A 57,671-nucleotide genomic window follows, 5' to 3' on the forward strand; every position below is an offset into this window, starting at 1 on the left:
TTTTATTTTTATTTTTATTTTTATTCCTAATGTAAAATTAATGGTTGTATTTGCTTGTTAAGTAGCCATCACAGGTTGTGTTAAATTTAAGCGAAGCGCTATATCAAAAAAGATGAATACGTATTAAACCATTATTTGTAAGTGTTTTATCGAACAGAAAACGATATTAAAAATGATGTTGAATTAGATAAATATGGAGTTTGACAATGCTAACAACATAGGTGACTAGATTACTGACATTATGATAAAGAGGTCTTGTTTTCTAGTAACAAGACCTTGTGGTAATTGAGGGTTTTTACCACGGAAAGCTGAGATAAACTTTGCTATTGATTAATAAAGTTAACGATTATCTGAAAATTTTGCCGACACTCTTCTTCAACAAGTGCATTAAGTAACATATAAGCATGCACAACACATCAAACTGATGATGTACAGTTACCCCAACCGCTTTTAACACTTTAGCATAAGCTAACCCCTCATCTCTTAATGGATAACATCTGGCGGTAATAATTAAAATTTCTGGAAAATCGTTACTTATTTCACCATACAAAGGTGATGCAGCTTTAATGTTATCCCTCGCTTTAAAAGACTGATTAAAGTACCGGCTTATTTTATCTTACTCAAGTAAAAATCTTGAACCATTCTCGGTAAAAGAGGGCTGTTGGCCGATGTATCAACACTCGGGTAAATTAACATCTACTTATCTGCTTTTAAACGTTTATCTTGCTGGTTTTGCATAGCAAGCGTAATACAAATAGCGCCGATTTTAGAGCTATGTGCCAGACAAAACGAGATATTGAGTGTGTTATTATCGATGCAGTGCCATACCTCCCCCCATTTTGACTTGAGTGTTATGGCAATGTTGGCTGATTTAGACATTATTTTTAAAAAAACAGGGTGTTCGCCTTGAGCTTGCAGACAGAAAACACAGTTGTTAGCATGGTTTGAAAAAGCAGAGATTAAGTCAGGTCACGAAGGAATTTATGTACATTCTGACTTGTATTTAGCGTTAGAATAAACCAAAATAATCACCGATCAGGTTAGCAGAAGAAGCCCGCTTTAGTGCAAATAAATATAATGGTATTTATTATCATACTAGAATGTGGGTTATGTCTGCTATAACCTATATTATTATTTTAAATAAGTTTTATTATTGCAGGTTTTACTTTAGTTTCTAAAAATAACTCGCTTTTATAATACTTTTTATTTTCAAGCCATATTGAAGCTTTAAAAACGGTTACCTCTATCTAATAACGGTGTAAAAGAGAGATAAAAAATACTGCGGCTAGGTAATTTTAGCGAAATAAACATTGTATCGCCAATGAATTAAATTTTAATAAAGAGGGGAATAGCGAAAAGACTCTTTGAGTATCGATTATATGAGAAATAACCGACACCCTACCGAGCTTGCTATTAAGGTATTAATACCGTATCAATAACGTGTATGACACCATTACTTGCTTTTACATCTGCCATGATAATTTTTGCTTTATTTATCATTACATTTCCATCGATGACTTTAACCATCAACATTTTACCTTGAATGGTAGGTGCGCTTGTTACTTTCACGACATCTGTAGACATCACTTTTCCAGAAACAACGTGATATGTTAATATGTCGACGAGTTTATCTTTATTTTCTGGTTTCAAAAGCATCTCAAGCGTGCCTTTAGGCAACTTTGCAAAAGCCTCATCTGTGGGTGCGAATACCGTAAAGGGCCCATCACCTTTAAGTGTTTCAACAAGCCCACCTGCTTTAACTGCTGCGACAAGTGTATTGAAAGAACCATTTGCAGCGGCCACATCAACAATATCTTTTTTCATACCATGATGCTCTGCATAAGAGTCTGGCATAAAAGCTAAGCTGGCAACCACAATTGATACTGTTGTAATAAATTTATTTAACATTGTATTTTCCTATTCAGTGAATTTTAGTTAATACTATTTTGTTTTCACAATCTATTTACGTATGGTTTAGAAATTAAGATCAGTATTGCCTATTTACCGAAAATAAAGCGTTCGGTTATGTCTTCGTTCATGCTAAGGCGCGCATTGTTCAAAAACATGGCGTTAACGTAGGTGGTTTTTCGAGGAATATGCCGGTATTTTAATACGAAATCAAACATTACAGGTTAAAAACGACGTGCAACTGTTATAAAAATAAAGTCATTACGTCGTCAGCCATGTAACAAAAAATCTCAGGTTCGTACTTTTAAAATGTTTGAGACTACCACGTGCATTCAAAATATCAGCCCTAAGTGAAAACGTATACATTAGAAATATCTCATTTGCCTCTGAGCTATTTCTAACTCCGTCAAAGTAAATGCTAGACTTATGACTACGTGAGTGTAGCCTGACATTATTTCACTGCCTAGTGCTAAAGTTACCCACACAATTTAGGGCGTATTGGTGTCAATACTGGCCAAGCGTAATTGTACCTTTTCATTGAGGTAAGTCTGATTGCGCCCAACACAACCATGTTATCTAACAAGTCAACAATAAGATAGATGTGCGAATCAGCCATTCTTCTGGCAACGTAGGCATGGGGTATAGAACTAGAAATGAGGAGAACTGCTCAAGTGTATCAAACCCAGGACCGACCCAGAAGAATCCCCTTTGAACCGCACTAACCGGTACTCTAAGGGCGTCAGTAATAGACGCTAGACTCGATTCGTTCAAACCATAAATAAAAAGCCAATCAGGTTAGCCATTACGAATACGGTTAAGCCCTTACTCCCGGCTAATGACTTAAAACTCTTTACCTTAGGGTCCAAGTCATTGCACCCTCAACTCGGTAATGACCACATTTTCAGCAGTATTTACCGTATTATTGTCAATGTTAATTTCGAGGCTGCAACGCGCACCTAATAATAAAATCTGCCCTACCCGTATCAATTTAAATACGGATGAGTGCCTCAAAAAAGCAAGTACTAATAGAATAAAAGTGATTAATGCGCAGGTAATAATTAACAGATCAATACCCCCTCAGCAATCGGTTAGAAAGCTGAGTGTACTTTTGGCAAGAAAAATGCAACTCACGTATTCCAATATAAACAACAAAATAATACCCTATTATTATAAAAACACTTCTTTACCACTTTTCTTAAAAATATTTATATTATTTTGTGACTTTTTTGTAAACAGTCTAGATTATAGGTTGTTTTTCTTTATACAACAGGAAATCAAAGATGAAAATAGTAATATTATCTCGAAACAAGAAGTTGTACTCGATCCGCCGTTTAAAAGAGGCATGGGAAGCGCTGGGTCATCAAGTTGACGTTATCGATACACTTCATTGTTAGATGGATATCACTAGCAACAGATCAGTTGTTCGCTATAAAGGCCAAGCACTTCCACAGTACGATGCAATAATACCGCGGATCGGTGCTTCCATTTCTTTTTATGGCAGCGCGGTAGTGCCTCAATTTGAAATGACTGGCGCTTTCAGTGTCAATGAATCTTTGGCGATTAGTCGCTTTAGAGATAAATGATGTTCTATGCAATTACTGTCAAGAAAAGGCCTCAGCTTGCCAAGAACAGGCTTCGCTAATCACCCTAACAATGTCAAAGATTTAATTAAAAATGTCGGTGGTGCTCCTTGCGTCATTAAATTACTTGAGGATACGCAAGGTATTGGAGTGGTACTTGCTGAAACAACTAAGTCAGCAGAGGCTATTGTTGAGCCTTTATGGGGTTAAATGCCGATATTTTAATTCAGCATTTATCAAAGAAGCCGGTGGTGCTGATATTCGATGTCTTGTTGGTGGTGACCATGCTGTTGCCGCAATGAAACGTCAAGGTGTGAAGGTGAGTTTAGGTCAAATTTACACCGCGGTGGTTCAGCGGTACTTGTTAAACTTACCCCAGAAGAAAGAGCTACCACGGTGTTGACTGCACACGTTATCGGGCTGCACGTCTGTGGTGTTAATTTACTGCGCGCCGAACGTCGACCTGTTGTCATGCAAGTTAATTCTTCACCGGGTTTGGCGGGTATTGAAGCCGCAACTGAAAAGGATGTTACCCCCATGATTTTCAAGTTTATCGAGAAAAATTTTATTGAAAAGAATGCTAGCGCTAAATCTAATCGAAATCGTACCCAAGGTCAGGGTTAAATCGATAAAAAATACAGTCTCAATTTATAAGCGATATTAACGATAAAACCACTAAAACTTATTTTTAAGAACCTCAGGTTTTGATGGCACAGAAACGTTTAATTATAAATTTCTAACCGCACAAAACCGTCCTTTCGGGCGGCTATTATTTATTAACAACCGCTTACTAACGACAATGCATAAATTCACGTTTAGCAAACCACACTTATAGACCCCTTTGCCATTCTTGACGAATAGGTATTTCTGTAGATTGCGCTAACGCCATTTGTACCATATTCACTAATTTATCTTTATCTTTACCTAAGATCCCTTTCAACACCAAGTAATTTGAAGCATGATCAGATCTGAAAATAGTGTTATTTAACTCAAGTGCTGATAACAACGTTTCCATTTCAGTAAACAACTCTTGCTGATGTAAAAGACGAAAAGGCTGATATTGATGTTCTGTAAATTTTTGGGCAAAACGTGCTTGGCCTAAAGGAAAACTTACCACCAATGTAGAGAGGTAATTAGGTTGAGCTTCATTCATTAATTTAGCAGAGTTAAGGGCATGTTGTTTTGATAATTCAGGCCCGCCTAAACCGTTTAAAATCATCACTGAGCTTTTAATACCTGCTTGCTTAATTTTTTTAAGGGCTATTAAAGAACTTTGGTATGTTTCACCTTTTTCAATTAACTTTAAGACGTCATCGTCTCCACTTTCACAGCCCACATAGAGCAAAGACAAGCCTAAAGCTCTTAACTCGGTAAGTTGTTCAACCGTTTTATTAGTTAAGTTTCTAGGTAAACAATAACTTGAAACCCGCGTAACATGTGGCAAGTGTTTTTTTATCAGTTCAAGAATTTCTTTTAACCGTTTGAACGGCAACATTACGGCATCACCGTCGGCTAAAAACACACGTCCAACAGGTAAGCCTGAATGTGAAATTTTTATTAGTTCTTGCTCAATAAGCTCTACTTTTTTCGGTTTGAATTTTTTATTTTCAGCCGTATACATCTCACAAAAGGAACAGTTATTCCAAGAGCAGCCATTAGTGACTTGTAGTATTAAGCTTTTCCATTCGCTTGGTGGGCGAAAAACCGGTTCTATATATTCAAGGGGGTACATACTTTGTCCTATTCACTTTATTCTCTATATACCGTTATCATTTAAAAATGCGGGCCTTGAGTGTACATCTAAGGAAAAATGCCAAGCCCTCATATAAAGCAATCGTTATTCTATTGCATGGGTAACGCCACAGATGTAGTTTGAAACGCAATAAATCGGCATATTAAATAAGATACTATACCTACCAAGAACCTCTATTTTTAAACGCTTTAGCAGGTTCTTTTTCATGCGTTTGATTATAAGCTTTTATCTTTTGATTTTTACTCAGCATGACTTTGAGTTGATAAAAAGTTTCTCTTGCTAATGTAAAACGATCACTGCGCCACCAAACTTTATTATAAAGTTTTTTGACGCCAGCAACAGCATCAGGAGATTGCTGACAAAGTGATACTGCTAACGCTTTTGCAGCAGCCATTGGGTCGGATGATATTTCAGTAATTAAATGATATTCGAGCGCTTGTTTGGCAGAAATTTCTTTTCCTGTCATCGCCAGTAATTTTGCTTGATCAGCAGGCAAGTGTTCTTTTAAAGCCAACGTTCCTCCCATATCAGGAATTAGCCCCCATCTTGCTTCTAAAATGGATAAAGTTGCAGAAGGTTCAACAAAGCGAAAATCACCACCCAAAGCAATTTGTAAGCCACCACCCCAAACTCGTCCATGCAAAACCATGATGACAGGAGCAGGTATTTTACGCCAGCCTGTAGAGACACGTTGTGCTAAATTTGACTGTCCGGGTAACCATTTAAAGAGTAGTTTTAAAATATTGATGGGCGCTTTCATCACCGATTTCACATCTAAGCCACTACAAAAATCTACGCCTTCGCCATGCACAATGATGGCGCGGAGTGTTTTGTCTTTTTGTAATTGCTTAATAATATTATCAAGCTGATAAAACATCACCATATTAATAGCGTTATGCTTCTCTGCACGATTAAGTGCAACATAAGCAATGTTGTTTTCGATAGTTAACAGTACCGTTTTTTCTGACATACACACCTCTGGTTAGACCAGATAAAGTAACCTTGTCGGCATGAGATGTAAATAAAAAATTCTGCCAAGCGCCACTTAAATCAAGCATTATCGGCAACCCCAGAGTTTTATATCACTCGTACCTATATTTAAGCGAAGTTCACTAAATACATCAAAAACATCAAAAACATCAGCAGATGCCATGAGTGTCGTTATGCGTAAAATAATAAAAAGTACAAAGGTATTTTTACTCAAAATCCATTTTGATAAAGGCCAAAACTTGTATTACAAATGAATGTCTTACTCAGAGGCAATGACTTGTTATGTTTGAATAGACAATTATGCGTTCAGCTAAATTACACCGCCAGCCTTTAAAATAATTGCGGTTACGGTTAACAAAAAAGCGCCTGAATAGACCATTTTTCCAGAATACGACGCTTTATCCCAATTCATTGCACAATAAATTAATGATATTGGAAAAAATAAAAATACAGACCAACCAAATAAATGCTGTTTATTGCCCAAAGCAACAACAGCAGTGAAAATAGAACCTATAACAAGTAGCATTAAACCAATAGAGCCTGTTAATAATGCCACGACTATAATATTTTGAACCATACTTAATTAGATACCTTTATTTACAATAAAAATGGGGAGATTTAGTTGACTCACAATAAGTAAAACAAAACAGCCCTCTATGCTTAATTCTTAAAATGGCTTGCGATAAACCTATTGGTAGACAATACCTTTATGCTTTAACCAACCATTTATATGATGTCTATTTGGGTCTCGATGCGTCCAATGTACAACACCACCTTTTTTATTCCATTCGAATTCACCATAAAAATAAACCATGTCACCCTTTGAAATCAAATTAACTCTTGGCGCAAGGTCAATGTTATGTGCAATTAAAATAGTGTTACCTGAGCTGAGTTTAAGAATAAACTTTTGATGACGTGAACCTTGGTTATCATCATTTAGTATCCTGATAACTTCGCCATGCCCTTTAACTTGAATGTTACTTTGTTTAGTTTTATAGGCTTCATCAAACGATGTAGCGCAAGAAAAACTTGACCACTGCAATAATGTAAAGCTAACTAAAATCGATATTAATAGGTTACGCATACAACAAACCTTCCTTAGTTTTATTACGCTATTTTACATGGAAAATAATGTTTGACTATAGTCACAGAGTAACTACAAATAATTACCTTGCGTTTTAGTCTAGATGTTTCAGCGACTATGTAAAATGACAATAAAGACATTAAAATTATAATGGATTTATTCACAGCACGTCCCTATGACGACTAGTTCCAGTTAAGAGACAATGATTTGTTGGCTAAAAAATCAAGCTAAATTAAAAAGCCATCTATTTTTCGTGCTTTAAATGGCTCTTTATAGGCAAAAAATCTATTAAGTCTTTTTTAATTCTGGCTTTGATAGAAAGGCGAAAGGAATAGCGAGAGGACCCAGTAACGCACCCATAAATGCCCAATAATAAGATTGTGCATGACGATATTTAGCAATATAAAAGCAAATAAAGATACATATGATATTCAAAATTAATAATAAAAACATATTCATCCCTTTTAGATTAAATTATAAACAGAATAACTTGTTTTCCTCTCGAGATAAAGTACACATAACACCTTATACAAAGGCAAATATTCTTACCTAAAATAAACAATCAAACGAACAGGCCGCTAAGCCCTGCTAGCAACTTTCGCCAATTTTATTGATGGTTGCACTGACATATATGCCAGTGAATGTTAATAAAGCGACAATAAAAATTATAATTAACGTACTTATTTTCATCAGATGCCTAACGCCAAATAAGCAGATAAATGATATTTAGCTAAGAAGTGTAATACCCTGAGTAGAATATAATCACCTTTTATGAACTCGGTTTAATAACCAATAATTTTTCTTTGATAAAATCGATAAATACCCGATTCTTATTAGGCATATATTTACTTTGCACATACTGCAAGCAAATATCACCATGATAACTACATTGTAAATGCCAATCTTTCAATAGTGGAATGAGTGTTCCCGCTTCAACCCCTTTTTGCGCGGTGTAATCGGGTAAAGAGCCTATACCAAAGCCCTGTTCAATGGCATCTCGACGCATTTCACTGTGGTTAAGTAAATATGAACCGGTTACTTCTACCGTTGTTTTTTGATTTTTATGACTAAATCGCCAACGGTTATCAGTCATGTTTTCGCCTAAGCAAATACAAGGTAAATGTTTTAAATCATCGGGGTGTGATGGCAAAGTATGGTTGGCTAGAAAATCAGGACTCGCACATAACACCTGTTCTACACGTCCAATTTTAACATTTACCAATGCTTCTATTGGGTCGTCACTAATATGAATCAAAAAATCAACACCATCATGAATAGGATCTAAAATACGGTCAGTTACTTTCAAATGTAACTGGATCTCTGGATAGCATTTTAAAAACTCAACAAACAGTGGACGTAATACCTGATTAGCGAGTGATTTTGGCGCCGAGACTCTTAATAATCCACTTACCGTCGATGTGGCAGAACGACTCGCATTAACGGCTTGCTCTGCAGACTCGACCATCTGTTTACAATAATTAAATGTTATTGTTCCTGATTCAGTTAACGCAAGTTGTCGTGTCGTTCGTTGTAATAACTTAATACCCAATGCATCTTCTAACCGACTAATTTGACGGCTAACAGCTGAAGGTGTTACGCCAAGTTTCCTTGCCGCTTTACTAAAATCCCCCTGTTCAACCACCGTAACTAAAATGGCCATATCGGACAATAGCGGTATTAATTTATTTGTGTCCATTAAGCACAAGTCCTTTTACAAATGTGTGTATTGTTTTAAATATCTCATAGATTAACATACTTGCAGATTAATAATTGAGTTGCAACGAGCATACTTAAAGAGTGAGTAATAATTATGGAAGTATTAATAAACACTTATATGGCAGAAATTATAGCGGTGAGCACAATTGCTATTTTTATGGCGATATTACCTGGCGCTGATTTTGTATTGGTAACACGAACGAGTATCTACAATGGCCGCTTGGCAGGTTTATATATGAGTTTAGGTATGTGTTTGTCTGTTTGTATTCATGCAAGTTATTCAATTGCAGGATTAGCGGTAGTGATTGCAAACTCACCATGGTTATTTACAACAATCAAATATTTAGGCGCCGCTTATCTTATTTATATTGCGTGGCAGTTAGTAACAACCGACGCGATTTTAAAGCAAGATAAAAAAAGTCACACGCCTCAAATGACAGCATTAATGGCGGTACGTTTAGGTTTTACTTGTAATATATTAAACCCCAAAACATCTATTTTTTTCTTAAGTATTTTTACGCAGGTAGTATCGGTAGAGACTCCCTTAATAATGCAAATAAGTTATGGGGTGATCATTATGCTGGCACATTTTATCTGGTACAGCGGTGTTGCATTGCTATTATCACACCCAAGTATAATGCCTCGTTTTAATCGACAAAAACAAAAAATTGATAAAGTCGCAGGATGCGTACTGATGATCATAGCTATAAAACTCACCTTAGTAAGTGTGGCTTAAATAAATGAATAAATGAGGCTTAATGATCAAGAGGGTAACGTTGTTGCAGGTACTACAATTTTTCTATGCCTGCTATTTGAAAAATAGCTGGCATAAATGGTTACGCAATGTATTTTTTCCGAAAAAATTTTACGACTATGAGATATTACACGGATAAATTGCCATGATATTTTTTTACCCGGTAACACTTAAATTTCAAGCAAACTAACTATTTTTAGAGATAACTTTTCCATATTCCCGCTATAAACCTTAATATGCTCTTGATATAATTAATATCTGTAAGTTACTTTGAAGTAACTGCAATAATGTTTAAATGTACGTTATTTTTAATATTATGTTGTTTATTTAAACCGTAAAAGCTGTTCGCTAAATAGATAAGAGTATATCTTATGATAATGACCCTCAGACCCTTTATCCTTCTGCTAACGAGTGGCTTTTTGCTCATGTTAGGTTACGGATTAAGCAATATTTTATTACCTGTGCGCATGCAGAACGATGGCGTCAGCATGAACAATATTGGCTTAGTATTATCAATGCTATCTGTGGGTTTTTTGTTGGGTGCATATTATAGCCGTATGCTATTACAGCGAGTTGGACACATAAGAATATTTGCTATGTGTGGCAGTTTAACCTCCGTTGCTATTTTACTTTCTGGCCTCTATCCAGAGCCATTAATGCTTGCTTGTATGAGAATAATAACGGGATTTTGTATTGTCTGTACTAATGCCACACTTGATAGTTGGTTAAGCCATAGCGCCACAGAAAAAAATAGGGGGCGAATACTATCTATTAATCAAATGATGATAATGACCGCACTATTCTCTGGTCAATTTTTACTCAATGTCGCTCCTATTGATGATATTACCCTATTTGTTATCTGTGGCATTCTCTTTAGCTTGTCCATTACCCCTATCGTGATTAGCAAACAAAGAGGTCCACAAATTGAAGACAGCCAATCAATGTCTTTCATGACTGTGTTCAAGTTGTCTCCTTTAGGTGTGGTAAGTTGCTTTTATTGTGGCGTTCTCTATGCGGCTTTAATTAATATGTTGCCTATCTTTGCCAGTAATAATGGTATTACCGGTTTAGACTTATCAATATTTATGGGCACCGCTATCTCTGGTGCTATCGTTTTACAGTTTCCTATTGCCTATTTATCAGATAATTTTGATCGTCGAAAAGTTATGCTATTTATGGTCGCAACGCTCATTGTATTGTCCTTACTTGTGCCATTTCTTATGTCCAAAGATATGTTCAAACTCACTTTATTGGCTGTTGCGCTAATAACAGGATTAGTTGCCTGTCTTTACCCAATGAGTATGTCTGAAACTTTTGATAAAGTATTGAAAGAGCAAATATTGTCTGCAATGAGTTCGTTGTTATTAATCTATGCATTAGGCAGTATTTTAGGACCTTACCTTGCCTCGATGGTCATGGAAAATTTCGGTAATAACGCTTTATTTGGTTTTATGAATATGGTTGCTATAACACTGTTACTCTTTATTAGCCTTCGCATGAAACTAAGAAAAGCATTACCGCTTGATGAACAGGAAAGCTTCGTTATGCAGACACCCAGTGGTGTGGTGTCAGAATTAGATCCTCGGACACAATATGCAGAAGCACAGTTTGAAACAACTCCAGAAGTAGAGGTTGCGATTAGCCTCGCGAGAAAAAACCCGTCTGCTGCTGTTAATATGGTCAAGGCACTTGTACTTAGAGATCCAAAAAATGCTTCAAACTTGGCCGCCGCACTCAGTACTATAGACGCAATAGACATTAGTAAATTATATGCGGCAATAACTTCAGCAGCGCCACAAATGAGTATCCATATCGCTGAAGCTTTAACAAATGCTTCGCCTGAACAAGCCGAGCAGCTGGTTGATTGGATCACCTCTGAATACCCAGACCAATTTACTAATATTGTTGTTGCGATTGCTAATAACATGCCTGATGACGGTATTAATGTGATGGAACAGGCTGCTGAAAATATGGCCGAAGACTACCCAAGTGAACTACTAGAAATGACTAAAGAATATATGACAAATCTATCAGAGTCTTTAGATGCCATGCGCCCCATTGATAGAATAGCCGCGGTTTCAGAAAACACAGCAACTGAGCTTTATAATCGCTTAACCGATGTTGCTCCTGACCAATCAGCAGAACTTGCCTTTACGGTATCTGATTCACTCCCTGAATCCTCAGGTAATGTGGCTGAGGCCTATGTTCAAAACTTAATAGACAGTGAGCAAGTTGTTACAGCAGATACCATAGACAATATTGAGTATGCCGCCAATAACTATATTAATCACATTGTTGAAAGTATCCCTGAACATGCCGTAGAGATTGCCAGTACCTTTGTAGATTCTTTCCCTGAAATTGCCTCAGATATGCTTGAGATATTGCAAGATTCTGACGATATTAAAGACAGCGAGTTAACCACTTCTATTGATAGAAAACCGTTATAGCGTTTTGCAAAAGCACAATAAACCTTAAGGCATCGTCTGATAAGTTTGACGATACCTTTAAGGTTTATCTGTGTAACGAGTAATCGTTGTTGAAAAATAAGCACTAACTCATGCTGTAAGATTTATTAATATTGAAACTGATTACTATTGAAAAATTATATGATATGGACTCGATATTAATAACTGCGAGTTGAGTTAAACAAATATAGATGTGAAACAGGTACCTTTCGAGCGAGTAAGATAAAACTTAAGCTATGTTAACTCTTTAACTAACCAATTGATGGCTTGATCTCGGGCTAACTCTAACCCCGAAAAAAGCTTGGTGTTGAGATTGTCTAACGCGCGTATCTGTTCAATACTATCGCTATCAGATATACCTGCGTTGCTGTAATTTAAAATAGCTACCGCTTGAATCATTGGCAAAGAACCAAGGGTCAACTTAGCTTCAAAACTATATTTATAATCATTAATTTTATTCATTAATATACCGATTTTATGTTTAAAGTTTTGTTCGATATAGATATCAAACTCTTCCACCATCTCAATGCTGACCAGGGTATTTTCATCTATAATTAATTCGACTATATCTTTGCTTAGCGGATTAACTTCAGCAAAACTTAAACGTTGACCCATTATATATTCCTTTATTATTTTTATTTTAAGTATACTTTTGTACATTTAGACAATAGTGTATTCGTCAACAAAATACTAGTTATTTACAAAGAATTCAAATAATTACATCCAGCCAAAACATAACCTCATCGCATTTAAATGCATCAGCACTATACAATTTGTAGGTTCATACTTGATATCAAGTGTAATCAATGGAGCAGAAGTTAAAGAGATAAAATAAACAATTAACTCAAATTGAGACGATGGCTTGATGATTGTTATCAAACGATATACCGTAGATAACACGATAAATTTCCTCAAATATCTATACAATAAACTTTGGACAGAAATAACACTTAAGTTAGGTGACTCAGCTTTACAACTATTTTAGTAACATCTTTGATAAATATGCATGTTACCTGACTTAAATGATCAACTTAATTAACGCTATTCAAAATAAATAAAATGGAAAGCACTAACATGAATAATTATTTTCAAGGTAAAACTGTCGTCATTACGGGTGCTTCAGCAGGTGTCGGTGCAGAAACCGCCCGTGCATTTGCAAAAATGAAGGCCAATCTAGTTTTATTAGCAAGAGGACAACAAGCACTCGACGAGATAAGCAAAGAGCTTTCTGTTGAAACTTCAGTGTTAACGATTGCGATGGATGTCGCTGACGCTTCAGCGTATAAAAAGATGCTAGTAAGTGCGCAGGAAAAGTTTGGTGGTATTCATTACCTTATTAATAATGCGGGCTCTCATAAGCGCGGAAATGTTGAAAATAACGCCGCTGAGCAATTAGCCAAAATGGTTGATGTGAATTTACGTGCTCCCATCGAGCTCACCACATTAATTTTACCTTATATTAGAGCAAGTATTGCAGCGGGAGGTTCTGGTGGCATAGTTAATGTGGGTTCTTTAGCAGGTCGAACCCCCTTACAAGGTGCTGCAACCTATTCTGCAACAAAGTCTGGACTACGTGCTTTTAGTTACGCTCTCGCTGATGAATTAAGAGGCTCGGGTATTAGTATTGGCTTAGTTTCTCCTGGACCAATCAATACCGGTTTTATTATGTCTGAAATTGATGAAGTAGAAGACATAGTATTCTCTCAACCAATGAGCAGCCCTCAACAAGTCACTGATGCAATAATTAGCGTGGCTAAAGGTGAGCAAGTCGAGATTTCATTACCTCGTTCAAGCGGTTGGTTAACTACTGTTTCTTATCTTTTTCCTGCACTAAGACGTTTTCTCAGACCCGCACTTTATGAAAAAGGGCGAAAAGCAAAAGAACGTTACGTAAACAAAACACAATAAAGGCGAGTACATTCACAGCATATCCGTATATAATATGCTTATAACTGTTTAGTAAAAAAGAATCTCATGACGCTAGAAAACGAACAACTCAATAATCCCTTGCACGGGCTTAAATTAGATACACTATTAAATGAAGTGTTTGATCATTATGGTTGGGAAATTCTAGCGGAATATACCAATATTAATTGTTTTAAAAACAAACCTAGCCTTGAATCTAGTTTAAAGTTTTTACGTAAAACCGAATGGGCTCGTGAAAAGATGGAACGTTTTTATTTATACCAATTTAAAAACTTACCAAAAGCCGATGATGAACAATATGAAATCCCGCCTCGTCTTCGGGTAATACCTGCACGCCAAAAACCTAAAGAACCAGCGGTATTAATTTTAGGACAAGCACCTATTCCGACAATCAGATCGTCAAATTTTTCTGATAAAAAACCTTCATCACACGCTCGAGATAGTAGAAATAATAGCAGTAAGGCTAGCTATAAAGATAAAAATGAACCGGGTTTTGCTCGTCGTACAGAAAAGCCTGATCGCTCGAAACAAACAAGTGCACCCTCAAACCCTTACTCAGAATCTCCTAAGTAACATCCGTATAATGACAGATTAACCAAACGGTTAATCTGTCAACATATCAATAAATTTCAAACTAAAATTGTAAATATCTCCTGGCCAACGCGCTGACAAGTAATTTCTATCTTTAACAATAAAGCCGCGTGACAAGTGCTGTAAATTATCCCGAGCTAATGGCAAACTTCCTGCCATAAACTGTGACTGACAAGCAAGTGCTGCTATTAATTCATCTTCCGTGGTTGTTTCTGGGTACGTAAGATAATAATCATTCAACCAAAGTCGAGTTAGGTGGTAAGCCGTAAGCTCTTGGCGCTTTAATAAGCCAGTGCATTGATAATCATAAATTACCGACTTTTGACTTTTGGGATCAATACTTCTCGCTGGAATTAAGACCCCATGACAAACCGCCGCTACTGGTTTATTTTCATTGAAAAAACCAACAACAAGCTTTTGTAAAATGTCTGATTCTAAATATTCTCTTACCCCCTTGTCATGTCCTCCCGGTAATAGTAATCCATCAAAATCGTCTACTTTTACATCGGTATATTTTAAAGGCGTAGTAAATTCAACTGAACTTTCCATTTGACGATAAGCATTTACTGCGTCTTGGCGAGCCTTCAATACGGGTTTGAGTAAACCCAAACTTTTCCCTGTTAACATTATTTCATCCGCAATGGCCATATGACCATCTGGGGTAATAAACGTTATTTCAAATTGCTGCTCTTTTAGCAATAACCAAGGAATAGCGACTTCTGATGGGTCGCAGCCATAACGAGGTAAAGGGATCAGTACTTTTTTATGTTTCATTTATGTTCACCCTAGGTAATGTGTTTATTTGCGCTTTCTTGTTGCAAAAAATCTGACCATTGTTCTTCATAGGCAAACATTTGCTGATGTTTCTTAGTCGCTAAATGCATCAATTTGTCTCGTTCTGTTGCAAAGGCTCCTGTTCGGCAAGCTTGACAAGTTTTGTGCTCAGGCACTCTGCTTTGTCGATTATAAGTAATATAGTCATCACTCTTATTATCAAAAATCGTTTTACAGTTTTCTAAAGACTCAAGGCTATATATATACGTTGTGCCTTGGGTTGATTTTACATGTTTATCTCTGTTTACATTTCTGACTTTATAATCTGGAAACTTACTAATATCAAAATAAAATCGACCTATATAATTAATATCAGTGTTGCGTATCAACGATTTTTCAATATTCCATTGCAAATAAGGTTTTACATTTTTTGAAGTGATAAACGCGAGTTTTACACCATTATCATCGAGAAAATATTGAAAGCAGTTCAACAGATATTTTCGAAGTAAAGCGCGATTTAAGGTGTTAACACTGTAGGTTTGGCAGTAAGTTTTAAAAGCTTGCTCAGAAGAAAAAGCAGGTAATAATGGAAATTGAAATATGACTAAATCAAATGATTTTTTAACTAACTTACCCCAAGTTTTTTTATCAGTTACGTCGAAATCAGTGATTACTTGGCAATTGTCTTGCTGTAATTGCTGATAATAATCATCACCGTACTTTTCTTGTAAACAAGCCATGCTGTCATAAATAGTTGCTGTGAGTTGTTGCGGTTGATGATTTTTTAGTAAGGATGCTGAAAAAGATAAGTCGCCATCTCCAACCGTTAAAACACGCCATTTAGGATCAATATACATAATAAGATTTATAGAGTTACAAAGTGAGTATTGTACATTAATATGCTAGTTTTGTACTTTGCTAACCGCTCGTTGCCATTGCGCGTAAAGCCTATTTCTTTGTTCATCACTAATTTCGGGGCTAAAACTTTTTTCACAACGCCACAACATTGATAATTCATCCATAGAAGAGAAGGTTCCTGCTTGTAATCCCGCTAAGTATGCAACCCCTAAAGCTGTTGTTTCAACAATTTCAGGCCGCTTAACTGTTATTGATAACATGTCACTGACAAAATTAAGCAGCCAGCTATTTTCAGCCATCCCACCATCAACTTTTAACAAGGAGAGCCGTAAACCATCTTTTTCCATGGCGATTTGTAAGTCTTTGCTTTGAAAGGCGACTGACTGTAAGGCTGCACTAATTATTTCATTTCGGCCTGAGTCTCGGCTCAAGCCTGAAATAGTCGCACGAGCATTAGGGTCCCAGTATGGTGCACCTAAGCCTGTAAATGCGGGCACAATAAACACACCATGCTCAACAGTAGTTTTTTTAGCAATATCTTCACTGTCGCAGGCCTTATCGATAATCTGTAGTTCGTCTCTTAACCATTGAATCGTTGCTCCCGCCATAAAAATACTGCCTTCAATCGCATAACTCACTTTTCCATTTAAACGATAAGCAATAGTAGTCAGTAATCGGTTAGTTGACTTTAAAGCCTTACTGCCGGTATTTAGCATTAAAAATGCCCCTGTTCCATAAGTACACTTAGCCATACCTTCTTCAAAACAAGCTTGACCAAATAAAGCGGCCTGTTGATCTCCTGCCATCGCTAAAATAGGTATTTCTCCATTAAATAGGGATGATTGCGTAACGCCAAATTCATCAGCACAGTCCATCACCTCAGGTAACATATTTTTTGGAATTGAAAACAAGTTTAATAACTCGTCATCCCAGCATTGCTGATGGATATTAAATAATAACGTTCTTGAGGCATTGGTTGCATCGGTTTTATGTGACTTCTGCCCTGTTAAGTGCCACAGTAAAAATGTGTCAACCGTACCAAAAAGTAAGTGCCCCGTTTCAGCTTTTGCTCTTGCACCTTGAACATGGGTTAATATCCAATTAATTTTACTGGCAGAGAAATAAGCATCTAAAATTAAACCGGTTTTATCAATAACTTTTTTTCTAATTTGTACGCAATCAATTGAATCACAAAAATCGCTGGTTCTTCTGTCTTGCCATACTATGGCATTATAAATAACGTTACCGGTATACTTATCCCAAACGAGTGTCGTTTCACGCTGGTTGGTAATGCCAATACCGATGATATCACTAGCACTCAACTGGTTTTCAGCAAGCAGTTTTTGGCAGGTACGTAATACCGTTTGTAAAATATCGTTAGGTTGATGTTCTACCCAGCCATCTTGAGGAAAGTATTGCGGAAACTCTTCTTGGGCACTTGCGTAGCGTTCCCCTTGGGTGGTGAACAAAATAGCCCGTGAACTTGTTGTACCTTGGTCTATTGATAAAAGATACTTTGGCATAGATGAAGCAATCTCCAGTGACTGAATAAAGTTAACTAGATTATGCCACAACTTGATTACAGAGCAATTATAAAGGTTTTCTCGCCACCACTTGTGCTATCGCTTGGTTATAATTACCCGTATCTGAAACTGTTGCCCCTTAAACATATTGATAAAAGATACTTTGCGATAAAACAAAGCAGTCTCCACTGACTGAATAAAGTTAACTAGATTATGCCACAACTTGATTACAGAGCAATTATAAAGGTTTTCTCGCCACCACTTGTGCTATCGCTTGGTTATAATTACCCGTATCTGAAACTGTTGCCCCTTCAAAATAGTGAATAATTTTCCAATCGGAAAAATGCTCAGCTAACTCCCCTACTTTTAATAAAAAATTAGGATTTTTGGGGCGACCCAGTTCAGCCTGACCTAAGGTGAAGGTTTCATAAATAACGAGACCATTAGGGATTACTGCCGCTTTAATCTGCTCTATAAGTGGTCGGTGTAAGTAACGAAAAACCATTACCGCACGATAGCTTTTCTCTGCTAGTGGCTGAGAAAACGCTTGCTCAAAGTCAACGCGCCAAAAAGTGGCTAAAGTCGATTGATATTTATCTGCATCACGACTTATTGTTTGCTTAACATATCCTAATGACTCCTCGTTAATATCTGCAAAAGTCACTATTAAATTTTTTTCCAGACAAAACAAACCATTCCTGCCATTACCACACGCAAGATCTAAGATAGGTAATGGGCTTATCTGATCTTTGAGTTCGGGTAAATATTGGTTTAATAATAATGAGTGCATCAGTAGCTCTATTAGATGATAAACAATAAAAAAGGCTACAAATTAATTTGTAGCCTTTTATTTATTCAATACTAAATGTTTTATAAGTATTGTTAATGCTTCTTAATCGCCAAATGGCTTAGTTGTTTAACAACTTAAAACTGAGATGCTGGGGCTGTTATTACTTTACGGGTAATTTCAGCATCAACTTTTAGTGCTTCAACAAAGCTTTGGTAAGCTGATTGTGCAAGTTGCTGAGTTTGTTGCTGAGCCATTCTCGGATCAACCGCTTTTTCAACATCACTGGTTATAACTGCTTGAACTTCCAGTAAGGCTAAATCACCATTGTTTAATGTAACCGTTGTTGCTGAGATCATACCTTCACTTGGATGAGGTAATTTAAAAGCTTCTCGACTTAAGTTAGGTGCAATATCACCACCTGAGCGAGCAACATCAGTTTTTTCAACAAATACGGCGTTAACCGCTGCGAGTTGTTCTACAATATTATTACCGGCTTTAAATGAAACAAGTAAAGAATCTGCTGTTGTTAACGCTTTCTCAGTCGCTTTCTCAGCAATCAAAGTTTCACGAATTTGTGCAGTAACTTCACTAAGTGGTTTAACTTCTGCTGGTTGATACTCTTCTAAACGAATAACAATCGCTAAGGTATCACTCACTTCAATAATATCTGAATTCAAGTTCTCTTGAAGTACTAAGTCAGAGAAAGCAGCCTCTATCACTTTAGAATTATTAAACGGTGCCACGTTACCAAACTTACTTAACCAATCGGTCGAAATCACTTTTACATCAATAGCGTTAGCTGCATCGTATAAGCTATCAGGGTATTCAAAACTTAAACGTGCCATCTCTTGTTGTAATTCAAAAAACTTATCTTGTGCTTTTGATTCACTTACTTTTAGCTGAAGCTCTTCTTTTACATCAACAAAAGCTTGAACTTTCTCAGCTTTTAAATCAGTTAGTTTGATTATATGAAAACCAAATTCACTTTCAACAATGCCACTAACACTATTAATATCAGTTAAAGCAAAGGCACCTTCGTCGAACCCATCGCCCATAGCGCCGCGTTCGATCCAATCTAAATCACCACCGTTTTCACCGCTGAAAGTATCATCTGAACTTTCTTTAGCTAAAGTAGCAAAATCTTCACCGGCATTAATACGCGCTAACAAAGCTTCGGCCGTTACTTTAGCCACAACTTCGTCGTCACCAAATTCAACAAGAATATGGGCAACACGGCGCTGTTCGTCTTCACGGTAGCTAGCAATATTTTCTTGATAATACGTTTTAACGTCATCATCATTTACTTCAATTGTTTTTGCTATGTCATTAACATCAAGCGCAATGTAATTGAGCTTAACTTTTTCTTGGTTTTCAAAACGGGCTTGATTCGCTAAATAATATTGATTGATTTCGTCATCACTTAATTCAATACCTGTTTTAAATTGTTCAGCATTGATGGTTGCGAAGCGAACGTTGCGCTTTTGATTTTGTAAGGCATTCATCAGGTTTTCTTGGTACGGCAAGTTAAACTCACTTGCGACTAATCCTTGTGTTAATTGACGTCGAGTCATTTCAACACGTAAGTAGTCACGAAAGTCTGATGATTGATAAAAACCCGCTTGGTTTATCATCGCTAAATAACGGTTGTTGTCAAAAACACCCTCAATTTGAAATTCAGTCATTGTGCGAATTGTTGTCTTGATACGCTCGTCAGATACGCGAATAGACATATTAACCGTACTTTGATCAATCAATTTTTCATTGATTAAATTATCTAAAATACCGTTGCGGAAATTCGCCATGTAATTTTCATCGGCTGACAAAGTATCAAACATATCGCCAAATTGCTGTGCCATACGATTACGTTGTGCCTGATAGGATTTATTAAAGTCATCTTGCGATATTTTTTCACCGTTAACATCAGCAACCGATGTGTCTACTGAGTTGGTATAAGTACCAATTCCGGCTAAAGCAAAAGTTAAAATAACTAAACCTAGGATTGATTTTGCGATCCATCCTTGTGAACCTTCTCGAATATTTTCTAACATCTTTTTCTCTATTTATTACGACAGATATTTCTTGTTCAGGATTCTATCAGAAGCATCACTGAGCTTGAAGTAGCAGACGAAGATTTAATTATGTTTAGTGATATAAATGAAGCTGTTTATTGAAAATCTAAAATAAAAAAAGCCTTCGTTTAAAAAGGCTTTTCTAAATTATCTACAAAATTTAAGTAGATAATTATGGATTAACTGAATCTTTTAATGCTTTACCAGCTTTAAACGCTGGAATTTTAGCTGCAGCAATTTGAATAGTTGCACCCGTTTGTGGGTTGCGGCCAGTGCGAGCTGCACGGTCACGTACTGAGAAAGTACCAAAACCAACTAGAGCTACTTGCTCACCATCTTTTAATTCGTCTGTAACAGCTTCAATAAATGAATCTAACGCACGACCAGCAGCAGCTTTAGAGATGTCTGCACCAGCAGCGATTTTTTCTATTAGTTGAGATTTGTTCACAAGTATTCCCCTTCAATTGTTATTATTCAATGCCATCATTTGTTTTAGCGTCCTGCGGAAGCATTTTGTATTTAGCTTCTTTTGAACATCAAGCACTGTGTTTAAGAAAATAAAATTATTATTTATTTTTATCTTAGCTAAACCCCATATATACATAGGGGTATAGCGTTATCAGCGACATTAACTTACCATAGTTTCAGCGTTTGAAAAGCAAAAATCACTGTTTTTTGTTATTTAATTGCAATTTATTCTTTAATTTACTAAAAAAACAGCAATTTTCTAGGTTAGTCACCTAATTTGAATTTTTCTACCTGATGCTCTAAGGCAATATCGAGCACCTCTTCTATCCATTTTACCGGATGGATAACCAAATCACCTTTGACATTGTCAGGAATTTCTTCCAAATCACGTTCATTATCTTTTGGAATAATGACTGTTTTAATACCACCACGATGAGCTGCCAATAACTTTTCTTTTAAACCCCCAATAGGAAGTACTTCACCACGAAGGGTAATTTCACCCGTCATAGCAACATCAGCTCTGACAGGATTACCTGTTAGGCTAGAAACTAATGCCGTGCACATACCAACACCCGCACTGGGTCCATCTTTTGGTGTAGCACCTTCAGGAACATGTACGTGAATATCACGTTTTTCATGAAAGTCGGCGTTAATGCGAAATTTATCCGCTCGACTTCGCACAACAGTCATCGCCGCTTGTATAGACTCCTGCATAACGTCACCTAACGAGCCCGTGTAAGTCAATTTGCCTTTGCCAGGTACAGAAGCTGTTTCTATGGTCAATAACTCACCACCTACTGATGTCCACGCTAGACCAGTCACTTGACCAATTCTATTTTCACTATCAGCTTTACCATAATCAAAACGTTGTACACCCAAGAATTCAGATAAGTTATCTTGATTGATGGTAACTTTCTTAATGGCTTTATCTAATAAAATAGCCTTCACTGCTTTACGGCATAGTTTTGATATTTCACGTTCTAAGCCACGTACACCGGCTTCTCGGGTGTAGTAGCGAATAATACCCATAATGGCACTGTCTTCAATTGAAATTTCTTTCTCTTTTAAACCATTACGACCAATTTGCTTATCAAGTAAGTGATTTTTAGCAATATTAAGCTTTTCATCTTCGGTATAACCCGATAAACGAATAACTTCCATACGATCAAGTAAAGGCCCTGGAATATCCATACTATTCGATGTTGCTACAAACATCACATCCGATAAGTCGTAATCTACTTCAAGGTAATGGTCGTTAAACGTCGTATTTTGTTCTGGGTCAAGCACCTCTAATAACGCAGAAGCGGGATCGCCTCGCATATCAGACGCCATTTTATCTATTTCATCTAATAAAAATAGTGGGTTCTTCACCCCTACTTTGGCAATTTTTTGAATTAACTTACCGGGTAAAGAACCAATATACGTGCGTCGGTGGCCACGTATTTCAGCTTCATCACGAACACCACCTAATGCCATACGCACATATTTACGTCCAGTAGATTTAGCAATCGATTGTCCTAAAGACGTCTTACCTACTCCTGGAGGGCCAACTAAACAAAGAATAGGTCCTTTTAATTGGCTAACGCGTTGTTGTACTGCTAGGTATTCTAAAATGCGTTCTTTGACTTTATCTAAACCGTAATGATCTTTGTCCAAAATGTCTTGTGCTAGTTTCAAGTTACGCTTTAGTTTGCTGCGCTTCTTCCAAGGGACACTAATCATCCAGTCGATATAAGAACGAACAACGGTTGCTTCTGCTGACATCGGCGACATCATTTTTAACTTACGTACTTCAGCTAAAGTCTTTTCTTTTGCTTCTTCAGGCATTTGAGCGTCTTCAATTTGCTTTTCAAGCTGCTCAACTTCATTTGTTCCTTCTTCGTCATCACCTAATTCTTTCTGAATAGCCTTCATTTGCTCATTCAAATAGTATTCGCGCTGACTTTTCTCCATTTGCTTTTTAACACGGGTGCGAATTTTCTTTTCAACTTGTAGTAAGTCAATCTCGCCTTCCATCAGTGCCATTAAGTATTCTAAACGTTGAGCAACATTCTCAATTTCTAGCACTTTTTGTTTTTCAGCTAACTTTAATGGCATATGTGCAGCCATGGTGTCAGCTAATTGTTCAGCATCGTCAATACCTGAAACTGACGTTAATACTTCAGGTGGTATTTTTTTATTGAGTTTTACGTAACCTTCAAACTGAGAAATAGCGGAGCGAACCAATACTTCACAATCGTCTTCGTTAACAGTTTCTACGTCGAGAAACTCAATATTGGCAGTGAAGTATTCTTGTGTTTCAACAAAGTCAGTGATGCGAGCTCTACGTGCCCCTTCAACTAATACTTTTACTGTGCCGTCAGGTAGCTTTAACATTTGCAAAATAGTAGCGATAGTGCCCGCTCTATAAACATCATCTGCGGTTGGGTCGTCAACTGCCGCGTCTTTTTGGGCAACAAGAAAAACCTGCTTGTCATTTTCCATCGCGATATCTAAACAGCGAATAGATTTTTCGCGACCTACAAATAATGGGATCACCATTTGGGGATAAACAACAACGTCGCGCAAGGCTAAAACAGGAATTTCATTGATACCAGATAACTCTTCGGTCATAGGTTACTCTCTCGAAAATCAGTAGGGAAAAAATTGTAGTTAAAAAGTATATGGGGATTTTAGTAAAGCTTTCAACGGATAGACAAAAAAAAAGAGCTAAATGACCAATGTCACATAACTCTTTTTATCGAAACACCTAAAAAATTAGCAATGAACGGCTATTCGCTCGCTATTTTTTCCTGCGGGGTATCATAAATAATAATAGGTTTTGACTCGCCTCTTATTACCGTTTCATCAACAACAACTTTTACAGCGTCGTCCATTGATGGTAATTCATACATCGTATCAAGTAAGACACTTTCAACGATTGAACGTAAACCACGTGCACCTGTTTTACGAACCATTGCTTTGTGAGCAATAGCAATAAGGGCATCTTCTCTAAATTCGAGTTCAACATTTTCCATGTCAAATAAAGCGCCAAACTGCTTAGTTAACGCATTTTTAGGCTCTTGCAATATCTGAATTAATGCATCTTCATCAAGTTCTGTTAACGTAGCAACAACAGGTAAGCGACCAATAAATTCTGGAATTAGACCATATTTGATAAGATCTTCAGGCTCGACATCTTGTAAATGTTGCGTAAGTGTTTTTTTGCTGTCTTTGCCACGAACTTCTGCGCCAAAACCAATACCAGCACCTGTATGAGAGCGTTGCTCAACGACTTTATCTAAACCGGCAAAAGCACCGCCACAGATAAATAAGATTTTTGAGGTATCAACCTGCAAAAACTCTTGCTGAGGATGTTTACGCCCACCTTGTGGTGGCACTGAAGCAATGGTACCTTCAATCAATTTCAACAATGCTTGTTGAACACCTTCGCCTGAAACATCGCGAGTGATTGATGGATTATCAGATTTACGCGAAATTTTATCAATTTCATCAATGTAAACAATACCACGCTGTGCTTTTTCTACGTCGTAGTCACATTTTTGTAAAAGCTTTTGAATGATGTTTTCAACATCTTCACCAACATAACCTGCTTCAGTTAATGTTGTTGCGTCTGCCATTGTAAATGGCACATCGAGTAAACGTGCTAAGGTTTCAGCAAGTAATGTTTTACCACTCCCTGTTGGACCAATCAGTAAAATGTTACTTTTACTTAGTTCAATACCATTATGAGAATCACCATTGCGTAAACGTTTATAATGGTTATAAACCGCTACTGATAATACTTTCTTTGCGTGATCTTGACCAATAACGTAGTCGTCTAAACTTTCACGAATTTCTATAGGCGTTGGTAAGCTTTCTTTTTCTTCTTTCGGGGAAATTTCTTTTATTTCTTCACGAATAATATCGTTGCACAGTTCAACACACTCGTCACAAACAAACACTGATGGACCAGCAATAAGTTTACGAACCTCGTGTTGGCTCTTGCCACAAAACGAACAATACAAAAGCTTGCCGTTATCACCGTCACCATTTTTAATATCGGTCATACGGAACCTCTAATTCTTTTAATTGCTAATACAGATACTGTTAAGTATTTCATAATTTATCTAGATCACAAAGCTGTGAAATTATTTATCTAATCTTTCTGATAATATGGAGTCAACTATTCCATATTCAACCGCACTTTCTGCACTTAAGAAATTATCACGGTCTGTGTCATGAGCAACTTTTTCTAACGACTGGCCAGTATGCTCTGCCATTAGGGTGTTTAATTTATTTTTAATGTAAAGAATTTCTTTTGCATGAATTTCGAAATCAGAGGCTTGACCTTGGAAACCACCCAATGGCTGATGAATCATCACACGAGCATTAGGTAGGCAATAACGTTTACCTTTTTCGCCACCTGATAATAAAAATGCCCCCATACTTGCCGCTTGACCAATACACACAGTACTGATGTTAGGTTTGATAAACTTCATTGTATCGTAAATAGCCATACCTGCAGTTACTGAGCCGCCGGGAGAGTTAATATATAAATATATATCTTTGTCTGGACTTTCAGACTCAAGAAACAATAATTGAGCAACAATTAAATTTGCCATGTGATCTTCAACTTGACCACATAAGAAAATAACACGCTCTTTTAAAAGTCTTGAATAAATATCGAACGAGCGCTCACCCTTAGGTGTTTGCTCAATAACCATTGGCACTAAAGCACTATCGATAGTGCTGGTGATTTTCTGAGAATTATTGTGAGAAGTAAACAACTAAAATTTCCTTTCTATATAAAAAATGGCTCGTATGTCCCCATACCAGCCATTTAAGCGATTGCTTGACATAATGTCAATCGAAAAGGTCACCCAATTTAAATTTGTTTCAATAAAATGCTACAAATTTAGTCAATCGGTACATACCAAGCCTATTAAGTTTCTTTGCTCTGTGACAAAAACCTTAGGAGCCTCAGTATTATTTACCTTCTGGGTTCATAATATCTTTGAAGCTAGCTTTTTTATTGTTAACTTTTGCACTTTCAAGTAACAACTCAACAGCTTGCTCTTCTAATGCAACATTTTGCATTTGTTGATTAAGCTCTTTGTTTGTTGCGTAGTACTCAATAACTTCTTTTGGATCTTCGTAAGCTGATGCTGCAGATGCAATTAATTCGTTAACTTTGTTCTCGTCAACTTTCAATTGATTAATCTTGATCACTTCACCGAGTAATAAGCCAACTTTAACACGACGTTTAGCTTGCTCTTCGAACATGTCAGCTGGAAGCTCTGGCATGTTGTTAGGGTCCATTTGACCCGCAAAACGTTGCATAGCTTGCTTACGTAAAACATCAATTTCTTGAGCAATTAATGCTTTAGGAATTTCTACTTCGTTAGCTTCTAATAAGCCTTCAATAACTTGCTCTTTAACCTTGGCTTTTACGGCTTGAGTTAACTCACGCGTCATATTAGTGCTGACTTCCGTACGTAGTGCTTCAACACCACCGGCTTCAACACCAAACAATTTAGCAAAATCTTCATCAACTGTCGGTAAGACTGGACCTTCAGTGCTATGAAGAACGATATCAAACTCTGCTTCTTTACCCTTAAGGTTTTCAGCATGGTAATCATCAGGGAAAGTGACTTTAATTGTTTTTTCATCGCCAGCTTTCATGCCAGTAATTTCTTTTTCAAAACCTGGGATCATGCGACCAGCGCCTAATTCAAGTTCGAAACCTTTAGCTTCACCACCTTCAAAAATGTCACCGTCAACACGACCAGTAAAGTCTAAAACAAGTTTATCGCCCGTCTTAGTTTTACGCTTATTTTCTTTCCACGTTTTGTGTTGATTTTGTAATGTAATGAACATTTCATCTAAATCAGCATCAGTAACTTCAACATCAGGACGCTCAACGTTAATGGAGTCTAAGCCCGTTAAAGTAACTTCTGGATAAATTTCAAAAGTCGCTTCAAATTCTAACGCTTTGCCATCTTCATTGCTTTTAGCAACAAAACTTGGACGGCCGGCAGGATTCATTTTTTCTGCAACGATTGCATCAACAAAGTTACGTTGCATTAATTCACCAGCAACTTCTTGACGAACTGATTGACCGTAACGCTTTTGGATAACAGTCGCAGGTACTTTACCTGGACGGAAACCATTAATTCGTTGGGTTTTTGATATATGACGAAGACGGTTTTTTACTTCTACATCTACTGATTCTGCAGGAACAGAAATAGTTAACTTACGTTCCAAACCTTGTGTAGTCTCTACTGAAACTTGCATTTTAATACCTCAAAACTTAGCGTTTTAGTAACGCTTTCAATAACACAACTACTTCACAGCTTAATATAGCCAAAGAGTGTGACGTTTGTAGCCCTATAACCAACGCTACAGAAGCCCGAAAAATCCAAGCAAACAACCTAGATTTTAAAATAATGACGCGAAATTATAGCGATGCTTGATATAAGAGTCGACCCCTTAATCGCGTTATTTTTGACTTATTTTTAAAATCAGTGAAAAAAACAGAAAAAAATAGACTGTAATGACTTTATTTAAGATCAATAATTATGGTTATACGAAAAATTCAAAAAGATATTTATTTATAATGAAGTATTTAGAAGAAGAATTATTGAAGTTAATATTTTATAAAATAAGAAGTGGTCGGTGATGCAAGATTCGAACTTGCGACCCCTTGGACCCAAACCAAGTGCGCTACCAAGCTGCGCTAATCACCGACATTTATTCTATTTCATTACAATATCTAACATCATTTCTTGAGAAGAAATGGGGTGGCTAAAGGGACTTGAACCCTCGACAACCGGAATCACAATCCGGGGCTCTACCAACTGAGCTATAGCCACCATTGTAAAATATTGTTTGGTACGCCCTGCAGGATTCGAACCTGCGACCCACGCCTTAGAAGGGCGTTGCTCTATCCAGCTGAGCTAAGGGCGCACATTACCTACAGGCCAAATTTTTAGTTATTAACATAATTAAAAAAGTGGTCGGTGATGCAAGATTCGAACTTGCGACCCCTTGGACCCAAACCAAGTGCGCTACCAAGCTGCGCTAATCACCGATATGTACTACGTTAAGAAGAACTAAAAATACGTCCCTTTCAACGGATGCGGATATTACCTAGTTGCCTGAGCCCCGTCAAACCTTTTTTATAAAAAAATAACCGTTTGCTTACTTTTAAAGCAAGACGCTTGATAATCGCCATTTATTGGCTAAATATATAGCAGTCCCGCTATGATGGATAAATTAAGCTTCTCATATAGGGTTAATAGTACTTTTCCTTATTTAATTTCCTGATTTAACCGTAAATCATTTAATAATGTACATTTATAAGAACAGTAACTATAACAGTCCTTCTTTTTATGCGAAAATAAACTTGTTTTTCATCATTTAACTAATTGAATCGAAACTATCATGACAGCAACTCTTATAGACGGTAAATACATTGCTCAGCAGCTTAGGCTCTCAGTGAAAGAAAAAGTAGCACTACGCATTAAAAATGGCTTACGACCTCCCGGATTAGCAGTCATATTAGTTGGCTCTGATCCCGCCTCTCAAGTTTATGTAGGGAGCAAGCGTAAAGCATGTGAAGAAGTCGGTTTCCTTTCTCGCTCTTATGATCTTGAACCCACAACGACTCAAGCCGAATTATTTACCTTAATTGATGAATTAAATAATGACAAAAACATTGATGGTATTCTAGTTCAGCTTCCTTTACCCAAAGGTCTAGATGCTAATTTGATTATCGAACATATTAACCCTTTAAAAGATGTAGACGGCTTCCATCCGTTCAACGTCGGTAAACTAGCGCTACGTCAGCCAGGATTACGCCCCTGCACGCCTAAAGGTATCATTAAACTGATAGAAACTACCGGAATAGACCCTCACGGTCTAGAAGCGGTAATAGTGGGTGCATCAAACATTGTGGGTCGCCCGATGACACTCGAGTTATTACTCGCTGGTTGTACCGTAACCACCACGCATAGATTTACCAAAAATCTTGAAGACAAAATACGTAACGCTGATTTATTAGTGGTTGCTGTAGGAAAACCTGAGTTCATACCTGGTGAATGGATTAAAACAGGCGCTATTGTCATTGATGTGGGGATTAACCGCTTAGAAAACGGTAAACTCGTTGGTGATGTAGGTTTTGATATAGCTAAAACGAAAGCAGCTCATATTACGCCCGTACCTGGCGGTGTAGGTCCAATGACAGTAGCAAGTTTAATCGAGAACACTTTGATAGCTTGTGAAGAATTTCACTAAATTTTAAGCCGCTTAATATAAAGGAATAATCAATGTCTGATGCTATTTATCAATTTAATGCACTAAACAATAAAAAAGAAATCGTTGAGTTAAAAGACTTCCAAAATAAAGTCATGCTTATTGTTAATACGGCAAGTGCCTGCGGATTTACGCCACAATATGAAGGTTTACAATCACTTTACAGTGAGTATCAAACTCAAGGCTTAGAAGTATTGGCATTCCCTTGTAATCAGTTTAAGCAACAAGAAAAAGGCAGTAACGAGGAGATTAAACAGTTTTGTGATTTAACCTTTAATATCAAATTTCCGTTATTTGACAAAATAGATGTAAATGGCGATAGCACTCACCCGCTTTTCACTTTTTTAAAAGCTCAAGCACCCGGAATATTAGGGTCAAAAAGTATTAAATGGAATTTCACTAAGTTTTTAGTCAATAGACAAGGGCAAGTTATTAAGCGTTATGCACCTACAACTAAACCTGAAAGCATTAAAGCTGATATAGAAAAGTTACTCGCTAAATAATTTATATTGAGTAGCCAGAGTACATCTGGCTACTCTCTTTCTACTACTGAGCTTTGGCTATTTTTAGCATCTCAAGGTTACTGGCAATATCTTCAGCAGCCGTTTTGGGCGAAATGTCTTCATCTATTTTTAATATCTGACCGTCTTTAGAAATATAAAAAGTCACACGACTGGCCACTCGCATAATATTCAAGACATCAAACGCTTTAGCAGCTTCTTTGGAAGGATCACTTAACATCGGAAAATCTGCACCTGTTTTCTTTGCAAAATCTCTATTGTCATCTAATGGATCTACACTGGCCATAAAATAGCTAGCGTTGTATTCTCTAATTAAATGCCCCTTTTCTACTAATGACTTACATTCAATCGTACAACCTCGAGTATTAGCCATTGGGTACCAAGCTAAAACAACCGCTTGCTTACCTTTATAGTCACTCAGTTGATAATAATCACCATTAGTCGCCTGTAATTTAAAGTTAGGTGCTTGTTCCCCTACTTTTAAATCAGAAGCGAGCAAACTAAAGCTCGTAAATATGGCTAATAATGTAGAAACGACTTTTAACGTATTTTTCATTAGGGTTACCTTTTAAAGATGAGTGTATTTAAGTTTTGTTGTATTTAGTTTACCTTATTTTGGCTGCTTAACCTTTCGATAAAAGATTATCTAACCAACGCGCCGGTAATATACGTTTGAACACAGCAAATAGTTTAGTGGGTACTGTAATTCTATAACGTATTTTTGGTCGTTTACGTTCTAAAGCATGGATCAATACTGCTGTGACATCAGCAGGCTCTAAGGTAAATTTTGCATTTGAGGTTTTACTGGCCAGCCTTGCTACTTGCTGTTGATACTGAACTTGATGAGCACTGTTTTTATCAGCGATGTGTTCTTGAAAAGCCTTTAATGCATTCGCTCGAAATTGTGTATTAATCGGTCCTGGCTGTAATAACACCACCGAAATATTAGCTGATTTCAATTCTAATCTTAACGTGTCAGTTAAGCCTTCAATCGCATATTTTGACGCATTATAAGCCCCTCGATATGCCATAGAAACAAAACCTAACACAGAACTACATTGAATAATTCGACCATGACCTTGTTTACGCATAACAGGAATAACCTGCTTAGTAAGTTCATGCCAACCAAAAACATTAGTGTCGAATTGAATTTTAAGGGCTTGTGTTGATAAGTCTTCTAATGCGCCTGGTTGTCCATAAGCGCCATTATTAAAGAGAAAGTCTAATGTTCCTCCAGTCTCTTTAAGTACCAAAGAAAGCGCGGTTTTAATACTGTCACTTTTAGTTAAGTCAAGCTGGCAGGCGGTTAAGCCTTTTTCTTGCAACATTAATACATCTGCTTCTTTTCGCGCTGTAGCAAAAACTTGATAACCTCTCATTGATAGTGTCAAGGCAGCATCTAAGCCGATACCACTTGAGCATCCCGTTATTAAAATAGATTTTTTCACGTTGTAATTGTTACCTTTTAATCATTTATTGGGCTTATTGTCACTTTAAACTGGTCAGAGATCAAATCAGCACACGCCCCCCTAACTTAAAGGATGAAAACAACCTTTTGACGAATAATAAATGAAGTCCTACCCTCCATTATTACTGGAAATACTATGATACAATTTTATTAAAACAAAAAGTGGGAAGTACATCCTTTGAAAGATTGTAATCAATGTGGGAAATGTTGTATCAAATACGGCGATGGCGGCATTGAAGCTTCTGCTGAAGACATTGAAATGTGGGAGATATTCAGGCCACATATTCATCAATATGTGATTAAAGACAAAATTTGGTTTAGCCCTAAGACAGGCGAACAATTAACGCAATGTCCCTTCTTAGAAAAAATGCCAAACCAACTTGAATCTGAGCAAATAAAATATACTTGCAGTATTTATCTAGACCGCCCAGAAGATTGTCGTCAATATCCCAGTAATATTACTGAAATGGTAAGAGATGAATGTGAAATGATCGAAGTGATAGATTTGACTCACCCCAGAAAAGCACAATTAATCCTCGACGATTTGATGAGTGACAGTCGCTAGTTAATAACTTTTATTAAATAATAGCGACCTAAACTATAATTTTATTAGCTTGAATAATTAATCAATTCAACTCACTTATAACGTAAGACCAATGTGATTTATTTTCTTTGGTAATGTCTTGTTACACTATTTCTCAAAGGAATAAGTACAATCCAAGGTCATTTTGGAGATGTTGAACCTACAATAAAGGATGCTTATGAAAATCTATTTAGTCTGTGATTATGTTTTATAAATACGCACTAAACTATCCAGTGCTGAGTATTACGTTATTATTGATACTTTTTACTCGCCCTGCCTCTGCAAAAAGTAATGAGGATAATACTTATTTTAACCAAAATATAGATGTGCGCTTTCAATCAAATATTTCTTCAGATAAAAAAGAAATCTTACGCCAATGGATTAATCATAGTAGTGATGCGTTAACCTTAGTTTATGGTGAACTACCTGTTGACCATTTCATCACCAAAATAAAGTTCAGTAAACGAGACTCTGGTGTAGTTCCTTGGGGAGAAGTTAGCCGAAATACTATTCCTGAGGTGACACTTGTTGTGAATCCCAAAAGCACCCTCAATGAATTAAAAGCTGATTGGACGATATATCATGAATTTAGCCACTTACTTATCCCTTATGATGCCGCTGATTCCCGTTGGTTTTCTGAAGGTCTCGCCAGTTATTATCAAAATATAATTCAAGCGCGTGCGGGTATGTTTAATGAAAGTAAAATGTGGCAAAAGCTCTATGAAGGATTTGAACGTGGCAGAAAAGACACGAAGTATAATCATCAAAAGTTAAATTACTTGAGTGATAATATTAATCAGAATCATAGTTATATGCGCGTTTATTGGAGTGGTGCCTTATATTGGCTTAAAGCTGACATTGCCCTAAGAAAGCTCAAGTCTGGTTATTCACTTGATAAGGCATTACATGAATTACACAAATGTTGCTTTGATCGCTACTTATCGGCAGGAGAAATTACCAAGCAACTCGACAAATTAACGAACAATAATATCTTCACTTCATTATTTACCGAATTTTCAAAAAGTTACATATTACCTAAATATATGGATGATTTAAATATGTTAGGAATAGAGCAACAAGCAGGACGAGTAATATTAGGAAATAAAGCTGAAAACAGCCATATAAGGCGTGCTATTTTTACAGGAAAGTAAGAATAAAATAGCACATCAACGTTATGCTCAAACGATTAGAAGAGCATTCATTACCATTTTATTCTTCTATAGCCTCTTCTATAGCAAGTTTACGTTGATAAACGGTATAACGCATGGCATATTTTTCAGAAAAACGATAACTTATATAAGCAATAAAAATCCAGACTATGAAGTTTTCAGTATCGAATTTGTCGGACCAATACGTAAACCAAATGATTGCTTGTACCATGTTAGTTATTGAATCAATAATCATAACAATCAAAGTGTCAAAACTGAATAATGCAACAATATCTTGCCAACCCGTAATGCTAAACAAAAAATTAACCACTTGAGTTAATTCAATAATAAGAAAAGTTAATAACGCAATTAGCCCATAGAAACCACCGCCAAAGGTGACCCATTTAGAGTGTAAGAATAATAATTCTTTTTTGTGTTTTCTTGAAAGAGAAGAACCTGTGTTGTTATTTTTTTTAAAGGCATCCTTAAGTTCAAAATCAGTTGATAAATATCCTTTTTGATAAGAAAAGTAGATCATCAAAAAACTAAATACACCAACAGGTATACCGACAAATAAAATCGCTTGTAAAACATCTAAGAGGGTATGCACAATCGGATTAATTTTTCAGAAGAATGTATTAAAGTAAATATAGCCGATTGCTGAAGCTAAATATAGCCAGTTAAGTATATATACCCGTTCCACTTCAAGATGCAGATTACTGCATATTGAGGTGAAGCGGGTATATTGGCTGGTCTAATGAATACTTAACTGATGAGAGTGAAATATTTTAAATTTATCTCTTATTTTTAGGCACATAATTTAAAATAGAAACTGGCACAGCTTTTTTGACGGGGAAGCCTTCAAATTCTTTGCGTTTAATAACATGCCCTAAACGACTTTCTATCGCACACAAGTTTCTAAAGTTATCTTTTGCGACAAATGATACCGCTTCGCCAGAAGCACCTGCGCGACCTGTTCGACCTATTCGGTGAATATAGTCATCAACTTGATCGGGTAAGTCGTAATTAACCACACGTACAAGCTCACCGATATCAAGACCACGAGAAGCAATACCAGTAGCGACAAGAAATTTAATTTTTCCCGCTTTAAAGTCATTAAGTACTTGTTCTCGCATCGCTTGCGTTCTACCACCATGGATAGATTCAGCATGGATACCGCGTTTTTCTAATTGGCTGACTAATTTAGCCGCACCATGTTTTGTTTCAATAAAAATGAGCGCTTGTTGCCATTTTTCTTCATTAATTAAATGGCTCAGTAATGCAGATTTATTACCTTTATCAACGGTTATTAACCATTGGTCAATTTTAGGCTTTGACGCGCTATTATTGCCGATTGAGATTTCTGTCGCATTACTAAAGGTTCTCTTTGATAACAAGCGAACATCATCAGAAATAGTCGCTGAAAATAATAGATTTTGACGCTCAAGCGGTAAACGTTCAATAATTTTATTAATATCTTCAATAAAACCCATATCAAGCATTCTGTCGGCTTCATCTAAAACAAGGACTTCGAGTTCATCAAAATGCAAAGCACGTTGATGCGCCATATCAAGTAATCGACCTGGGGTTGCAACAACAATATCGACCCCCCAAATGAGCTTTTGCCTTTGCGGCTCAATATCAGTACCGCCATACATGGCCATTGAACTAAGGTTTAGATGTTTACCGTAATCACGAATACTTTGTTCTACTTGCACCGCGAGCTCACGCGTTGGCGTAAGAATAAGTGCTCGAATGCGTTTACCACGTAATTTTCGATCGGTATTAAGTTTTTCAAGAATGGGTAAAACAAAACTCGCCGTTTTACCGGTCCCCGTTTGCGCGGCAGCAACAAGATTTTTACCTGATAAAACAACGGGTATTGCTTTTTTCTGAATAGCCGTTGGCTCGCTATAATTCAATTCAGCAAGCGCTTTTAAAAGGGGGTCACTTAATCCCAATGTCGAAAATGGCATGATACTATCCTTGAAGTTTAATTTTCAAACCTTTGATAAAGGTCGACAAAACTTCATCACTACACTCTCTATAGTGCTTATTATTGATACTTCGAAAGAATGCACTTAATTCATATTTGGTTAGACTCAACTCAGCTAATTCAAGCGTATCAATTACGTCATCAGCTTGTAAAGAAAAGGCTATTTTCAATTTATTAAAAATGGCGTTATTCGTTAAATCATTTTCAGGCACTGCTTGTGGACCTTCTTTTGCCCCTCTTTTCTCGACAATTAAACCGTTAAGGAAACTAGCAAATTCCACATCAAGTAATTCAATGTAAGCAGCATCATCTTTTTCTTTAAAAAAACAAACCAATTTATCTGCAGTTATGTCACACGCATTTAATTTAAATACTGCGCGTGTTTTTTCGTCATCAAAACCAAGTAAAGTACTTAAGCGACGAAGAATGTCATTGTTTATCATGTATAAGCCTAGAAGTCGTAGTAGGAGTGAATATAACATAGCGTCATATTCAAAAAGATAGAGAGTATAGCGCACTCGTTTTGAATTCTGCCTAACTCATTTATTTATATATCGTCATAAAGTGACTTAACCAAAGACTTAAAAGCGTCATTAAAGACGCTTTTAAACTTCAATTAAGCCAATAAAAAAGACTAAGCTCTTTTTTGTGCCTGCATTTGGCTATCTAGGTATTCGTCTAAAGAACCTTGGAAATCAACAAGCTTTTTATCTTTAATATCGATAATACGGGTTGCCAAGCTTGAAACGAACTCACGGTCATGGCTAACAAAGATTAACGTACCTTCAAAGTCTTTCAGTGCATTGTTCAATGCATCTATCGCTTCAATATCCATGTGGTTAGTCGGCTCATCCATGATTAATACATTGATATCAGCCATCATTAAGCGACCAAATAACAAGCGATTCTTTTCACCACCTGAACAGTTACGTGCTTTTTTGTTTGCATCGTCATCAGTAAATAACATACGTCCTAACATGCCACGAACACTTAAATCGTTATGACAAGGTCTGCGCCATTGCGACATCCATTCCATGAGGGTTAAGTCATTATCAAAAAATGAACCACTATCTTGTGGGCAATAACCCACAGAAGCATTTTCAGACCACTTAACAACACCTTTAGTTTGCGTTAACTCGCTCATTAAACAGCGTAGCAATGTTGTTTTACCAACACCGTTTTCACCGATAATGGCTAATTTAGCACCCGCTTCAAGTAATAAGTCACCTTTTTCAAATAATACTTCACCATCAAAACCATGACTTAGATTTTCAAGTTCTAATGCTTGACGGTGCATTTTCTTGCCTGGAGCAAAAGCAATTTTAGGTGTGATACGACTGGACGATTTAACATCATCAAGTTTAATTTTATCCATTTTTTTGGCACGAGAACTTGCTTGCTTCGCTTTTGAAGCATTTGCACCAAAACGGTTAACAAAATCTTGTAGCTCAGCAATTTCAGCAACTTTTTTGTCATTACCCGCTAATAACTGTTCACGTAACAAGCCCGACTGCTCTAAGAAAAACTCGTAATTACCCGGATAAACACGTAATTCACCGTAATCAATGTCAGCCATATGCGTACAAACAGAATTAAGAAAATGTCTATCATGCGAAATAATGATCATGGTGCATTTACGCTTGTTTAATTCTGTTTCTAACCAACTGATAGTATGAATATCCAAGTTGTTGGTAGGCTCATCGAGTAATAAAATATCAGGGTTGGCAAACAAGGCTTGTGCAAGAAGTACACGAAGCTTCCAACCTGGCGCAACTTGTTGCATTGAACCGTAATGAAAAGATTCTTCAATGCCTGCTTCTAATAAAATTTCACCCGCGCGACTTTCAGCGGTGTAACCATCCATTTCAGCAAATTCGCTTTCTAAGTCACCAACACGCATGCCGTCAGCTTCACTCATTTCAGCTTGTGCGTAAATAGCATCTCTTTCTTGCTTTACTTTCCATAAAGGCATATCACCCATGATCACAGTATCAATAACATTGTGTTGTTCAAAGGCAAATTGATCTTGTCCCAAAGTACTGACTTTGTTGCCCGTACTGACCGATACATTGCCAGAGCTTGGCACTAAATCGCCACTCAGTATCTTCATAAATGTAGACTTGCCACAACCATTTGCGCCGATCAAACCGTAGCGGTGACCATTGCCAAATTTTGCCGAGATGTTTTCAAACAAAGGCTCTGCGCCAAATTGCATTGTAATGTTAGATGTAGTGATCAAAGATAAATTCCTAAATAGTGCTAACTAAAATGATTAACCAGCAACGGTAAAGATAGCAAAAATAGAAACATATTTAAGACCATCAAAATAAAGTGCCGCATTATACAGTAAAAACTCTATTTTCTCTACTTAATCCTCAATATTATTGGTTGTTTTTTCACCAGTAGCAGCACAGAAGTGATTGGTGCTTGATATTTTATTAAATAAAAATAATCAAAGCTTGTTAATCGCCTTGGGTATTTCCTTGCAAAACCCTATTTGCTCTAGTATTTTGTTCGCACAATAAAAATAATATATGCGGATATTTCATGTCTATTGATACAATTTACAAAGTCACCCTACACCCTTTCATTAATGAATCTATTGCTAGCTTAAAATCGATGACCAGTTTATCGGGTAATGCAGGCGACGCCTTTATGGATAAAGTTGAAGACTTTCGTTTTAAAGGTTATGCCGTTTGTTCTGATATTACCGGCTGTTTAGATGGGGTAATAATGATGCATCATTATCCAGAAACTGCAGTGGCTATTGGTAATTCTGTTTGTCAAAATATGTTTGATGAAGCCTATGATTACACAGAAATAAATGAAGAATTGAGTCATGCTTTAGCAGAATGGGGCAATACTATTGTAGGTCGTGCTACCGACTTACTGAGTCGAAATAACTTACAGTTTGATTTTTCTAGCCCCTATTTTATTCATGATTTTAAAGATATGGAAAAATACCTCGAAGGTGTTAAAGAAATAGTCACTGTGCCAATTACCGTTGAAGGCGTTGGTCGCTATTATTTTAATTTATTGGTACGTAATGTTAACTTCCAAACAAACAATGTTGAAAGAGAGCAAAGTGCGGGTATTGCTAATCCACACAACACACCTTTACCCCAAGACAGTAAAATATTACTTGTTGACGATAGCGCGATGATAAGAAAAGCATTAAAGCGCTTTTTAGCTGGTTTAGGCTATGAAAATGTCATTGAAGCTGATGATGGTAGTACTGCGGTAGAAGCTGTAAAAAACGAAGCCCCTGACTTTCTTTTCATGGACGTCGTTATGACGCAAATGAACGGCAACGAAGCATTAAAAGTTATCCGAGCAAGTGGTTCAAATGTGCCGGTTGTTATGTTGTCATCAGTCACTGATAAAGCACTTGTCGATGAATGCCAACAAAGTGGTGTGTCGGGGTTCATTTTCAAGCCGATTCAAGCCAATAATGGCGCAAAAATAATCAAAGATTATTTAAAAATAGCTTAAGCCAGCCAACAAGTCTTTTAAAAAAGCACTTACTTTATTAATAAGGTAAGTGCTTTAAAAATATTGAGCCTTATTAAGGTATTAACAAGGACGCTTATAAAAAATGAAGGATAATACTGTTTCAACTGGTTTCGTTTATATAATGACCCACTCTTTTTTTTCAGATGTCATAAGAATAGGTTGCACCTCTGAGGACCCTATGGAATATGCGCAAGCACTTTCAAAAAATTCACCCGGTGATTATTCTCTGGTCTATTCTTTAGCATGTAGTGAGCCGTGCGAAGTCAAAAAACAAATTCGCACGTATTTAAATGCAAAAAAATACGTAAATGAGTTTTATCAAGTACCTGCAGAAGTAGCAGTAAAGTTACTACAAAGGGAAACATTAAGAATCCCCCTTTTGAATAAAAATTAGACCCTCTTACCTAAAAATAGTTGCTCTTGATAGTAAGTACCTAAAATGGACAGTTTAGCCATATTTTCGATTGCTATCGTTACGTATGATTGCAAAAATCAAAAAAAATAAAATAAGTACTCACTCTCTATGCCTAAATTTATACAGAACATTTTATTGTCTGTTTCCTTAATCAGCTTAAGTGCCTTTACACATGCATCATTAATTACTAACGGAAGTTTTGAACAACTTACCTTTGCTAACACGACAACTTCAACGGGTTTAGTTTCTCATATTGACTTACAAGCATTTAAAAACAAAACAAGTGCTTGGGATGTTTTTTCAACGTTACCTGGCTGGAAAACGTCATAGGGTAATGGCATAGAATTACAACAAAATGTTGTTACAGGCTCTCAAAACGGCTTATACCATGTTGAATTAGATTCTCATCAACGTGGTTCATCTAACGCTGTAATGACACAAACACTAAATTCATTGACGATTGATGCAGACTATTTATTAGAGTTCTGTTACAAACCAAGAACCAATAATAGTAACGATAACGGAATTAATGTTTTTTGGTATGATGCAAACGTTGACTTTGATTTAGGAATGACAGCAGCTTTAATTGCTAACAGCACAAGAAACTTAACGCCAAACTGGGCTTTGCAGTCAGTTTCATTTACTGCTCAAGCACAATCAATGAATTTAAGTTTCGCATCATTTGGTACACAGAACACTTTAGGGGGGTTAGTCGATAATGTTTCTTTAGCCCAGGTAACCTCGGTTCCCGAGCCGTCAATGTTTATCTTGTTTTTAATCGCACTAACGTTGTTATTTGTTCGTCAGCGAAAACTCGCCAAACAAGCGTAATTCAAGCTTTATAACTTTCTCAGTTAATAACAAGTAGCCCCCTTTTCCTAATGGCTGAGAAAGTTACCTTTTCAAACGTTATACTACTCTTTAATTAATAATTTTTTAATTTCATCAAAGTCACAAAGATGAAGCAACTCAGCTTTTTGCTCTAATTGACTAAAATCGTCATACCCCGCCGCTGAAAAGTACAAACATGAAAGCATAAATAATACTAATTCATCTTGTACACTCCCTAGCACTTTTAACTGACTCACTTTTTCTAAATGATTAAGCTGTTTAACCAAACTCGCATCAATATGCCATAACGAAAGCATTAGAGATGATGACGAAAATATACTGATCCCCATCGATTTTCTCATGTGACGATTAAGCGAATCTAAATCGTCAACACCACGCAGCGAATAAAGCATTAACTCATGCTTATAGGTGCTTTTATGGCTGAGTAAAAACACCCCAAGCAATGCAAAAACAAGTACTTGTTCGGTTAGGGCAATATCAAATTTAATTTTTGAGGGTAATGACTTACGAACTTGCTGAAATATTTTAGGTGCCATTAAAAAGGCTTCCGTGTACTGCTCAACAATCCATTGTTCGACATGATCTTGCAGTGCATCTTTCATTGCATAAACAATGGCAAAATTAACCACACGACCTATCCCTAAATTCCGACTTATGGCTTCAAGAAGATTTTTTGGGGTTTTTCCATAAATCGCTTTACTGGCTTGGCCAAGAATACGAGCAGAAAAAATTGCGTCATGACCTATAATCTCAATAACTCGCTGCAAATTAAGACGGCCTTGCTCTTTCTCTTCAATTAATTGACGACAACTGCTGGGCATTGGTGGCATATTTTTAGCGATGCTTGTCAGTTTTTCATAATGGCTATCAGTACTACCAGCAGGGGAAAGTTCGCGAAACTGAGCAGGAGTAATACCGAATTTTTGACGAAAGGCCCTTTCAAAGGTCGCCCTTTCAGAATAACCAAGTTTAATCGCTAAGTCTTCAATATTACTTTGCTGAGTTAATAAAGCTTCCACACAAAGTTCATTCAAAAACTTACCTTGAATAAGTTTAAAACTCGTATCTTCTTTGGCAAGTTTGCGGCGAAAAGACGTCATGCTCATCGCTAAAGACGACGCACACAATTCTATCGATAAAGTTGCAGGCAGTTCACACTGACTAAGCAGTTCATTCACCGCCACCGTCAATAATAACGAAGGTTGAGTCTTAATCATTTGAAGTATATTTCCCTATAATTCGTTAGCTTCAGCAACAAAAAACATCAAAAGTATATCAACATTGCCCCGCTCAATATTACTTTTGTAAATGTTACTTATTAAATATTATGAAGCTAATAGTTCACTAACAATCAGTTTGAGTAAAAAGGTTTCACGCTCAATGGATAATCCCTTCTTTTGACTATTCGCCATCGTGTGTTCATTGTGACTAATCGCTTGATGAATATTCATCCATAGAGGATACATACCATTACTAATTTCATGTGATTCAAGCTCAGGTTCAAGTAGTTCATCGTCTATTGAGCAAATATAACAATAAGACTGCATATGCATAAATTCAAAATCGGCTTTATGCCAAGGTCGAAACTCTTCATATAAGCCAAACGCTTGAACATCTTTTACATCATGTGCACCCGTTTCTTCTTTTAACTCACGTACTAAGCCTGCCACATGACTTTCGCCGTCATCAATGCCGCCACCGGGAAGGCTATAATCGTGATAGCGTTTGGTATAAAGCAAAAGAATATTTTCGCCTTTTAACACAATAGCGCGCGTCGCTTTTCGCGTAAATTGGCGTGCTGACATGTCACTAATGTCAGGGTGAATCGTTGATTTTAATAAACGCATAGAGGGGATCTTTAGCAATATTGAGAAAATCATAGGCAAAAAAATGAACATTAGTTATTAAACCATATCATCTTCTAGCGGAATAATTTTTAACCAAAAGTATAACCGTATCTTACTACAGTGGTAGCACATAGTTCTAAAAAATTATCCCTGCCCTGTTATCATTTGTCAGCAAAGCCCATTACTTTACGAATAGTTTCGTAAAGCTTAAAACAATGCTATGTTGCTAAGAGGTTTATTATCGATAATAACGAAAAGGGATAATTTCTATGACTAAATATGGTGTAGCATTAATATTATTTTTCAGTAACTTACCTGTCAACTCTGCTGTTATAGCAATGACCGTTGCCAAAACACCTTATGATAAGCAAAGGGTCATTATCGATAGTATATCGAAAAAATTAATCGATAATTATGTCTTCCCTGATGTTGCCAACAAAGTAGCAACACAGCTTTTATTGAATATCAATAATAATGAATATCTTGGCTATGATGAAAGTTTTATCTTTGCAGACAGACTAACTGATGACATTCAGGAAATAACGCAAGACAAGCACATCAGAGTTAAACTTCGTCAACCAGGTGTAACGATTAATACTAATGAAGATATTGAAAAACACTTTAGAAAAGTCGAAATACTCGACGGTAATGTTGGCCTTATTAGCTTTGATAAGTTTCCATCTGATCCAAAAGCTAAAGACATAATAGACCGTATTTTATTGCAACTAGCGGATGTTGATTCCCTGATTATTGATTTACGAAATAATCGAGGAGGAAGCGCAGATTTTGTTCGCTATTTTAGCAGCTATTTTTTTGATAAGAAGACACACCTTAATAGTATTTATTGGCGAGAAACAAATAAGAATGAAGAATATTGGACGGTTGATGATCTTCCCAGTGATAAAAGGCCCAATCTGCCCATCTACATTCTCACCAGTAAAAATACCTTTTCAGCCGCTGAAGGATTTTCATACCTCTTAAAAGTAAGAAAGCGCGCATACCTCGTAGGAGAAACAACAAAAGGAGGAGCCAACCCAGGACATTTTTTTGATTTACCCTCAAGGCTTTCCATTTTTATACCGACAGGAAGAGCGGTTGACCCTATAACAAAAACGAACTGGGAAGTTGTTGGTGTTGCACCCGACTTACCTGTTATTGCAGTATTAGCGTTTGAAGAGGCTTATGCGATGGCCAAATATTCAGCGATTGAATATAGAGTAAGCCAAGGTAAGGCAAAGCCTGAAGAAAAACACAGTAGTAAACATTACAAGAAAAATTATGGAAAATGGACACTCGCTCGGAATAACTGCCCATTAAAATACCGCTGGGCACAAGCAGAATACAATGACAGAACGAATAAGTATCAGTTTCCCTACCAAATAAAATACTACGGTAATGGTAGTGCAAATATAGAGTATCAGTTGGGAAATACTTCAGGAAAAATGACACATATTCAATACTTTAAAAGTAGAGAAGATGAAAAGTCAGGCATATCAATTGGCTTGAGTTCATTTAAAACACTCGATATTTTACAGTGTAAAATATTAAGCGATTAAAAGGTCAGCCATTACCGCCCCTATTTCCAGTGAAGCGGGTCAACGTGATAATAGTTTTTGAGTTGTTGATAAAGCACCGGATACTTGGCATTAAACTGATTAGCCTGTTCAAAAAAAACTTCACTGGTCACCGCAAAAAACTCAGCAGGATTAGTGGCGCCATAATAGTCAAATAATGAAGGTGCCCCGGTTTGTGCTTGTCTTTGAAGTTTTTCAAATTGTAAAGAAAAAGCGTCAGACCAAGCTTTGTAGTTTTGCCCTTGATATAATATTGGAGCACCATTAGCTTTACCATTTTCTTGGTCTAATTGGTGAGCGAATTCATGAATGACCACATTGCGTCCATCGTCAGGGATTTTTGCCCCCGCGAGGGTATCTTGCCAAGAGAGTACCACCTTACCAAAATCCCATGACTCACCTGCAAGTGCAACACTTTGCTGATACCTTAAACCGTCCGTCCCCATATTTTGTTGTTCTTTAATAAAAGCACTCGGATAAACAAGAATAGTCTGTAATTTAGGGTAAAAATTTGTCTTACGGTTAAGTAATAACAGACATGCTTGTGCAGCAATAGTGATCCGTATTTCATCAGTTATTTGAACCCCATTACAACCAACGAAGTTTTTTTCCGCCAAGAACACCTGAATATGTCGCTTTAACTGCAGTTGTAAATCTGTTGGCATTTGTCCAAAGTACGGCATTCTTTGCTGAATAATTTTTCGCCAAGACTTTTTAAATGGCTGACTTCTTATTTTTTCTCGCTGATACTCTCGCCAATAAGGCTTGGCAACGGAATAACCAATAAGTAAAACGCCTATAAAGATAGGAAGTAAATAAGACAACATAAAGAGCATTACCTGAGAGTATTTATCTTTAGATAGGTACGAAATAGTTAAATTTCAAGCGCTTGGTCATAGTGACAATGATGAAGGCTCTATAATTAAGTGCTTAACTGCTGTGAAGCTCATAACAAAAAGCAAGTAGAATTAGGTATTATTTTCAGTAAACTATTGAAAAGTCGCGGTAAACATCAAGCTTTATCCTTAAAGTTATCTTTGGCATAATGTTCACCGTAAAAATAGATAAATATGTGGCTGCTAAATATTACTCAGTATTATCTGGCGACTCATCAATATAAAAACTATAACTATAAATTAATACAACCCAGAGAATTCTAATGAAAAAAACAACGATTTTATTATTAGCAATGGCTTCTACACTCGCCACGGCTGATGAAGGTATGTGGCAACCTCACCAATTGCCTAGCATTGCAAAAGAACTTACCCAAGCTGGCTTAAAACTAAACCCAAACGACTTAACCGATCTAACTGGCTTCCCTATGGGTGCGATTGTCAGCCTTGGCGGCTGTACCGCCTCTTTTGTTTCTGATAAAGGTTTAGTTGCCTCGAATCATCATTGTGTTTATGGCTCTGTTCAATACAACTCAACAGCAGAGAACAACTTACTCGCCAATGGTTTTCTAGCAAAAACCATTGATGAAGAGCTACCCGCGACACCCGGCAGTCGTATCTATGTAACAGAAGAAATCAATGATGTTACCGTGCTAATTAAAGGCAGTATTACCGAGAACATGTCGGGCTCGGAGCGCTATAAAGCCATAGATAAAAACTCTAAAACATTAGTGGCTGAGTGTGAAAGTGATGACAAATATCGTTGTAATGTTGTTAATTTTCATGGCGGTTTAGAATATTATTTATTTAAACAATTAACGATTCGTGATGTTCGTTTAGTCCATGCTCCAGCAAGTAGTGTTGGTAAGTATGGTGGCGATGTTGATAACTGGATGTGGCCACGCCACACCGGAGACTATGGTTTTTATCGTGCATATGTCGGTAAAGATGGCCAACCCGCCGATTTTAGTAAAGACAACGTACCTTATGAACCAAAACATCACCTAAAAGTGAATAAAAGTAGTGTTGATGAAGGTGACTACATTATGGTGTTAGGTTACCCAGGACGCACCAATCGTTACCGCACTGCACTTGAAGTTGAGAACCAATTTACTTGGACTTACCCTAATGCTAAAAATTATCGTGAAGAGCTTATCGACTTAATTCATACCGAGTCTGCACCAGAAAGTGAAGCAAGAATAAAGTACGAAAGCACCTTAGCCGGCTTAGCTAACTACGCAAAAAATTACGGTAGCATGATAAAAAGCTACCACAAAGGCACAACGTTAGCCCGTAAACAGCAACTAGAACAAGACTTAAGCGCTTGGATCAATGCTGATAAAATGCGAAAAGCTAAATATGGCAACGCACTTACCGGCCTAAATAAGCTCCTAAAACAAAACCAAAAAACTCAAGCACGCGATCTAATTCTAGGTTATATGGCTTACAACAAAATGTTAAGCACCGCTTATCGTTTACATCGTTTAGCCGTAGAAAAAAACAAACCAAACGTAGCGAGAGAAAGGGGTTACCAAGAACGTGACCTTGCACGTTTTGAACAAAGCATGAAAACCTTTAATCGTCGATTCGACGCGAATATCGATCAAAAGATCTTATTCGCTATGTTGACACATTATGTTGAATTGCCTAAATCAGAACGTATTCTCGCCATCGATGAATTTTTTGAACTTGAACAAGGGCTAAATAAAAAAGCCTTAAGCACTAAGCTTGAAAAAATGTATCAAAGATCAACAATTGCTGACCAAGAAACTCGCCTTGCTTGGATGAATAAATCGGTAGCCGATTTTGAAAAAAGCTCAGATCCCTTTATTCAACTTGCCGTAAAGACTTTTTCTGTAAGAAAAGCACTTGAAGAAAAAGACGAAGAATTGTCAGGTAATATTCAAGCTTATCGTCCTAAGTATATGGAAGCGTTAATCGCCTATTTTAACGATAAAAAACTCCCCGTATACGCAGATGCTAACAGTACATTACGTATTACTTACGGTAACGTAAAAGGTTATTCGCCAGTAGACGGACTCACTGCAACACCTTTTACCACACTTGAAGGTATAGTAGAAAAAGACACAGGTATTAAACCCTTTAATGCCTCTAAAAAACAACTCGAGTTAATTAAGAGTAAAACTTACGGCGAATACGCTAAAAAAGAACTTGGCTCAGTACCGGTTAACTACCTAGGTACATTAGATATTACCGGTGGTAACTCGGGTTCACCTACGCTTAATGATAAGGCAGAGTTTGTGGGTTTAGTGTTTGACGGTGTTTATGAAAGTATTATTGGTGATTGGGATTACGACACTAAATTAAACCGATCGATTCACGTTGATATTAAATACATGTTATGGGTAATGGAGCATGTTGACGGCGCGACCAATCTTATTGAAGAAATGGATATCGTTGAATAATTAACTTAATTTTATTTGCCTTGAAAATCCGGCTTAGGCTGGATTTTTAACGTTAACTAAACGAGATTATATGAACGATTTATCTGCTAACAATACGTTATCCAAAGGTTGGTTGTTACTCTTTTCAGTTTGGGTACTTGCCACCATAAGCACGCTTGCTAGTTTATTTTTTAGTGAGGTTGTTAAACTCCCCGTTTGCTCTTTGTGCTGGTATCAGCGCATTGCTATGTACCCTTTGGTCGTTATTTTACCAATGGCCTTATTTCCATTCGACGCTAAAGTGACCCGCTATGCGAGTGTATTAGTGTTATTTGGCTGGCTAACCGCATTATTTCATGTGTTATTAGTGGCCGGTTATATTCCTAAAAGCGCACAGCCCTGCATACAAGATATTCCTTGTTCAGAAACGCATCTCAATGTTTTTGGGTTCTTAAATATGCCAATGATGTCTTTACTAACCTTTAGTCTCATGGCTTTATTATTATTTTTTATGACTAAATTGGAATCATCATGAATAAAAAAACACTTTTCATTAGCGCCAGCCTTATTATCCTTTTGGCTTTTATTGGCGCAGCAACAATATTTAAAGCAAACAATAGCCACCAGAGCGCTAAGGTTGAAAGCCTCGACATCGTTGAACGTATCGGCGCACCAATAAAAGGACCGTTAGAGGCAAAAGTGACCATTGTCGAATTTTTCGATCCTGCTTGCGAAACATGTTCAGCTTTTTACCCACTGGTAAATAATTTAATTAAACGCTACCCTGGTAAGATTAAGGTTATGATGCGCTATACCCCTTTTCATAAGGGATCAGATCAAGTGGTTAAACTACTCGAAGCCGCACACTTACAAGAACAGTTTTGGCCGGCAGTAGAAATTTTATTTGCCAAACAGCAAGCCTGGACTCGCCATCATGTTGCGCAACCACAAAGTGCTCATGCGTTATTAAAGGACTTACCTTTAGATAGCGCACAGTTTATGCGTGATGTGAGTAGCGAAAACGTTAGCAAGGTTATAATGCAAGATATCAAAGACGGTAAAACCCTCGAAGTTCGAGCAACGCCGCAGTTTTTTGTTAACGGAAAACCTCTTGTTAATTTTGGCTACGAACAGTTAACTCAGTTAGTTGAAGAAGCCATCGCCGAAGCCTATTAACTTAATAGCTTAGGTTATCAATGGCTTTTTCAATAAAATAAAATGAAAAAGGCGGATATTCTATCAATGAATATCCGCCTTTTCTATGTTCAAGACCGACAGGTCATAAACGACATGAATAGAGGTTTAGTTCATACTGTGCTCGTCATTTAATTCGATGTTAAGCTCTAAGACGTTTAAGTCTCCACCTTTATTATCAAGGTTAATTGAAAAGCTTTCATCAGTTACCTTGATATACTTACGCAATACCTCAAGGATATCAGCAGTGAGTTGGGGCAAGTAATCTGGCTGTTTATTTCGACTATTGCGCTCATGAGCAACAATAATTTGCAGACGTTCTTTGGCCTTCGACGCTGTCGTTGCCTGCTTTTCTTTTTTACGTAAAAAATAATCCAGTAATGCCATGTTATCCTCCAAACATACGACTAAGAATGCCTTTTTTCTTGGCATGTAAAAATCTAAAATCAACCGTCTCACCCATAAGGCGATCAACCACATCCTGATACGCTTTTCCTGCATCACTTTCTGTATCTAAAATCACTGGCTCACCGGCGTTAGATGCCTTAAGCACCGCTTGTGATTCAGGAATGACACCTAACAAAGGTATCGATAGGATATCAACAACATCTTCAACACTCAGCATTTCACCATCGTCAACGCGCTTAGGCGAGTAACGTGTTAATAATAAATGTTCTTTAATAGGCTCTAAGCCAAGTTCTGCTCTGCGAGAGCGACTGGCTAACATACCTAAAATACGATCCGAGTCACGAACCGATGAAACTTCAGGGTTAGTCGTGACTATAGCTTCATCAGCATAATAAAGCGCCATCATAGCGCCTGCTTCAATACCCGCGGGAGAATCACAAACGATATAGTCATAGATTTTACCCAGCTCTTCAAGTACCTTACCGACGTTTTCTTTATTTAATGCATCTTTATCACGGGTTTGTGAAGCGGGCAATATAGATAAGCTGCTAACGCGCTTATCTTTAATTAAGGCTTGATTTAAGGTCGCTTCACCATTAATCACATTAACAAAATCATAAACAACTCGGCGTTCACAACCCATAATTAAATCAAGGTTACGTAGGCCAATATCAAAATCAATTAACACTACTTTTTGACCTTTTAACGCCAATCCAAGACCGATTGCCGCACTTGATGTTGTTTTGCCAACCCCTCCCTTTCCTGATGTAACAACTATTATTCGTGCCATAGACCGAATATCCTTTTTAAATTAAAAGTTAAATGAGTTTTGATGACGTGAGTTCGCTGTCAGTCAAATGTATATATGCGGGAGATCCCCAATATTGCTCCATTGATTCACTCAACCAATAGTTACCATTAATAGAGACCAATTCAGCCTCAAGGTTTTGGCAATATATTTGCGCCCGATGATGACCTGTTGCACCCGCAATGGCCCGACCACGTAACGAACCGTAGACATGAATATTACCATCAGCAATCACTTCAGCTCCAGCAGATACTGAGCCAATAACCACTAAATTCTGATCTTTAGCATAAACCTGCTGACCTGAGCGTATTTGCCCACGGTGTATTTTGTCGCTAAATAAATTACGTGCTGGTGTCTCTGTGACTATTTTAGTTTCTGCGGCTTCTGCTGAAATAGTGTTTTTTTCAACCGTATTCACTTTCGCCGTATTCACAAATGAAAAACCAAGTTCGCGGATCAACGTACGTTGCTCTTTTGATACCGTGCCAGTAAAACCAACAAAGGTAAAATTGAATGATTCAATTAACGTTTTTATCGCTTGATAATCAATTGAACCCTCTAACTGTTCAATACTAACCACGATGGGAACAAGATAAAAAAAATCGGGTGCTTGTGCGACTTTATCAGCTAAATCAGTACGAATATCCACTAACATTGACGTTTTTAAATGTAAAACAGACAAAGTAAAGCTCGAGCCTTTAAATTCGATGCTAGCATCAGCCATAGCGAAAATGTTCCTAAATATTAAATTAGCAGTATTACCACTATATTAACTCTCGCGCTGAGTGGCAATACTGAAAAAAGTAAAAGTGTCTATAAAGCGCTTTTTAATGTTGAAATTAGCGCTTCTTGTCCATGTTGGTAGCGTTCAATTTTGTTATTTGCCATTAATAATGAATAGCTTAAATTAATTGACGCCACTAATAAAGCACGCTCACTGCTAGCATTCCCTCTTTGCTGTTTAATGTCTTCACACATAACAGCAAGCTTGCTAGCGGCTTGCTTTAAATCCTCTGCTTGTTCAGCTGAGCAAGAAAACTGATGTTGCTTACCCATAATTTCAATGCTGATGCCGTTAGAGTCTTGAGTCAACATTAACTCAGCTCTTCTGCACTTTGTAATTTGTCTAATAAAGCGGTCAATACATTATTTGTTTGTTTCTGTTTTTCTTCACCTTCTAAGACTTCAAGCTGAAAGGTTTCATTTTCATCGACAAGCAAAGCTTTTTGCTCTGCTAATTCTGCTACTTGCTGAGCTAAGCCTGCTTTTTGCTCTGTTAGTTCTGCTACTTGGCTTTTTAATTGGTTATTTTTATCAATGATTTTTTCGATCAGTTGTTCGAGTTGTGGGAGAGTATTTTCGTTCATAAGGCGCTCTGGTTAACTGTACTAATTAAGGGCGGCAAATTTAATATAAAGTGAGGCAGAATGCTACTATTTACGGCAATTATTGACTTAATTTATCTAACAACGACCAATGACAGAATAGATCAACAAATCACGCTCAAATAATGAGCATTAAAGTTAAAAATCAAGCAGAGCATTATTAGGATTTATCACCAAAACTGTCATTAATAACCACCAGCGCTTAAAGGTAAAACTATACGCTATAATAAAAAGCCTTCCCCCCCACTACTTTCAAATAAACAGATCGCTTGCTTGGGGATTTTTTTCAAGGTATTTAGTGATGTATGAACATTTTGCGACGGCTTTTTTATTCTCTTTTTTGATCTGTTTAAGAGCATCTTCTAAAAGTGTTTCAGCGAGAAATTTACCCGCGAGTGCCTCAGGAACAATCGTTTGCGTTAAGTGCAGATTGCCATTTTGATCATCATAAGTGATATAGGCAATATAACCATCAATGTAATATTCATACCAACATTCTTACGTGTTGTGTATCAGTGTGTAAGACATAATTCCCCCGTTAATATATTAATACAATCTACTGTTATATAAAAAGTAAGATGAAAATTAAATTGAACATCCCATATTTTCTCTAAATGTCACATTATTGACATTCATCATTTTTATTTATGCTTATAATAAAGTCATAAAATGGAACTATTATAGATGAACCCAATAATCATTGGCTGGTTTATCTGCACAGGAGAACACGGTGGATTACAAAGATTACTACAAGATTATGGGCGTTGATAAAACATCGACCCAAGATAAAATTAAAACATCATATCGAAAGTTAGCACGAAAATTTCATCCTGATGTCAGTAAAGAGAAAGATGCAGAGACTCGCTTTAAAGACATAAATGAAGCCTATGACGTATTACGTGATAAAGAAAAGCGGGCAGCTTATGACCAACTGGGCAGTAATTGGAAAGCGGGCCAATCTGGCTTTACCCCGCCACCTAGGTGGCAAGAGCAATATCAACAAGGTAATGGCAGTTTTAATACTGATGGTCAAGGCGATTTTAGCGATTTTTTTGAATCGTTATTTGGCGGTGGCTTCAATGCGGGTCAACATTCACCGCGTGGTCATCAGCCTAAACAAGGGCAAAATAGTCATGCCAAAATATTAATAGATTTATCAGATACGTATACAGGCGTAACCCGAAGTTTTACGCTGCAAGATCAAATTGTAAATGGACAAGTACAATCAAAGGCGCGCACATTAAAAATTAAGATACCAAAGGGCATCAAACCGGGGCAAAAAATTCGTTTACAAAAGCAAGGAGAAGCGGGTTTTAGTGACGCAAAAAATGGAGACTTATATCTTGAGGTAGGTTTTAATCCTCACCCGTTATATGTTATTGAAGGCGTCGATATTACCACCGAACTTACCATTACTCCATGGCAAGCAGCATTAGGTGAAAAAGTAAAAGTACCCACACCAACAGGTACAATTGATTTAACGTTACCTAAACTGGTGAGTAGTGGTGCTAAAATGCGTTTAAAAGGTCGGGGATTACCCAGCAAAATTCCTGGAGACTTTTTTGTAAAACTTAAAATTGCTTTTCCAAAAAGCTTGTCGCCAGAAGCAGAAACGCTTTATCAATCTTTAAAGGGATTAGCGACAAGTCATGATAAAACTGAAAATGCAAAGCAAAAAATTGATAGTTAACAGAAAAATGAAACGAATGGTCACTCACCATGAATTTTTAGTTCGCACGTTTAGTAAAGCGATAGAGTGCTAAGGACGTTATTTAAATTAGAATAGATCTCTGATACTTATTTTAATACTTTATTTTCTTAGCTGGCTTAAATAATTCCACACAAAAAGGGAGTGCAATAACATTAACAGCAATTAAAAGTAGATAATGAGTAACATTCATTGCATTATTCGTCGATAGTTATAGCCACAGCCTGTATTCGCTACTTAACCCCAACCATTCTTTTATCTTGTCATCATTACTTTGGAAATTTTTTATATTCATGATATTGCCTCGAAACTTATTTGTCCTTTTAATGTTAACAATATCTCAAAACAGTGCGGCTTTAGAGACCATAACCCTTGCCGTTGAAAATAGCTGGCCTCCTTATTCAGATGATGGTGGAAACGGCATTTCAAAAAACATTATTCAAGCAGCATATAACGCTGTAAACATTCGCGTTGAATTTATTGTTGTTCCATACGCTAGAGCACTAAAGATGACGAAGAATGGGCAAGTCGACGGCGCATTCAATGTGACAAAACAAAAAAGCACGATTGATCAATTTAATTTTGGTGAAATTCCTATTTTGCAAGCTAACGCATCATTTTATTATCACAATGACACCGTCATAAACTTCACCTCGGCAGATGAAATATCTAAAGAAATATCTGTTGGCGTAATTATTGGTTATGAGTACGGTGATAATTACGAGAAAAACAAAAATCGATTTAAAGAGATTAGAGTCGCGAATCAAACACAACTGATCAAGCTTCTAAAGAAGAAAAGAATAGATGTAGCCATTATGTTTGATGATGTTGTTACAAGTAAATTAAACGATATGGGGCTTCAACCCAACGACATAAGAAAAGGTAAGCTTCACCAAAAAAGTGATATTTATGTTGCTTTTAGTAAGTCAAAAAACACTAAACATGCTATGGAAATGCTCGACGAAGGCCTAGCAAAAACACACAACCCAAAATAATATCCCCGAAGGAAGAAAGGCAATGCTTTACGTTATTTATAAGTGACTGTTAGTTTTTATTTTGAGGTGGTGCATTATAAAAAGGTGCATTTGATAACGTTTCTGTGTATTTCGCTTCTTTTTCTAATGCTTCTAAATCTTTAATAATCAGTTGATTGCGTTTTTTATCAAGCGTTCCTGCTTTCTTCCAATGTTGTAACTGCTTATTTATCACTTGCCTAACTGAACCCGTCATCCGCGCCAAAGTTTCATCATTTAAACCGTTAACCAAATGATGTTCATGCTCTGCTTCTACCGTGCCGGTATAAAACTTAATTTTATTAATATGCTCTAAAATAATACGGCTTAAGCGTGTGGTAACATCATGTAAAATCAGGCTGCTGGCCTGCTGTTCTTTTTCACGCATTTTTTTGGCTAAATAAGGCATAAATTGCTGGTTAAACTCTGGATATGTCCACAGCCAATGGCGCATCGTTGAAAGTTTAACTGACAATAACTTTACCGTGGTTAAAGGAGAAACAATGACCTCATGTGGTTGATCGTCTAACAGCACCATTAAGTCAAAACAATCGCCGGCATAAAGCATATCTAGAGTGGCTTCTCTGCCTGTCTCAGGATTACTTTGTTTGATTTCTAAACTGCCATCAATAACGACAAAAAAACGCTCGGTAAGTAACGCAGGATTAAAGTAATCACCTTTGTGCCATTCATCAAGCTGAAATTCTTGTTGAAAGTCTTCAATTAATTTTGTTGGTAAGTCTGCAAAAATATTAGCTTGCTTGACTAAAACAGGACTGGCTTTTTGAGGTAAATGAGTAACGTCTTTATTCATGAAGGTAAAATTTAAGCCGTGGTGTTCACAAGTGTTTTTATTCTACCCCCTTGTCTGTATATAGCAAAAGCTAATGTTAATTTTAAATTTAAAACGATTAAAAATACAAAATGATCATTACTGTCATATTTGTGACAGAAGCCTTTTATCCACTTATGTATTATAGCGTCACTGAACAAACAACCAAGCTTAAACCATCAATGTTAGTCGGCTTATCCAAGGTTGTTTATAAGGTTTATACGGTCAAACTGCTTACGGGATAATTGCCATAAAGCAGCAGACTTTTTTATTAAACCCTTTTTTTAAATAATAGGTAATTATTATGTCGAAGATTATTGGTATAGATTTAGGTACAACAAATTCATGTTTAGCGGTTATGGAAGGGGGCGTTGCTAAAATTATTGAGAACGCAGAAGGTAGCCGCACAACGCCGTCAATTGTTGCTTATGCAAACGATGAAACATTAGCGGGCCAACCGGCAAAAAGACAAGCCGTTACTAACTCTAAAAATACCTTATTTGCGATTAAACGTTTAATTGGTCGTAAATTTGATGATAAAGAAGTACAAAAAGATATTAAGTTAGCCCCTTATAAAATTGTAAAAGCAGACAATGGTGATGCTTGGGTTGAAGTTAATGGTAAAAAATTATCACCACAAGAAGTATCAGCGCAAATTTTACGTAAATTGAAAAAAGATGCTGAAGCCTATTTGGGTGAAACAGTAACCGAAGCGGTTATTACCGTACCCGCTTACTTTAATGATTCACAGCGCCAAGCAACAAAAGATGCCGGTAAAATTGCCGGACTTAACGTAAAACGTATTATCAATGAACCAACGGCGGCGGCATTGGCCTACGGCGTTGATAAAAACAATAAAGCTGACCAAAAAGTGGTGGTTTATGATTTAGGTGGCGGTACCTTTGACATTTCAATTATTGAAATTTCTAATGTAGACGGCGAAAAACAATTTGAAGTGTTAGCAACCAACGGTGATACCTTTTTAGGAGGCGAAGACTTTGATTTACGCCTGATTAACTACCTTGCTGATGAATTTAAAAAAGAAAGCGGTATTGATATTCACCAAGACCCGTTAGCGTTACAACGTATTAAAGAAGCGGCTGAAAAAGCAAAAATAGAGTTATCATCAGCACTACAAACTGACGTGAACTTGCCGTATGTTACCGCTGATGCTAGTGGCCCTAAACATTTAAATGTGCAAATTACCCGAGCAAAATTAGAGTCTTTGGTTGATGACTTAGTTAAAAAAACTATCGCTCCGTGTGGCCAAGCACTTAAAGATGCTGGCTTAAGTAAAGGTGATATTGACGAAATTATTTTGGTGGGTGGTCAATCACGTATGCCAAAAGTACAAGAAGCTGTTAAAACCTTCTTTGGTAAAGAGCCACGTAAAGATGTTAACCCAGATGAAGCCGTTGCTATTGGTGCAGCAATTCAAGCGGGTGTGTTATCAGGCACGGTCGGTGATGTGTTACTACTTGATGTAACGCCATTGTCACTAGGTATTGAAACGTTAGGCGGTGTAATGACTAAGCTTATTGATAAAAATACCACGATACCAACACGTGCGTCTGAAACGTTCTCTACGGCTGAAGATAATCAAGCGGCGGTAACTGTGCATGTATTGCAAGGTCAGCGTGAAATGGCAACAGATAATAAATCGTTAGGTCAATTTAACTTAACTGATATTAATCCAGGCCCTCGTGGCTCAGTACAAGTTGAAGTCACGTTTGATATTGATGCAGATGGTATTTTAAATGTCTCAGCGAAAGATAAAGCAACGGGTAAAGAGCAAAGCATTAAAATTACCGCATCAAGTGGTTTAACTGAAGATGAAGTTAATCGCATGGTCGATGAAGCTCACAAGCACGCAACGGAAGATAAGCAGAAACGTGAAGTAGTTGAACAACGCAACCAAGCAGATCAATTGATTCATACGGTGCAAGCGTCAATATCCAGCTTGAGTGAAGATCAGCAAACCGAGCTTAAAACATTAATTGAGCAACTAAAAATGGCGGTTAATGGCAATGATAAAGCGGCGATAGCAATGCGACAAAAAGCATTACAAGAAGCGCATAGTAAAATAATGCAAGCTTCGCAAGCACAAACAGAGCAGCCTCACGGTGAAGCGGCTAATGACCGTACTAAAAACGAAGATGTTATTGATGCTGATTTTGAAGAAGTCAGTAATGGATAAGCTGTAAATACTCACTGATAAGGTAAATGAGATACCACTTAATTTTAAAAAATTCGCATAAAATCAAAACCCCTAATATTAATTATTAGGGGTTTTTTATTGCTATAAGATCAGCGTTCAATTGTTTACAGAGGTATAGAGTTTTTCTGTTCTTTCGTCGATACATTCATATGAACCCATCTCAAACTCTCGACAAACCCAAGGTCTGTTTTCATAGATAGAACACAATAATGTATCTCGATTGAGCGCTGAGCAGAGACCATCATCTAGACGTAACATTGATTCATGGCCATGGTCATCAATATAGATATGCCGATGAGGCACACCAGTATCAGAAATAATTCGAACTTCTAAGCTGCAGCAACATGCCTGACAATTTGCACAGGTGACTTGGGGAACGGGAATGTTTTTTACTTCAATGTTCATAATAAATAATAAATAATAAATAACAATAAATTTAATAGTGCATAGGATACGCTAAACGCTTAAGGTTCTCGAGCGAATAGAGACTGAACCGTCTCATAATGGACAAAAAAGTGAGCAATAAAATATATCTATGAACGAACATAGCAAAATTTAAAAATCAAAATGCTTAAAAAACACCTCATAAATAACTTTTTCAACTTCAGTTCCATAACAACGCGTATGTTTAAACTCTCCACCCTTTTCATAAACACTTGAGTTGTAAATAATATATTTAACGTCATTTTTACCTTGCACCCTTGCGGGGTAATTCTTCAAAATATCAAAACGACTTAAACGCTTCATCATGTCAGATAAGCAGCTCTCGTCTATCTGAAACTCTGATACGTGATGACCTATATACTCATTTTTTTCATATCCTAGCACCTCAAGCTCACACTCATTGGCATAAACAATAATACCGTCTGGCGAGACAGCATGAATACCTATTGATGAGTTATAAATAAAATCTTCTGGATTTTCAGTAAACATAAAGTCACCTAACACCTGATAAAAGGTGTAAATAGTTAGCAAGTTCAGTGAAGGATAAAACCTATACCTTCAGTTCATCAATACTTAAGCGTAGTGCACGAAGCCCAAATCGACTAGTAGTGATGGCTTAACGCACTTTTTATAGTACAGGCTTACATCCAGCAATTGCTACAACCGAGACAATAGACGATTTTCACTTTGCTTTCTTGTTACTTTACAGTAACTTTACAGTAACTTAGCATGACATAATAGGGCGTAAGTAAAGTAATGTGAATTTTTCATTTATGACGATATTAACTTTGGTGGATAAGTCGCTATAAAAATAGAAGCTTCAAATCAGCTATTATTTTGTCATATGACGTAGCGTTTAAAAAATTTTCACTAAGAACAGAGATTACCTTTGCTATAAAATC

At 36.9% G+C, this 57,671-nt stretch carries 56 protein-coding genes, 4 tRNA genes and 2 pseudogenes; 21 read left to right on the forward strand and 41 right to left on the reverse strand.

Going from position 1 to position 57,671, the window contains the following annotated elements:
* Positions 1-346: 346 nt before the first annotated feature.
* Complete coding sequence (locus H4J73_RS20960) at positions 347-610, reverse strand: alpha/beta hydrolase fold domain-containing protein (RefSeq protein ID WP_404851849.1); 264 nt, start codon at positions 608-610, stop codon at positions 347-349.
* Positions 611-786: 176 nt separating this feature from the next.
* On the opposite strand from H4J73_RS20960, the pseudogene H4J73_RS20965 reads away from it, so the two are divergent.
* Positions 787-1,018, forward strand: a pseudogene (locus tag H4J73_RS20965) (sodium-independent anion transporter); the annotation flags it as partial.
* A 395-nt stretch (positions 1,019-1,413) separates the two neighbouring features.
* Here the strand turns inward: H4J73_RS20965 and H4J73_RS07685 are convergent.
* Positions 1,414-1,908: a fasciclin domain-containing protein gene (locus H4J73_RS07685; protein WP_182180049.1), complete on the reverse strand. Its 495-nt coding sequence runs from the start codon at positions 1,906-1,908 to the stop codon at positions 1,414-1,416.
* 1,280 nt (positions 1,909-3,188) lie between these two features.
* Between H4J73_RS07685 and rimK the strand changes: the two are divergent.
* Positions 3,189-4,112, forward strand: a pseudogene (gene rimK, locus H4J73_RS07690) (30S ribosomal protein S6--L-glutamate ligase).
* 205 nt (positions 4,113-4,317) lie between these two features.
* Here rimK and H4J73_RS07695 read toward each other — a convergent pair.
* The 6 genes from H4J73_RS07695 to H4J73_RS07720 form a co-directional block, all read right to left on the reverse strand.
* A complete protein-coding gene (locus tag H4J73_RS07695) occupies positions 4,318-5,220 on the reverse strand; it encodes a radical SAM protein (RefSeq protein WP_182180051.1) in 903 nt (300 codons plus the stop codon).
* 181 nt (positions 5,221-5,401) lie between these two features.
* Entirely contained in the window at positions 5,402-6,211 is an 810-nt protein-coding gene (locus H4J73_RS07700) for a crotonase/enoyl-CoA hydratase family protein (RefSeq protein ID WP_182180053.1), read from the reverse strand.
* A gap of 87 nt (positions 6,212-6,298) precedes the next feature.
* Positions 6,299-6,445: a hypothetical protein gene (locus H4J73_RS07705; protein ID WP_182223849.1), complete on the reverse strand. Its 147-nt coding sequence runs from the start codon at positions 6,443-6,445 to the stop codon at positions 6,299-6,301.
* A gap of 96 nt (positions 6,446-6,541) precedes the next feature.
* Positions 6,542-6,808: a hypothetical protein gene (locus tag H4J73_RS07710; protein ID WP_182180055.1), complete on the reverse strand. Its 267-nt coding sequence runs from the start codon at positions 6,806-6,808 to the stop codon at positions 6,542-6,544.
* A 111-nt stretch (positions 6,809-6,919) separates the two neighbouring features.
* Positions 6,920-7,315, reverse strand: a complete 396-nt coding sequence (locus H4J73_RS07715; RefSeq protein ID WP_182223850.1) for a DUF3465 domain-containing protein — start codon at positions 7,313-7,315, stop codon at positions 6,920-6,922.
* Between the two features lie 769 nt (positions 7,316-8,084).
* Positions 8,085-9,011: a LysR family transcriptional regulator gene (locus H4J73_RS07720; protein ID WP_182223851.1), complete on the reverse strand. Its 927-nt coding sequence runs from the start codon at positions 9,009-9,011 to the stop codon at positions 8,085-8,087.
* A gap of 114 nt (positions 9,012-9,125) precedes the next feature.
* Between H4J73_RS07720 and H4J73_RS07725 the strand changes: the two genes are divergently transcribed.
* Together H4J73_RS07725 and H4J73_RS07730 are read left to right on the forward strand one after the other, a co-directional pair.
* Positions 9,126-9,767 (forward strand): LysE family translocator, encoded by a 642-nt coding sequence (locus H4J73_RS07725; RefSeq protein WP_182223852.1) that lies wholly within the window; start codon positions 9,126-9,128, stop codon positions 9,765-9,767.
* A gap of 389 nt (positions 9,768-10,156) precedes the next feature.
* Complete coding sequence (locus H4J73_RS07730) at positions 10,157-12,232, forward strand: MFS transporter (protein ID WP_182180061.1); 2,076 nt, start codon at positions 10,157-10,159, stop codon at positions 12,230-12,232.
* A gap of 252 nt (positions 12,233-12,484) precedes the next feature.
* Here H4J73_RS07730 and H4J73_RS07735 read toward each other — a convergent pair whose 3' ends face one another.
* The gene (locus tag H4J73_RS07735) at positions 12,485-12,865 is read right to left on the reverse strand and encodes a hypothetical protein (protein ID WP_182180063.1); all 381 of its coding nucleotides are present in this window, start codon (positions 12,863-12,865) and stop codon (positions 12,485-12,487) included.
* A gap of 459 nt (positions 12,866-13,324) precedes the next feature.
* Between H4J73_RS07735 and H4J73_RS07740 the strand changes: the two genes are divergently transcribed.
* Both H4J73_RS07740 and H4J73_RS07745 read left to right on the forward strand, forming a co-directional pair.
* Positions 13,325-14,158, forward strand: coding sequence for an SDR family oxidoreductase (locus H4J73_RS07740; protein WP_182180065.1), 834 nt, complete (start codon positions 13,325-13,327; stop codon positions 14,156-14,158).
* A 66-nt stretch (positions 14,159-14,224) separates the two neighbouring features.
* The gene (locus H4J73_RS07745) at positions 14,225-14,749 is read left to right on the forward strand and encodes a VF530 family DNA-binding protein (RefSeq protein WP_182180067.1); all 525 of its coding nucleotides are present in this window, start codon (positions 14,225-14,227) and stop codon (positions 14,747-14,749) included.
* A 30-nt stretch (positions 14,750-14,779) separates the two neighbouring features.
* On the opposite strand, the gene H4J73_RS07750 is transcribed toward H4J73_RS07745, so the two are convergent.
* From H4J73_RS07750 to H4J73_RS07815, 14 genes are all read right to left on the reverse strand, one after another.
* Positions 14,780-15,541 (reverse strand): type 1 glutamine amidotransferase domain-containing protein, encoded by a 762-nt coding sequence (locus tag H4J73_RS07750; protein WP_182180069.1) that lies wholly within the window; start codon positions 15,539-15,541, stop codon positions 14,780-14,782.
* 11 nt (positions 15,542-15,552) lie between these two features.
* Positions 15,553-16,398 (reverse strand): class I SAM-dependent methyltransferase, encoded by an 846-nt coding sequence (locus tag H4J73_RS07755; protein WP_182180071.1) that lies wholly within the window; start codon positions 16,396-16,398, stop codon positions 15,553-15,555.
* A gap of 45 nt (positions 16,399-16,443) precedes the next feature.
* On the reverse strand, positions 16,444-17,922 hold the full coding sequence (gene glpK, locus H4J73_RS07760; RefSeq protein WP_182223853.1) for a glycerol kinase GlpK: 1,479 nt from the start codon (positions 17,920-17,922) through the stop codon (positions 16,444-16,446).
* A gap of 238 nt (positions 17,923-18,160) precedes the next feature.
* The gene (locus tag H4J73_RS07765; RefSeq protein ID WP_182180075.1) at positions 18,161-18,712 is read right to left on the reverse strand and encodes a methyltransferase domain-containing protein; all 552 of its coding nucleotides are present in this window, start codon (positions 18,710-18,712) and stop codon (positions 18,161-18,163) included.
* A 134-nt stretch (positions 18,713-18,846) separates the two neighbouring features.
* Positions 18,847-20,760 (reverse strand): SurA N-terminal domain-containing protein, encoded by a 1,914-nt coding sequence (locus H4J73_RS07770; protein WP_182180077.1) that lies wholly within the window; start codon positions 20,758-20,760, stop codon positions 18,847-18,849.
* Positions 20,761-20,953: 193 nt separating this feature from the next.
* Entirely contained in the window at positions 20,954-21,229 is a 276-nt protein-coding gene (hupB, locus tag H4J73_RS07775; protein WP_182180079.1) for a nucleoid-associated protein HU-beta, read from the reverse strand.
* A 284-nt stretch (positions 21,230-21,513) separates the two neighbouring features.
* The gene (gene lon, locus H4J73_RS07780) at positions 21,514-23,862 is read right to left on the reverse strand and encodes an endopeptidase La (RefSeq protein ID WP_182180081.1); all 2,349 of its coding nucleotides are present in this window, start codon (positions 23,860-23,862) and stop codon (positions 21,514-21,516) included.
* A gap of 158 nt (positions 23,863-24,020) precedes the next feature.
* Positions 24,021-25,298 (reverse strand): ATP-dependent protease ATP-binding subunit ClpX, encoded by a 1,278-nt coding sequence (gene clpX, locus H4J73_RS07785; RefSeq protein WP_182180083.1) that lies wholly within the window; start codon positions 25,296-25,298, stop codon positions 24,021-24,023.
* A gap of 81 nt (positions 25,299-25,379) precedes the next feature.
* On the reverse strand, positions 25,380-25,988 hold the full coding sequence (gene clpP, locus H4J73_RS07790; RefSeq protein WP_182180118.1) for an ATP-dependent Clp endopeptidase proteolytic subunit ClpP: 609 nt from the start codon (positions 25,986-25,988) through the stop codon (positions 25,380-25,382).
* A gap of 229 nt (positions 25,989-26,217) precedes the next feature.
* A complete protein-coding gene (tig, locus tag H4J73_RS07795) occupies positions 26,218-27,525 on the reverse strand; it encodes a trigger factor (RefSeq protein ID WP_182180085.1) in 1,308 nt (435 codons plus the stop codon).
* Positions 27,526-27,900: 375 nt separating this feature from the next.
* A tRNA-Pro gene (locus tag H4J73_RS07800) sits at positions 27,901-27,977 on the reverse strand.
* A gap of 50 nt (positions 27,978-28,027) precedes the next feature.
* Positions 28,028-28,103: transfer RNA gene (locus H4J73_RS07805), tRNA-His, on the reverse strand.
* Positions 28,104-28,120: 17 nt separating this feature from the next.
* Positions 28,121-28,197, reverse strand: a tRNA-Arg gene (locus H4J73_RS07810).
* 47 nt (positions 28,198-28,244) lie between these two features.
* Positions 28,245-28,321: transfer RNA gene (locus H4J73_RS07815), tRNA-Pro, on the reverse strand.
* 353 nt (positions 28,322-28,674) lie between these two features.
* On the opposite strand from H4J73_RS07815, the gene folD reads away from it, so the two are divergent.
* Together folD and H4J73_RS07825 are read left to right on the forward strand one after the other, a co-directional pair.
* The gene (gene folD / locus H4J73_RS07820; RefSeq protein ID WP_182180087.1) at positions 28,675-29,526 is read left to right on the forward strand and encodes a bifunctional methylenetetrahydrofolate dehydrogenase/methenyltetrahydrofolate cyclohydrolase FolD; all 852 of its coding nucleotides are present in this window, start codon (positions 28,675-28,677) and stop codon (positions 29,524-29,526) included.
* 32 nt (positions 29,527-29,558) lie between these two features.
* Positions 29,559-30,047: a glutathione peroxidase gene (locus tag H4J73_RS07825; protein ID WP_182180089.1), complete on the forward strand. Its 489-nt coding sequence runs from the start codon at positions 29,559-29,561 to the stop codon at positions 30,045-30,047.
* Positions 30,048-30,090: 43 nt separating this feature from the next.
* Here the strand turns inward: H4J73_RS07825 and H4J73_RS07830 are convergent, their stop codons facing one another.
* Together H4J73_RS07830 and H4J73_RS07835 are read right to left on the reverse strand one after the other, a co-directional pair.
* Positions 30,091-30,621, reverse strand: a complete 531-nt coding sequence (locus H4J73_RS07830; RefSeq protein WP_182180091.1) for a redoxin domain-containing protein — start codon at positions 30,619-30,621, stop codon at positions 30,091-30,093.
* A 67-nt stretch (positions 30,622-30,688) separates the two neighbouring features.
* Positions 30,689-31,513 carry an SDR family oxidoreductase gene (locus tag H4J73_RS07835; RefSeq protein ID WP_182180093.1) on the reverse strand — a complete coding sequence of 275 codons (825 nt, stop codon included), beginning with the start codon at positions 31,511-31,513 and terminating at the stop codon, positions 30,689-30,691.
* Positions 31,514-31,711: 198 nt separating this feature from the next.
* On the opposite strand from H4J73_RS07835, the gene H4J73_RS07840 reads away from it, so the two are divergent.
* Both H4J73_RS07840 and H4J73_RS07845 read left to right on the forward strand, forming a co-directional pair.
* Positions 31,712-32,098, forward strand: coding sequence for a YkgJ family cysteine cluster protein (locus tag H4J73_RS07840; RefSeq protein WP_182180095.1), 387 nt, complete (start codon positions 31,712-31,714; stop codon positions 32,096-32,098).
* Between the two features lie 221 nt (positions 32,099-32,319).
* Positions 32,320-33,267: a hypothetical protein gene (locus tag H4J73_RS07845; protein WP_182180097.1), complete on the forward strand. Its 948-nt coding sequence runs from the start codon at positions 32,320-32,322 to the stop codon at positions 33,265-33,267.
* Between the two features lie 58 nt (positions 33,268-33,325).
* On the opposite strand, the gene H4J73_RS07850 is transcribed toward H4J73_RS07845, so the two are convergent.
* From H4J73_RS07850 to H4J73_RS07865, 4 genes are all read right to left on the reverse strand, one after another.
* Positions 33,326-33,874: a hypothetical protein gene (locus tag H4J73_RS07850; RefSeq protein WP_182223854.1), complete on the reverse strand. Its 549-nt coding sequence runs from the start codon at positions 33,872-33,874 to the stop codon at positions 33,326-33,328.
* Between the two features lie 184 nt (positions 33,875-34,058).
* Entirely contained in the window at positions 34,059-35,240 is a 1,182-nt protein-coding gene (locus H4J73_RS07855) for a DEAD/DEAH box helicase (RefSeq protein WP_182180100.1), read from the reverse strand.
* Between the two features lie 4 nt (positions 35,241-35,244).
* Entirely contained in the window at positions 35,245-35,703 is a 459-nt protein-coding gene (locus H4J73_RS07860; RefSeq protein WP_182180102.1) for a DUF1456 family protein, read from the reverse strand.
* Positions 35,704-35,894: 191 nt separating this feature from the next.
* Positions 35,895-37,499, reverse strand: a complete 1,605-nt coding sequence (locus tag H4J73_RS07865; RefSeq protein WP_182180104.1) for an ABC-F family ATPase — start codon at positions 37,497-37,499, stop codon at positions 35,895-35,897.
* A 308-nt stretch (positions 37,500-37,807) separates the two neighbouring features.
* Between H4J73_RS07865 and H4J73_RS07870 the strand changes: the two genes are divergently transcribed.
* From H4J73_RS07870 to H4J73_RS07885, 4 genes are all read left to right on the forward strand, one after another.
* Complete coding sequence (locus H4J73_RS07870) at positions 37,808-38,752, forward strand: response regulator (RefSeq protein ID WP_182180106.1); 945 nt, start codon at positions 37,808-37,810, stop codon at positions 38,750-38,752.
* Positions 38,753-38,855: 103 nt separating this feature from the next.
* Positions 38,856-39,167, forward strand: a complete 312-nt coding sequence (locus tag H4J73_RS07875) for a GIY-YIG nuclease family protein (RefSeq protein ID WP_182180108.1) — start codon at positions 38,856-38,858, stop codon at positions 39,165-39,167.
* Positions 39,168-39,296: 129 nt separating this feature from the next.
* Complete coding sequence (locus H4J73_RS07880) at positions 39,297-39,518, forward strand: hypothetical protein (protein ID WP_182180110.1); 222 nt, start codon at positions 39,297-39,299, stop codon at positions 39,516-39,518.
* 102 nt (positions 39,519-39,620) lie between these two features.
* Positions 39,621-40,019, forward strand: coding sequence for a PEP-CTERM sorting domain-containing protein (locus H4J73_RS07885; RefSeq protein WP_182223855.1), 399 nt, complete (start codon positions 39,621-39,623; stop codon positions 40,017-40,019).
* Positions 40,020-40,102: 83 nt separating this feature from the next.
* Here H4J73_RS07885 and H4J73_RS07890 read toward each other — a convergent pair whose 3' ends face one another.
* Together H4J73_RS07890 and H4J73_RS07895 are read right to left on the reverse strand one after the other, a co-directional pair.
* A complete protein-coding gene (locus H4J73_RS07890) occupies positions 40,103-41,257 on the reverse strand; it encodes a helix-turn-helix domain-containing protein (protein ID WP_182188789.1) in 1,155 nt (384 codons plus the stop codon).
* 108 nt (positions 41,258-41,365) lie between these two features.
* Positions 41,366-41,887: an NUDIX hydrolase gene (locus H4J73_RS07895; RefSeq protein WP_182180833.1), complete on the reverse strand. Its 522-nt coding sequence runs from the start codon at positions 41,885-41,887 to the stop codon at positions 41,366-41,368.
* A gap of 269 nt (positions 41,888-42,156) precedes the next feature.
* Between H4J73_RS07895 and H4J73_RS07900 the strand changes: the two genes are divergently transcribed.
* On the forward strand, positions 42,157-43,443 hold the full coding sequence (locus H4J73_RS07900) for a S41 family peptidase (RefSeq protein ID WP_182180835.1): 1,287 nt from the start codon (positions 42,157-42,159) through the stop codon (positions 43,441-43,443).
* 20 nt (positions 43,444-43,463) lie between these two features.
* Here H4J73_RS07900 and H4J73_RS07905 read toward each other — a convergent pair whose 3' ends face one another.
* Positions 43,464-44,288, reverse strand: a complete 825-nt coding sequence (locus tag H4J73_RS07905; RefSeq protein WP_182180837.1) for a zinc-dependent peptidase — start codon at positions 44,286-44,288, stop codon at positions 43,464-43,466.
* Between the two features lie 332 nt (positions 44,289-44,620).
* Between H4J73_RS07905 and H4J73_RS07910 the strand changes: the two genes are divergently transcribed.
* From H4J73_RS07910 to H4J73_RS07920, 3 genes are all read left to right on the forward strand, one after another.
* On the forward strand, positions 44,621-46,780 hold the full coding sequence (locus H4J73_RS07910; protein ID WP_182180839.1) for a S46 family peptidase: 2,160 nt from the start codon (positions 44,621-44,623) through the stop codon (positions 46,778-46,780).
* A 70-nt stretch (positions 46,781-46,850) separates the two neighbouring features.
* Positions 46,851-47,294, forward strand: a complete 444-nt coding sequence (locus H4J73_RS07915) for a disulfide bond formation protein B (RefSeq protein WP_182180841.1) — start codon at positions 46,851-46,853, stop codon at positions 47,292-47,294.
* Positions 47,291-47,935 (forward strand): thioredoxin domain-containing protein, encoded by a 645-nt coding sequence (locus H4J73_RS07920; RefSeq protein WP_182223856.1) that lies wholly within the window; start codon positions 47,291-47,293, stop codon positions 47,933-47,935. The genes H4J73_RS07915 and H4J73_RS07920 overlap by 4 nt, the downstream gene beginning before the upstream one ends.
* A 126-nt stretch (positions 47,936-48,061) precedes the next feature.
* On the opposite strand, the gene minE is transcribed toward H4J73_RS07920, so the two are convergent.
* The 6 genes from minE to H4J73_RS20970 form a co-directional block, all read right to left on the reverse strand.
* The gene (gene minE / locus H4J73_RS07925; RefSeq protein ID WP_182180845.1) at positions 48,062-48,340 is read right to left on the reverse strand and encodes a cell division topological specificity factor MinE; all 279 of its coding nucleotides are present in this window, start codon (positions 48,338-48,340) and stop codon (positions 48,062-48,064) included.
* Between the two features lies 1 nt (position 48,341).
* Positions 48,342-49,151, reverse strand: a complete 810-nt coding sequence (gene minD / locus H4J73_RS07930; protein ID WP_182180847.1) for a septum site-determining protein MinD — start codon at positions 49,149-49,151, stop codon at positions 48,342-48,344.
* Positions 49,152-49,179: 28 nt separating this feature from the next.
* Positions 49,180-49,893 carry a septum site-determining protein MinC gene (minC, locus tag H4J73_RS07935; RefSeq protein WP_182180849.1) on the reverse strand — a complete coding sequence of 238 codons (714 nt, stop codon included), beginning with the start codon at positions 49,891-49,893 and terminating at the stop codon, positions 49,180-49,182.
* Between the two features lie 89 nt (positions 49,894-49,982).
* Positions 49,983-50,264 (reverse strand): cell division protein ZapA, encoded by a 282-nt coding sequence (locus H4J73_RS07940; protein ID WP_182180851.1) that lies wholly within the window; start codon positions 50,262-50,264, stop codon positions 49,983-49,985.
* Entirely contained in the window at positions 50,264-50,536 is a 273-nt protein-coding gene (locus H4J73_RS07945) for a DUF904 domain-containing protein (protein ID WP_182180853.1), read from the reverse strand. Before H4J73_RS07945 ends, H4J73_RS07940 begins: the two co-directional genes overlap by 1 nt.
* Before the next feature lie 270 nt (positions 50,537-50,806).
* Complete coding sequence (locus H4J73_RS20970; RefSeq protein ID WP_182180912.1) at positions 50,807-51,031, reverse strand: GNAT family N-acetyltransferase; 225 nt, start codon at positions 51,029-51,031, stop codon at positions 50,807-50,809.
* A gap of 253 nt (positions 51,032-51,284) precedes the next feature.
* Here H4J73_RS20970 and H4J73_RS07955 point away from each other — a divergent pair, with 253 nt between their 5' ends.
* A complete protein-coding gene (locus tag H4J73_RS07955) occupies positions 51,285-52,244 on the forward strand; it encodes a DnaJ C-terminal domain-containing protein (protein ID WP_182180855.1) in 960 nt (319 codons plus the stop codon).
* Between the two features lie 344 nt (positions 52,245-52,588).
* On the forward strand, positions 52,589-53,257 hold the full coding sequence (locus H4J73_RS07960) for an ABC transporter substrate-binding protein (protein WP_182180857.1): 669 nt from the start codon (positions 52,589-52,591) through the stop codon (positions 53,255-53,257).
* 49 nt (positions 53,258-53,306) lie between these two features.
* Here H4J73_RS07960 and H4J73_RS07965 read toward each other — a convergent pair whose 3' ends face one another.
* A complete protein-coding gene (locus H4J73_RS07965) occupies positions 53,307-54,089 on the reverse strand; it encodes a Crp/Fnr family transcriptional regulator (RefSeq protein ID WP_182180859.1) in 783 nt (260 codons plus the stop codon).
* A 322-nt stretch (positions 54,090-54,411) separates the two neighbouring features.
* Here H4J73_RS07965 and dnaK point away from each other — a divergent pair, with 322 nt between their 5' ends.
* Positions 54,412-56,304, forward strand: a complete 1,893-nt coding sequence (dnaK, locus tag H4J73_RS07970; protein WP_182180861.1) for a molecular chaperone DnaK — start codon at positions 54,412-54,414, stop codon at positions 56,302-56,304.
* Positions 56,305-56,421: 117 nt separating this feature from the next.
* On the opposite strand, the gene H4J73_RS07975 is transcribed toward dnaK, so the two are convergent.
* Both H4J73_RS07975 and H4J73_RS07980 read right to left on the reverse strand, forming a co-directional pair.
* Positions 56,422-56,730, reverse strand: a complete 309-nt coding sequence (locus H4J73_RS07975) for a YkgJ family cysteine cluster protein (RefSeq protein ID WP_182180862.1) — start codon at positions 56,728-56,730, stop codon at positions 56,422-56,424.
* A 150-nt stretch (positions 56,731-56,880) separates the two neighbouring features.
* Positions 56,881-57,258: a PAS domain-containing protein gene (locus H4J73_RS07980; protein ID WP_182180863.1), complete on the reverse strand. Its 378-nt coding sequence runs from the start codon at positions 57,256-57,258 to the stop codon at positions 56,881-56,883.
* Positions 57,259-57,671 lie beyond the last annotated feature (413 nt).

It is taken from the genome of Colwellia sp. MB3u-41, from assembly GCF_014076845.1.
In the GTDB taxonomy this organism is placed as follows: domain Bacteria; phylum Pseudomonadota; class Gammaproteobacteria; order Enterobacterales; family Alteromonadaceae; genus Colwellia_A.

Coding starts and splice junctions, on each gene's coding strand:
- H4J73_RS07685 (WP_182180049.1), bottom strand. CDS start 1,908: ATGTTAAATAAATTTATTACAACAGTATCAATTGTGGTTGCCAGCTTA.
- H4J73_RS07695 (WP_182180051.1), bottom strand. CDS start 5,220: ATGTACCCCCTTGAATATATAGAACCGGTTTTTCGCCCACCAAGCGAA.
- H4J73_RS07700 (WP_182180053.1), bottom strand. CDS start 6,211: ATGTCAGAAAAAACGGTACTGTTAACTATCGAAAACAACATTGCTTAT.
- H4J73_RS07710 (WP_182180055.1), bottom strand. CDS start 6,808: ATGGTTCAAAATATTATAGTCGTGGCATTATTAACAGGCTCTATTGGT.
- H4J73_RS07715 (WP_182223850.1), bottom strand. CDS start 7,315: ATGCGTAACCTATTAATATCGATTTTAGTTAGCTTTACATTATTGCAG.
- H4J73_RS07720 (WP_182223851.1), bottom strand. CDS start 9,011: ATGGACACAAATAAATTAATACCGCTATTGTCCGATATGGCCATTTTA.
- H4J73_RS07725 (WP_182223852.1), top strand. CDS start 9,126: ATGGAAGTATTAATAAACACTTATATGGCAGAAATTATAGCGGTGAGC.
- H4J73_RS07730 (WP_182180061.1), top strand. CDS start 10,157: ATGATAATGACCCTCAGACCCTTTATCCTTCTGCTAACGAGTGGCTTT.
- H4J73_RS07735 (WP_182180063.1), bottom strand. CDS start 12,865: ATGGGTCAACGTTTAAGTTTTGCTGAAGTTAATCCGCTAAGCAAAGAT.
- H4J73_RS07740 (WP_182180065.1), top strand. CDS start 13,325: ATGAATAATTATTTTCAAGGTAAAACTGTCGTCATTACGGGTGCTTCA.
- H4J73_RS07745 (WP_182180067.1), top strand. CDS start 14,225: ATGACGCTAGAAAACGAACAACTCAATAATCCCTTGCACGGGCTTAAA.
- H4J73_RS07750 (WP_182180069.1), bottom strand. CDS start 15,541: ATGAAACATAAAAAAGTACTGATCCCTTTACCTCGTTATGGCTGCGAC.
- H4J73_RS07755 (WP_182180071.1), bottom strand. CDS start 16,398: ATGTATATTGATCCTAAATGGCGTGTTTTAACGGTTGGAGATGGCGAC.
- glpK (WP_182223853.1), bottom strand. CDS start 17,922: ATGCCAAAGTATCTTTTATCAATAGACCAAGGTACAACAAGTTCACGG.
- H4J73_RS07765 (WP_182180075.1), bottom strand. CDS start 18,712: ATGCACTCATTATTATTAAACCAATATTTACCCGAACTCAAAGATCAG.
- H4J73_RS07770 (WP_182180077.1), bottom strand. CDS start 20,760: ATGTTAGAAAATATTCGAGAAGGTTCACAAGGATGGATCGCAAAATCA.
- lon (WP_182180081.1), bottom strand. CDS start 23,862: ATGACCGAAGAGTTATCTGGTATCAATGAAATTCCTGTTTTAGCCTTG.
- clpX (WP_182180083.1), bottom strand. CDS start 25,298: ATGACCGATATTAAAAATGGTGACGGTGATAACGGCAAGCTTTTGTAT.
- tig (WP_182180085.1), bottom strand. CDS start 27,525: ATGCAAGTTTCAGTAGAGACTACACAAGGTTTGGAACGTAAGTTAACT.
- folD (WP_182180087.1), top strand. CDS start 28,675: ATGACAGCAACTCTTATAGACGGTAAATACATTGCTCAGCAGCTTAGG.
- H4J73_RS07825 (WP_182180089.1), top strand. CDS start 29,559: ATGTCTGATGCTATTTATCAATTTAATGCACTAAACAATAAAAAAGAA.
- H4J73_RS07830 (WP_182180091.1), bottom strand. CDS start 30,621: ATGAAAAATACGTTAAAAGTCGTTTCTACATTATTAGCCATATTTACG.
- H4J73_RS07845 (WP_182180097.1), top strand. CDS start 32,320: ATGTTTTATAAATACGCACTAAACTATCCAGTGCTGAGTATTACGTTA.
- H4J73_RS07855 (WP_182180100.1), bottom strand. CDS start 35,240: ATGCCATTTTCGACATTGGGATTAAGTGACCCCCTTTTAAAAGCGCTT.
- H4J73_RS07860 (WP_182180102.1), bottom strand. CDS start 35,703: ATGATAAACAATGACATTCTTCGTCGCTTAAGTACTTTACTTGGTTTT.
- H4J73_RS07870 (WP_182180106.1), top strand. CDS start 37,808: ATGTCTATTGATACAATTTACAAAGTCACCCTACACCCTTTCATTAAT.
- H4J73_RS07875 (WP_182180108.1), top strand. CDS start 38,856: ATGAAGGATAATACTGTTTCAACTGGTTTCGTTTATATAATGACCCAC.
- H4J73_RS07880 (WP_182180110.1), top strand. CDS start 39,297: ATGCCTAAATTTATACAGAACATTTTATTGTCTGTTTCCTTAATCAGC.
- H4J73_RS07885 (WP_182223855.1), top strand. CDS start 39,621: ATGACACAAACACTAAATTCATTGACGATTGATGCAGACTATTTATTA.
- H4J73_RS07890 (WP_182188789.1), bottom strand. CDS start 41,257: ATGATTAAGACTCAACCTTCGTTATTATTGACGGTGGCGGTGAATGAA.
- H4J73_RS07895 (WP_182180833.1), bottom strand. CDS start 41,887: ATGCGTTTATTAAAATCAACGATTCACCCTGACATTAGTGACATGTCA.
- H4J73_RS07900 (WP_182180835.1), top strand. CDS start 42,157: ATGACTAAATATGGTGTAGCATTAATATTATTTTTCAGTAACTTACCT.
- H4J73_RS07905 (WP_182180837.1), bottom strand. CDS start 44,288: ATGTTGTCTTATTTACTTCCTATCTTTATAGGCGTTTTACTTATTGGT.
- H4J73_RS07910 (WP_182180839.1), top strand. CDS start 44,621: ATGAAAAAAACAACGATTTTATTATTAGCAATGGCTTCTACACTCGCC.
- H4J73_RS07915 (WP_182180841.1), top strand. CDS start 46,851: ATGAACGATTTATCTGCTAACAATACGTTATCCAAAGGTTGGTTGTTA.
- H4J73_RS07920 (WP_182223856.1), top strand. CDS start 47,291: ATGAATAAAAAAACACTTTTCATTAGCGCCAGCCTTATTATCCTTTTG.
- minE (WP_182180845.1), bottom strand. CDS start 48,340: ATGGCATTACTGGATTATTTTTTACGTAAAAAAGAAAAGCAGGCAACG.
- minD (WP_182180847.1), bottom strand. CDS start 49,151: ATGGCACGAATAATAGTTGTTACATCAGGAAAGGGAGGGGTTGGCAAA.
- minC (WP_182180849.1), bottom strand. CDS start 49,893: ATGGCTGATGCTAGCATCGAATTTAAAGGCTCGAGCTTTACTTTGTCT.
- H4J73_RS07940 (WP_182180851.1), bottom strand. CDS start 50,264: ATGTTGACTCAAGACTCTAACGGCATCAGCATTGAAATTATGGGTAAG.
- H4J73_RS07945 (WP_182180853.1), bottom strand. CDS start 50,536: ATGAACGAAAATACTCTCCCACAACTCGAACAACTGATCGAAAAAATC.
- H4J73_RS07960 (WP_182180857.1), top strand. CDS start 52,589: ATGTTAACAATATCTCAAAACAGTGCGGCTTTAGAGACCATAACCCTT.
- H4J73_RS07965 (WP_182180859.1), bottom strand. CDS start 54,089: ATGAATAAAGACGTTACTCATTTACCTCAAAAAGCCAGTCCTGTTTTA.
- dnaK (WP_182180861.1), top strand. CDS start 54,412: ATGTCGAAGATTATTGGTATAGATTTAGGTACAACAAATTCATGTTTA.
- H4J73_RS07975 (WP_182180862.1), bottom strand. CDS start 56,730: ATGAACATTGAAGTAAAAAACATTCCCGTTCCCCAAGTCACCTGTGCA.
- H4J73_RS07980 (WP_182180863.1), bottom strand. CDS start 57,258: ATGTTTACTGAAAATCCAGAAGATTTTATTTATAACTCATCAATAGGT.